The following is a 56,995-nucleotide window of genomic DNA, read 5'->3' as shown; positions in this document are numbered from 1 at the left end:
GGGGTGGGTCGGCGGCCTGTGCGGCGGCGGGCACCAGCGGGAGCAGGGCGATCGCCAGGAGGAGTGCCGCCAGTCTCCGTAAGCGCCGCGACGACCGGCGTCGTCGGTGAAGGAAGCTTGCCGGTCTCCTCGTCATCACGTGCACCTTCCGGTTGGTGGAGGCCCGGACCCGGCGGGGCCCTGCCGGAGACTTGGACATGCGGGCCGGTCTCAAGCCGACCGTGAACCCAGAGAACGAGGGAAACTTTCTCTCTGTGCGGCGGAGAAATTAACATGAAGATGTGTCCGGGGCCACAGGTTCGTCGGCAAGAGGTGCGAGAATGGCCGGGCACACCCACGACGCTGTTCAACCAGCTTTCGCCCCCGCTGCCGGCGGGCGGGCGGTTCGATGATCGGGAAGACGACCTTGGCGGACTTGGCGGACCACGCAGCTGACGGACCGGTGGATCACGAAAGCGGGCAGGGTGATACGTCGTCCAGGCCGGTCACCATCGCGTACATCGCCGAGTCGGCGGGGGTGTCGGTCCCGACCGTCTCCAAGGTGATCAATGGCAAGTCGGGGGTTTCCGCGGACACGCGCGCCCGGGTCGAGGAGCTGGTCAACAGATACGGCTACCGCAAACCAGCCGGAGCCGGCCGGAGCAACGTCGTGGAGCTCGTGTTCCGTGAGCTCAAGGACATGTGGGCGGTGGAGATCATCCGGGGCGTGGAGCGGGTGGCCCGCGAGAACGGCGTCGGTCTCATGGTGTCCCGGTTCGGCCTGCATGACACCACGCCGACCTGGAACGACACCGTCTCGCGGCGTCCGAACTGTGTGCTGTCCGTGGCCCAGCTCTCCGAGGCCGAGCGGGAGCAGCTGAAGGCGAAGGGGATCCCGTTCGTCGTCTTCGACCCGACCGCGGAGCTGCCTGACGACGTCCCGTTCGTGGGTGCCACGAACTGGTCCGGCGGCCGGGCCGCGACCCGCCACCTCACCGAGCTCGGGCATCGCCGTATCGCCGTGATCGGCGGACCGCAGGACGTGCTGTGCTGCGTCGCCCGGCTGGACGGATACCGCTCCGCGATGCAGGCTGCCGGCCTGCCGGTCGATCCGGAACTCGTGGTGCATGCGGAACTCACCCGTGAGGACGGCTGCGAGGCGGCGAGTTCCCTGCTGGCCCTGTCCGAACGTCCGACCGCTATCTTCACTGCCAACGACCTGCAGGCACTCGGTGTCTACCAGGCCGCGCGTGAGGCCGGCCTGCGCATCCCCGACGACCTCAGCGTCGTCGGTTTCGACGACCTGCCGGTCGTGGCCTGGGTGGACCCGCCCCTCACCACCGTTCACCAGCCCCTGACCGAGATGGCTGTAGCGGCGACGGAGCTGGCGCTCACTCTCGGTCGGGGCGAGGAGGCGCCCCAGGCCGGGTTGGAGATCGCGACCACTCTTACGGTCCGGGGCAGTACAGCCCCGTTGAAGGACTGACATCGCGGGGCGTATCGGCCTCTCGCCAGGTGCGCGTGACCATTGACCACAAGGATGGCCGTCGCCAGCCTCCAGACCTGGAAACTCTCTAGAGATTTGCTGCGAAACTTTCGTACTCAGCAGGTGCTTGCCAACTTGAACCAGTGAAAGGACCCGATCAGGGTGTCGAGCATGTCCGAGACGGGCACCACCATCAACAACCCGGTGATCCCCGGTTTTTACCCCGACCCGAGCATCTGCCGGGTGGGCGAGGATTACTACGTCGCGTGTTCCAGCTTCGAGTACTTCCCCGGCGTGCCCATCTTCCACAGCCGGGACCTGGTGCACTGGACCCAGATCGGCAACGCGCTGGACCGGCCGAGCCAACTGCGCCTGCCGCTGGACTCGCCTTCCTCGGGAGGGATTTACGCGCCCACCCTGCGCCACCATGACGGCCGGTTCTGGCTGATCGTCACGAATGTCAGCAGTGACGGCAACCTGCTGTTCACGGCCTCCGACCCGGCCGGCCCCTGGTCCGAACCGGTCCGGCTGCCCGGGGTCCCCGGCATCGACCCCGATCTCGCCTGGGACGACGAGGGCAACTGCTGGTGCACCGTCGCCGGAGTGGGACAGGTCCGCCTCGATCCCCACACCGGGGAGACCTTCGGTCCCGATCGCAGGATCTGGTCCGGGACGCCCGGAGCCAAGGCCCCGGAAGCACCGCACCTGTACCGGATCGGCGACTACTGGTACCTGCTCATCGCCGAGGGCGGCACCGAGCGCTGCCACGGCGTCTCCATCGCCCGCGGCCGTACGCCCGACGGCCCGTTCGAGCCATGCCCGGCCAACCCGATCCTGACCCACCGCGGCACCGAGCACCCCATCCAGAACACCGGCCACGCGGACCTGGTCCAGGCACCCGACGGATCATGGTGGATGGTGCTGCTCGGGGTGCGGCCGGGCGGCGGCACCCCCGGCTGGCACGTCCTCGGCCGGGAAACGTACCTGGTGCCGGTCGAATGGGTGGACGGCTGGCCGGTCGTCGGCGAACTGTCCCTCGAGGCGCCCGCGCCCCCGTGGCCGCTCCAGCCGGGCGCCGTCACACCGGTCCGGGACGACTTCGACCTGAGCGAGTTGGCCCCGTACTGGGTCTCACTGCGTCATCGTCCCGCGGAGGACTGCACCACGAAGGATCGGCCCGGCTGGCTCACCCTGCGCGCCCGCGGCGCATCGCTCGACGACACCGACGTGACGTTCGTCGGCCGGCGGCAGCAGCATCTGTCCTGCCGCGTGCGAGCCCTGGTCGATGTGGGGGAGGGGCGCGGTGGCGTGGCCGTCCGCCTCGACGAGCAGCACCACTACGACATCGATGCCGCATCCGGCGTAGTGCAAGTGCGCGCCCGTATCGGCCCGTTGAGCACAGTCGTGGCGTCCCGGCCGGTACCGACCGGACCTGTGGTTCTCCGTATCGAGGTGGCCGCCATTGAGGCCGTGAACGACGCACGCACCGGCCCCGACACCGTCTCGATCGGCATCGAGGAACCGGACGGCACATTCGCCGAGCTCACCTCGCTCGACGGCCGGTACCTCTCCACGGAGGTCGCCGGCGGTTTCACCGGCCGGGTCCTCGGAATGTTCGCCTCAGCCGGCTCGGTTCACTTCGACTGGTTCGACTACGAGCCGCTCGATCACTGAACTTGCTGATGCGGCGCCGGCTCCGAGCCGGCGCCGCATCGTCCTGTTGAAGGCGATCTGCGGGTCCGATGGGGGGAGAAAACCCTCCCTGTTACGGACGTGACGGTGGTGGCAGGCTCTCGTGTGACCGGACGCGGCCGTCAGGACGCGCGGTTGCCAAGGTCCTGCGGCGATGACGATCTCGCCTCTCGCCGTACCGCTGTGTGCGGCTGATTCCGACCGTGAAGCGAAGGCGTAAGCATGCCCACTGAAATCCCCGAGTCCGCTGTCCCACCCCCCACCGGAGCCGACGAGTCCCCCCCGGCGCCCACGCGGCGCACCTTCATCGCCACCAGCACCGCGGTCGGTGGTGTCGTCGTCGCGGGCGGTGTGATCACAGGGACCTACCTCGGCGGCCAGGAGGAGGCGGAAGGCGCCGAGGCGGCGCCTTCCAGCCGTGTTTCCCTGTCGGTCAACGGCCGTCGGCGGACGGTGACGGTCGACAACCGGACGTCGCTCCTCGACCTGCTCCGTGAGCACTTCGGACTGACCGGTTCCAAGAAGGGGTGCAACGCGGGTGCCTGCGGGGCGTGCACGGTTCTGGTCGACGGGCGTCGCGTCAACTCCTGCCTGACGCTGGCCGTCCGTGTGGAGGGGGCTGAGGTCACCACGATCGAGGGCCTGGCCGAAGGCGACGAACTGCACCCGCTCCAGCAGGCGTTCATCGACGAGGACGCGTTCCAGTGCGGCTACTGCACACCAGGGCAGATCGTGTCCGGCGTCGGCTGCATCAAGGAAGGTCACACCGGTTCTCCGGAGGAGATCCGGGAGTGGATGAGCGGCAACATCTGCCGCTGCGGCTGTTACGTGAAGATCGTGCGCGCGGTCGAGCAGACCGCGGGCCGGAAGTGAGGTTCGGCCGACATGCATCCCTTCTCCTTCACCAAGGCCGCCAACACCCGTGAGGCCCTCGACGCGGGCCGCCGAGGCGGTCGTTACATAGCAGGCGGCACCACCCTCGTCGACCTGATGCGGGAGACCGTCGAGCGCCCCGAAACCCTGGTCGACATCAGCGACCTGCCCCTGCATGAAGTCACCGTCACCGAGCGCGGCGGGCTGCGCATCGGCGCCCTGGTGAGCATGGCCGAAACCGCCGCCCACCCCAAGGTCCGCGCCCTGTTCCCCGTCATCTCCGAGGCGCTGGAGCTGAGCGCTTCGGCTCAGCTGCGGAACATGGCGACCATCGGCGGCAACATCATGCAGCGCACCCGGTGCACGTACTTCCGTGATGTCACCGCCGACTGCAACAAGCGCGACCCCGGCTCCGGTTGTGCCGCGCTGCACGGCTTCAACCGCTCCCACGCCATCCTGGGCACCTCCGACGACTGCGTGGCCACGCACCCGTCCGATGTCGCGGTGGCGTTCGCGGCGCTGGAGGCGACCGTGCACCTGCTGGGCCCGGACGGGGAGCGCAGGGCGCCTTTCGCCGACTTCCTGCTGCGGCCCGGCAACACCCCCGATCGTGAACAGGCCCTGCGGCGGGGCGAGTTGATCACGGCGGTGGAGATCCCCGCCCTGCCGCGTCCGCTGAAGTCGGGCTATCTGAAGGTGCGCGACCGACAGTCGTACGAGTTCGCGCTGACCTCGGCGGCCGTCGCGCTGCACGTGCGCGGCGGGGTGATCCGCGAGGCCAGGGTCGCCGCCGGGGGAGTGGGCACGGTGCCGTGGAAGCTGCCCGCGGTCGAGCGACATCTCATCGGTGAACGCCCCTCGGAGGACCTGTGGGCAGCCGCCGCGGAGAAGGCGGCGGAGGGGGCCCGCCCGCTGGAGAACAACCGCTTCAAGGTCGAGCTGCTCAAGCGGACCGTCGAGCGTCAGCTGCGCATCGTAGGAGGTACGAAGTGAGTCCCCAGCCGCAGGCAGCCGTGGGTGCGCCGCTGTCCCGGGTGGACGGGCGGCTGAAGGTCACGGGCGAGGCACAGTACGCCGCCGAGTTCGACGTCGAGGGGATGGTGCACGCCGTCATCGTCGACGCGAGCGTCGGCCGCGGCCGTATCACGTCCGTCGACACCGGCGACGCCGAAGCCGTCCCGGGCGTACTGCGGGTGATCCACCATGGCAACGCGCCGACGCTGCCGTACCGCGACAACCCTATGTCGCCCACGTCGAACAATCCCCCCGGCCGCAGGTTGCGGGTCTTCCAGGACGACCGGGTGCTCTTCCACGGTCAGCCGGTCGCCGTCGTGGTGGCCACCACCCTGGAGTCCGCGCAGCACGGCGCGAGCCTGGTGAAGGTCGAATACGACGCCGAGCGGCCCACCACGGACCTCGCCGAGGGCGAGCCGGGTGTGCCGGACACCTACACACGCGGTGACGCGGCAGCCGGGCTGCGCGACGCTGACGTACGGCTGGACGCGACGTATCGCCTGGCGCGCGAGCACCACAATCCGATGGAGCCGCACGCCACGATCGCCCGCTGGGACGGCAACCGGCTCACCCTGTGGGACAAGACGCAGTGGGTACTGGGCACGCAGACCGAGCTCTCCACGGTGTTCGGTGTGCCGCTGGACTCCGTGCGGATCATCAATCCCTTCGTCGGGGGCGGCTTCGGCAGCGGGCTGCGCGGCTGGCCGCACACCGTGGTCGCCGCGCTGGCCGCCCGCGAGACCGGCCGTCCGGTCAAGCTCGTCCTGACCCGCAAGCAGATGTACTTCGGCACCGGTTTCCGGCCCGCCTACGAGTACCGGATGCGTGTCGGCAGCGACCGGCGCGGCCGCCTGGTCGCCACGGACCAAGTGATCGACTCGGAGACCTCGTCGTACGAGACGTTCACCGAGGCCGTCATGACGCCGGGGCAGATGCTCTACAGCACGCCCAATGTCCGCCAGGCCTATCGGACGGTGCCTCTGGACGTGAACAGCCCGATCTGGATGCGCGGACCCGGCGCCGCCACGGGGGTCTTCGCCGTCGAGTCGGCCATGGACGAACTCGCCCACGAGCTCGGCATCGACCCGGTCGAGCTGCGCCGGCGCAACGAGCCCGCCGAGGACCCGTCGAACAACCTGCCGTTCTCCACGCGCCGGCTGCGCGAGTGCTATACGGTCGGCGCCCGCGAGTTCGGCTGGGACCGGCGCAACCCGAAGCCGCGCTCGACGCGTGACGGCGACTGGCTGATCGGCCTGGGCATGGCCTCGGGCGTGTACCACACGGCGGTCGCCGCGGCCGACTCCCGGGGCCGCCTGAACGCCGACGGCACGGCGGTGATCGAGTCCGCCACCAGCGACATGGGCCCGGGCACGTACACCTCCCAGACCCAGGTGGCCGCTGACGCGCTGGGGCTGGCCATGCGCGCGGTCGACTACCGGCTCGGCGACTCCCGCTACCCGCGGACCCCGCCGCACGGTGGTTCCCAGACGATGGCGAGCGTCGGCTCCGCCACCCTCGACGTCTGCAACAAGCTCCGGCGGCAGGCGATCCGACTGGCCGTCGAGGACGAGAAATCGCCGCTGCACGGGGTGTCGGCCGACGACGTCGTGGTCCAGGGCGGCCGGCTGCACGTGCGGGGGAATCCGGCGCGCGGCGAGTCGTACCAGCGGCTGCTGACCCGCAACGACCGCACCCGTCTCGAAGCGGAGGCCTCCTTTTCCCCGCCGGGGGGCGAGCGGTTCTCCATCAGCGGCTACAGCGCGACCTTCACCGAGGTGGCGGTGGACGCGACGCTGGGTCTGGTGCGGGTGCGGCGGATGCTCTCCGTGTACGACGCGGGCCGCATCATCAGCCCCAAGCTGGCCGACAGCCAGGCGATCGGCGGCATGGTGGGCGGCATCGGGGCGGCTCTGCTCGAGCACACGGTGACCGATCACCGCGACGGCCGGATCGTCAACGCCAACCTCGCCGACTACCTGATCCCGGTCAACGCCGACATCCCCGACCTCAGGGCGATCTACCTCGACGGGGAGGACTACGACGCCGACCCGCTCGGCGTGAAGGGCCTTGCCGAGCTCGTGATCTGCGGTGTGGCACCCGCCATCGCCAACGCGGTCTTCAACGCCACCGGCCGCCGGGTCCGCGAACTGCCCATCACGGCCGAGGCGTTGCTCTGACGCCCGCTTCCAGGGCCGCCGCCGCGTAGAGCGATCTCCGGCGGCGTGGCGGCGGCCCGCCCCACCCCTTTGCACGAAGGACCTGTTCATGCTGAACATCGCGGACACATTGAACCGCTGGTGCCGCGAAGCACGTCCCTTCGCCCTGGCCACCGTCGTCGACGTGCACGGCAGCGCACCCCTGCCGACCGGGACCTCGGTCGCGGTGGACGCGGTCGGCAACGCGGTCGGCAGCATCTCCGGCGGCTGCGTGGAGGGCGCGGTGTACGAGCTGTGCCAACAGGTGCTTCACGATCGGGGCGCTCCGCAGCGCGCCTGGTTCGGCTACTCCGACGACGACGCCTTCGCTGCCGGGCTGACCTGCGGCGGCGAACTCGACGTCCTCGTCCGGCGTGTCGATCCCGTGGCCGAGCCGCACCTCGCGGCAGCCCTCGCCGACGTCGCGGAGGGCCGGCCCGCTGCCGTGGCCCAGATCGTGGACGGTCCGCGCGACCTCCTCGGTTCGACCCTGAGCGTCCTCGGCGACGGCAGCATGACCTACGGCACCCTGGACGGCGGGCCGGCGGGCCAGCTGGTGGCGGACGAAGCCCGGGCCCTGCTGCGGGCGGGCCGCACCGCCCGCGTCACGGTCGGCGGTGAGGCGGACACCTGCCTCGAACCGCTGACCGCCCTCGTCCACGTCCACGCGTCCCGCCCCCGCATGCTGGTCTTCGGCGCCGTCGACTTCGCCGCCGCCCTCAGCCGGGCCGGGGCCTTCCTCGGCTACCGGGTCACCGTGTGCGACGCCCGCCCCGTCTTCGCCACCGCGGCCCGCTTTCCGTACGCGGACGAGGTCGTGGTCGACTGGCCCCACCGCTACCTGGAGCGCACGGCGGTGGACGCCCGTACCGCCGTCTGTGTCCTCACCCACGACGCCAAGTTCGACATCCCCCTGCTGCGCCTGGCCCTCGACCTGCCCGTCGGCTACATCGGCGCGATGGGCTCCCGGCGCACCCACGACGAACGCCTGCGCCTCCTGCACGAGGCGGGCGTCACCAAGGAACAACTCGCCCGGCTGCACTCCCCGATCGGCCTCGACCTCGGCGCCCGTACGCCCGAGGAGACGGCTGTCTCCATCACCGCGGAGATCATCGCCGCCGACCACCAGGGAACCGGCCTGCCCTTGTCCGGCCTTTCCGGCCCGATCCACATCGACGAGCGGGTGCCCGCCCCGGGCGGTGAGTGAGGCAGGCCGGTCTGCGAAAGCGGACCTGCCGTCCGCCGGACGGTCTACGCGGTGGAGATCACCGCGGCGGCCGCGGCCGGGGCGCGGGCGGGTACGGGGGCGGTCAGTACCGCGCCCGCGGACGCCGTCGGGTTCGTCATCCCGTAGCGGGCGGTGGTGATCAGGATGCGTGAGTCCGAGGGATGCAGACACACCGAGGTGGGTTGCGTGGCCGGCAGGGCCAGCGCCATGAGCAGGCGGCCGTCCGGGTGGTACCGGCGGACCGAACTGCCGCCCCAAACCGCCACCCACAGGCAGCCCTCGTCGTCGACGGTCATGCCGTCGGGGCTTCCTTCGCCACCGTGGAAGCGGACAAAGGTCTCGGGGCCGGTGAGGTCGCCCGTGGCCGGATCGACATGGCAGCGCAGGACGGTGCCGGCAGCGCTGTCCGCCAGGTACATGGTCGTGCCGTCGGCGGTGAACGCCGGCCCGTTGACGACGGTCAGGCCGTCGAGCACGCGGACCACCGTGCCGTCGGTGTCCGTGCGGTACAGCGATCCCGCGCCCGGTGTGCCGTCGTAGGGCATGCTGCCGGCCCAGAAGCGGCCGGCCCGGTCTGCGACACCGTCGTTCATGCGGGTGGGGACAGGGGTGCGGTCCTCCGGACGGTCCAGCCACTCCAGGTCGCCGTCGGGTCCGAGCAGGGCGATTCCGGTGCCTGCCGCGGCGATCCAGGTGCCTGGACGTCCGTGGACCGGCGCGACGGCGCCGAGCGGCACGTCGAGCCGGGCCAGTTGCCGCGGGGCGTGCCCGGTTGTGCCGTCCCGCAGTTCGAAGAGCCGGCCGCTGAGGATGTCCACGTATACGTACCGGTCACCGACCCAGCGGCCTCCTTCGGCGAGTTCGTAGTCGCCGTGGACCGCGATGGCCGTCTCCTGATGCGCGGCGGATGCCATGTCGTTCTCCCAGGTCAGCGGATGGTGGTGCCGTCGGCCTCGTCCAGCAGGCCGAGTTCGTCCTGACTCGGCAGGCCCTCCCAGTCGCCCCGGGTGGCGACGGCGAAGGCCGCGGTGGTGACGGCTCGGTCCAGTCGGGCCGGGACGTCGGCGCCCTGGAGGAAGCCGGACAGGTATCCGGCCACGAAGGCGTCGCCCGCGCCGACCAGATCGACCGCTTCGACTCGCCGTGCCGCGCGGTCCACCGTTTCCCGGGAGGTGAAGCAGGTCGCTCCGCGAGCGCCGCGCTTGACGACCACCTCGCTGACACCTTCGGTCAGGAGACTGTCCACGCTCTCGCGTTCGTCCGCGCCCGGTCGCTTCAGCACCATCGGCAGTTCGTCCTCGGAGGCGATGAGGAGGTCGGTGCAGGCCAGCAGGGGCCGCAGAGTCGCACGGGCAAGGTCCGAACTCCACAGCCGCGACCGGTAGTTGACGTCGAGGCATACGGTGATGCCGGCCTCGCGGGCTGCCATGACGGCGGCCCGTACGGCCTCGGCCGCCGAGGGGCCGAGCGCGGGTGTGATACCGGTCAGATGCAGGACGCGCGTTCCGGTACTCAGAGCGGGCAGCACGTCAGCCGGGGCAAGGGCCGAACCCGCCGAACCGGTGCGGTAGTAGCTGACGCGGGTCAGCGTGCCCATGCGGGGCTCCGTCAGCAGCAGTCCCGTGGGACGGCCGGCGTCGTCGGTGACGGCGTGGCCGATGTCGACGCTCTCGGCGCGGAGTGTGCGCAGCACCAGTGCGCCGAGCTCGTCCGCGCCGACCCGGCCGACCCAGCGCACCCGGTGCCCGAGCCGGGCGAGGCCGATCGCGACATTGGATTCGGCTCCCGCGACGGAGAGCCCGAGACTCCCGCCGAGCCGCAGCGCGCCTCCGGCTCGGAGCGCCGCCATCGTCTCGCCGAAGGTGACGACTTCGGGCAGGGAATCGGGCAGGGATCCGGGCAGGGAGGGGTCGGTTGGAGGCGCCATCATCGCGTACCGCGGGGGACTGCTTCGCGGAACGCTGCCGCGCGGCTGCGGAGTTGGGCCAGATCGCCGCCATGTGCCGCGTCACCGATGAGGGGTGAGCCCACGCCGACGGCGATCGCGCCCTGGTCGAGGTAGGCGCGGGCGGCCGCCGCGTCCACTCCGCCGACGGGCACGAAGGGCACGTCGGGGAACGGGTCGCGCAATGCCCGCAGATAGCCGGGGCCGCCGAGGGAGGCCGGGAACAGCTTGACCGCGCCGGCGCCCCGGGCAAGGGCGAGTTCGGTCTCGCTGGGTGTCAGTGCGCCCATCAGCACCGGTACGGCGACGGACTGCAGGCCGTCGACGAGCGCGGGGGTCACGAGAAACGACGCTCCGGCGTCCACGGCGCGGCTGGCGTCGGCGGTCGTACGCACGGTTCCGGCGCCCAACAGCGCTTCGGGGCCGAGTTCGGCACGTGCCTGTGCGATCACCTTCGTCGCGTTGTCGGTGGTCAGCGAGACCTCGATGAGGTCGATGCCCTCTTCGGCGAGGGTGAGTACGGTGCGCAGAGCTGCGTCGGGGTCGGTGCCGCGCACGACCGCCAGCAGGCGATGGGCGCGCAGCGATGCCACGAGATCCATGAGGTGGGTACTCCTGGGTGCGGGGTTACGGGGTGCGGAAGGGCTTGGCCGGCGGGCAGGTCACCACTCGGTGAACGAGCCGTCGGAGCGCCGCCATACGGGGTTGCGCCAGCGGTGTCCGGTCTCGGCGGCGCGGCGTACCGCCTTCTCGTCGATCTCCACGCCAAGACCCGGCCGGGGGCTCGCGACGGCGTGGCCGTCGTCGAAGCGGAAGGGCTCCGGGTCCATCACGTAGTCCAGCAGGTCGCTCTGCTGGTTGTAGTGGATGCCCAGACTCTGTTCCTGGATGAGGAAGTTCGGCACCGCGAAGGCGATCTGCAGGCTTGCGGCCAGGGCGATCGGGCCGAGGGGGCAGTGCGGGGCCAGGGCGACGTCGTACGTCTCGGCCATGGCCGCGATTCGGCGGACCTCGGAGATACCGCCCGCGTGCGACAGGTCGGGCTGTGCGACGGCGATCCCGCTGGTCAGTACGTCACGGAAGTCCCAGCGGGAGTAGAGGCGTTCACCGACGGCCAGCGGCACACTGGTGGATTCCACCAGGCTGCGCAGGTGACTCGAGTGCTCCGGCAGAACGGGCTCCTCGACGAACAGCGGATGGAGTGGTTCGAGCAGGGGGAGCAGGCGGCGGGACATGGCGGTCGAGACCCGGCCGTGGAAGTCGACGACCACATCCCGCTCGTCGCCGAGGACTTCTCGGACGGCCGCGACCCGGTCGACGACCTCATTGGTGCGTGCGGGGGTGTCGATCGGGGCGAGCTCGGCCGAGCCGTTCATCTTCACGGCGGTGAAGCCGGCCTCTGTCTGCTGCCTGGCCAGCTGGGCCACGTCGGACGGGCGGTCTCCGCCGATCCAGGCGTACATCCGCACCTTGTCACGCACCGGCCCGCCGAGGAGCCGGTGCACCGGTACGCCGTAGGTCTTGCCGGCGATGTCCCAGAGTGCCTGGTCGATGCCGGCGACGGCGCTGGAGAGGATCGGACCGCCGCGGTAGAAGCCGCCCTTGGTGAGCACCTGCCAGTGGTCCTCGATGCGCAGGGGGTCCTGGCCGAGGAGGTAGTCCTCCAGTTCGTGGACCGCGGCGCGGACGGTCTCGGCGCGGCCCTCGATCACCGGCTCTCCCCAGCCGGTGATGCCCTCGTCGGTGTCGATGCGCAGGAAGAGCCAGCGCGGTGCCACGAGGAAGGTCTCAAGTCCGGTTATTTTCAAGGGGTTTCCTCCGGTGCGGCGTCGGTGGTGGGGGCGCCGCCCAGGTCTTGCGACTTCACGGCCACCAGGTCCTCGGACGCCTGCGCGAGCAGGGACTCGACGGCAGCGGCGGCGGCGTCGGGGGCGCCCGCCTCGATCGCCTGCAGCAGTTCCCGGTGCACCGGTACGGAATCCGAGAAATGCTGGGCGCCGTGGACGATCCGGTCCCGAATGCCGAGACCGGCCTCGATGACGACCTCCATCCGGCTGAGCAGTTCGTTGTGTGCCGCGTCCAGCAGGGCGCGGTGGAAGGCGAGGTCCGCCTCGACCATCGCGTCCGCGTCCGTCCCGGCCGCTGCCATCGCGTCGAGAGCCTTCTGCATCGCGGCCAGGTCCGACTCGGTGCGGCGGACCGCGGCCAGGCGCGCACCGGCGGGCTCCACGATGGAGCGAACCTCGGCGAGATCCTCCAGGAAGCTGTCCGTCGGGGAGCTGCTGCCCTGCCAGCGCAGCAGGTCGCTGTCGAGCAGGTTCCAGTGCGCACGGGGCCGGATCATGGTGCCGCGCTTCTGCCGTGACTCGATCAGGCCCTTGGAGGCCAGCACCCGAAGCGCCTCGCGCACCACGGTCTTGCTCACGCCCAGGTCGGTTTCGAGCTGGTCCGGGTAGAGCACGGAGCCCGGCGGGTAGTCACCGCGGACGATGCGCCGGCCTATCTCCTCCAGGGCCTGGCCGTGCAGTCCTCTGCCGGGTTGGATCACCATGTACTCCGTTTCCCCTCACGTCCTGTGCGCGCACCTCGGACACCGCACGCGGTGTCGGGTGTGCCCGTCACGAGGACTCCTTCATGACGCTCCATCCTCCGTCAACCACGAGGCTCGCGCCGGTCACGTAGGAGGCGTCGTCGGACGCCAGGAAGGCGACCGCGGCGGCCACTTCCTCCGGCTGCCCGAACCGCTTGGCCGCCGTGGCCGCCACACTGCGGCCCCGGTCGCTCTCCGGGATGCCGTCCCATGCCGCGGTCAGGATGGGGCCGGGCAGCACGGTGTTGACCCTGATGTGCGGCCCGTACTCGACCGCCAGCTGCCGTCCCAGTGAGCACAGCGCGCCCTTCGCCGCGGCGTACGCGGCATGGCCGGGCAGGCCGATGACCGCGTGCACCGAGGAGGTGAGGACGACGGACCCCGACGCCTCGCGCAGGAGGGCCCCGAAGGTCTTCATCGCGCGCCAGGCGGGTTTCAGCAGCACGGCCATCTGTCCGTCCCACTCGGCCTCGGTCAGTTCGTGGGCGGGTTTGTTCAGCTGGGCGAAGGCGTTGCTGTGCAGCACATCCAGCCGCCCGTAGCGCTCGCGGACGTGGCGGCCGAGGTCCTCCCAGTCGGCGGCGGAGGTGACGTCGCAGCGCAGGTACTCCGCGTGCCCTCCGCTCGCCATGATGTCCGCCGCGACCGTCTTCCCCGCGGCGTCGTCCACGTCCGTCAGCACGACCAGGCCGCCCTCGTCCGCGAGTCTGCGGGCCGTCGCGGCGCCGATGCCGTGGGCGGCGCCGGTGATCACCGCCACCCGTCCGGCCAACCTGCGGCAGTCCGTCATCACACGCTCTTCCCTTCCGGCTTCCCTTCCGATGCTGAGACCACCATAGCTGTTTCAATTAATTATGAATATATCTTGACGGGGTCGAGGTGCCGCTTCAAGACTGACCGCCATGCAAGAGGCAGACCCCACAGCAATCGACGCGCGGCGCCGCCTGCGCCCCGCCGGTATCGCCTTCGGCGGCGACTACAACCCCGAGCAGTGGCCCGAGGAGGTGTGGGCCGAGGACGTCTCCTTGATGAAGGAGGCGGGCGTCTCCATGGTGACGGCCGGCATCTTCTCCTGGGCCAAGGTGGAGCCGAGGCCGGGGGAGTACGACTTCACCTGGTTCGACCGGGTCATGGACAACCTGGCCGGGGCGGGCGTGGCCGTGTGCCTGGCCACCATGACGGCGTCCCCGCCGCCGTGGCTGTCCCGGTTGCACCCCGAGATCCTTCCCGAGACCGCCGACGGCCGCCGTATGTGGCCGGGCGGGCGCCAGCACTACTGCCCCTCCAGCGCTGTCTATCGCCGTTACGCGACGCGCCTGGTCGAGCAGCTGGCCGGCCGGTACGCCGACCACCCGGCGCTGGAGACGTGGCACATCGGCAACGAGTACGGCTGCCACACCGCGATGTGCTGGTGCGACGAGTCGGCGGCCGATTTCCGCCGCTGGCTGTCCGACCGGTACGGCACCGTCGAGGCCCTCAACGACGCCTGGTCGACGGCGTTCTGGTCGCAGCGGTACGACACCTTCGACGAGGTGCTGCCGCCACGGCTGGCGCCGACCTTCCCCAACCCCGCACAGCAGCTGGACTTCGCCCGGTTCTCCGACGACGCACTGCTGCGGTGCTACCTGGCGGAGAAGGAAGTACTGCGGCGGATCACCCCGGACGTCCCCGTGACGACGAACTTCATCGGGGTGAACAAGCCGGTCGACGCCTTCCGGTGGGCGGCCGAGGAGGACGTCGTCTCGGTCGACGTCTACCAGGACCCGCACGAGGAGGACACCCACATCGCGGCCGGCTTCATCTTCGACGTGACCCGGTCCGCCCGCGGCGGTCAGCCGTGGATGCTGATGGAACAGGCGCCCAGCGCGGTGAACTGGCGCGACCGCAACGGGCCCAAGCCGCCGGGGCGGATGCGCCTGTGGAGCTGGCAGGCGGTCGCCCAGGGCGCCGACGCGGTGCTGTACTTCCAGTGGCGTCAGTCCCGGGGCGGCGCCGAGAAGTACCACTCGGCGATGCTCCCGCACGGCGGCACCGGCACCCGCACCTTCCACGAGGTGCGTGAACTGGGCCGCGAACTCGCCTCGGTGCCGCAGATCGCCGGCACCCGGTGCACCTCCGACGTCGCCCTGGTCATGGACTGGAACAGCTGGCGGGCACTGGAACTCGACTCGCACCCGTCCACCGCACTGGACCAGACGGACATCGCCCTGGCGCACTACCGCCCGCTGTTCGAGGCGGGCGTCGCCTGCGACGTCGTACCGCCCGACCGCGATCTGTCGGGCTACCGCCTCGTCGTCGTACCCAACCTCTACCTGCTGCGGGAGCGGGACGCCGAACGTCTCACCGACTTCGTGCGCGGCGGCGGCCATCTGCTGGTGTCCTTCTTCTCCGGCATCGTCGACGACTGCGACCGGGTGCACCTGGGCGGATACCCCGCACCGCTGCGCGAGGTACTGGGCCTGCGCGTCGAGGAGTTCTGGCCGCTGCGGGAGCAGGATTCGGTGAAGGTACGGCACCACGACGGCACGGTCGGACAGGCCGACCTGTGGTCGGAAGTCGTCGTACCCGAGGACGCACAGCCGGTGGCCGTTTTCGACTCAGGCCCACTGACCGGACAGCCGGCGGTCACACGTAACTCCTTCGGGCAGGGCAGCGCGTGGTACGTCGCGACGCGCCTCGCACCACAGGCCATGCGGGCCCTGACGGACGAGGTGTGCCGCACGGCGGGTGTCGGCCCCGTCCTGGCCGGGCTTCCCGAACAGGTGCAGGCGACCGTCCGCGAAGGCGACGGCGGACGCTTCCTCTTCCTGCTCAACCACGGGTCGGAGCAGGTCTCGGTCCGACTGCCAGAGCCGATGACAGACGCCCTCACTCCCGGGACAGGCCCCTCGGACCGGATCACGCTGCCGGGGGCCGGAGCCGCCGTACTGAACAAGCCTTAGGCACAAGCAAGGGACACACATTGGACACATCAAGGCCCGCGCGACGGTCCTTCTTGCGGTGGGCTGCCGCGGCGGGGACGGCGATCGCCGCCCCCGCCCTCACCGCCTGCGGACAGACCGTCGGAGCCGCACGTACGACCACGCAGGCACGCACACGCCCCGGTCAGAAGGTCAGACTCGTCTTCTGGACGTGGGTACCGATGCAGAAGACCGTCGACCTGTGGAACCGGACGCACCCCGACATCCAGGTCGAGATGCAGACCATCCCCCAGAACGTGACCGGCGGCTACCAGAAGATGCACGCCTCGCTGACGGCCGGGAACCCTCCGGACCTGGCGCAGGTCGAGTATCACGAGCTGCCCAGCTTCATGCTGGTCAACGGCCTGACCGACCTGAGCGAGTACGGAGCCGACGACCTGCGCGACAGCTATGTGCCGTGGCAGTGGCAGCAGGGCGTCTTCGACGGCAAGGTCTACACCGTCCCGCAGGCATCCGGCCCGATGGGGCTCTTCTACCGCCGGGACCTCTTCGCGAAGTGGGGCATCGAAACCCCCGCCACCTGGGCCGAGTTCGAGGACGCCGCCCGCGTGGTCAAGGCCCGCGGCGACGGTGCCAGGCTGTGCGCCTTCGCCCCCAACCAGCCCAGCTGGTTCGCCGCGATGTGCTGGCAGCGCGGCGCACGATGGGTGCGTACCGAGGGCGACACCTGGGTCGTCGACATGGACGACGATCTCTCCCGCGAGGTCGCGGACTACTGGGAGAGGATGGTCCGCGACGACCTCGTCTTCGTCGAACCCGACATGTCCAACGCCTGGTACAGGCATGTCCAGACCGGACAGATCGCCGCCTGGGTCGGGCCTCAGTGGGGCGACGCCCTGCTGCGCGGCAACGCGCCGGACACCGCGGGAAAGTGGCGGGTCGCCCTGCTGCCCCAGTGGAAGGCCGGGCAGAAGGCCTCCGCCAACTGGGGCGGATCGTCCACCGCGATCCTCCAGGGCTCCCGTCACCCGCGTGAGGCGCTGCAGTTCGCGCACTGGATCAACACCGACCGCCGGGCCGTCGACCTGAACGTCTCCGTCGGCTACGGCTGGCCCGCTGCCACCGGCATCTTCAGCGGATCGGCCCTCGACAAGCCCGACCCGTTCTTCGGCGGACAGCGGTACAACGACGTGTTCACCGTCTCCGACCGGGCCATCGACACCTCCTGGAAGTGGTCGCCCACCACGGACGCCGACTTCTCCCAGCTCCAGGACTCCTTCGGCGCCGCCATCGCCGGAGACGGCTCTCTCACCGGGGCGCTGGCCGACGCCCAGAAGAGCACCGTGGACAACCTGCGGGCCAAGGGCCTGACGGCGAGGAGCGCGCGATGAGCACCACGACCGACCGGACGACGACGTCCGCACCGGGCAGCCGGCGCTCCGCCCGCCCCGACCGGGCGGCATGGGGGTTCCTGCTCCCCTTCGTCGCCCTCTTCCTGTTCACCTTCGTGCTTCCGCTCGGCTACGCCGTCTACCAGAGCCTCCTCACACCGGCCCGTTCCGGCCCGCTGGGCCTGGGCCCGGCCACCCTCGGTTTCGCCGGTCTCGACAACTACACCCTCGCCCTTCAGCAGTCGGCCTTCCTGGAGAGCTTCGCGCGGGTCCTGCTCTTCGGCATCGTTCAGATCCCGGTGATGCTGCTGCTGTCCACCGCGCTGGCACTGGCACTGGACACGCTCTCCCACCGCTGGGCCGGCATCCTGCGCGCCGCCTACTTCCTGCCGTACGGCGTTCCGGGCGTCATCGCCTCGATCCTGTGGGGCTTCCTGTACGTGCCGGGCGTGAGCCCGGTCGTCGACCTGCTCGACAGGGTCGGTCTCGCTCCGGACTTCCTCGGCTACGACAGCGTGCTGTGGTCCATCGCCAACATCGTGATCTGGGAGTTCGCCGGCTACAACATGCTGGTGATCGTCGCCCAGCTCAAGGCGATCCCGCAGGAGCTCTACGAAGCCGCGCGCATCGACGGGGCCGGCGCCTGGCAGACGGCGATCCGGATCAAGCTCCCCCTGGCCCGGCCCGCCCTCGTGCTCACCGGCGTCTTCTCCATCATCGGCACCCTGCAACTGTTCGCCGAACCACTGGTCATCAAGCCGCTGACCCCGGCGGTCAGCACGTCGTACACCCCGAACCTGAGCGCCTACAACGAGGCCTTCGCCAACAACAACATCTACCTCGCCGCGGCCGAGTCGGTGATCCTCGCCCTGGTGGCGAGCGTGCTGTCCTTCGGCTTCCTCAGCCTGGTGAACCGCAAGGGAAGAAGGGATGCACGGTGAGCGTGTCCACACCCCGCATCAAGAAGCCGGTGGCCACCTCCGCCCACCCGCCACGGGCCGCCGGCGAGCGCCGTGACGGCAGGCCGCGCCGTGGACCGAAGCCCTCGCGGATCCTGCTGGTCGCGCTGCTGACCGTCGCGGCCCTGTACTTCCTGCTGCCCGTCTACTGGCTGCTGGTGGCCTCCACCAAGAGCAGCGCCGACCTCTTCGGCACCTTCGGACTGTGGTTCTCCGACCCGCAGTGGCTGCACAACCTCTCGCAGGTCTTCTCCTACAGCGACGGCATCTTCTGGAGCTGGACGTGGAACAGCATCCTGTACGCGGGAGTGGGCGGCGCGCTGGCCACCCTGCTCGCGGGTGCCGCCGGCTACGCCCTCGCCGTCTACCGGTTCCGTGGGCGGGAGGCGGTTTTCAAGGTCGTACTGGCCGGCGTACTGCTGCCCAGCACCGCACTCGCCCTGCCGATGTACCTGCTGTTCAGTGAGGTCGGCCTGGCCAACACCCACTGGGCCGTGCTGATCCCCAGCATGGTCAGCCCGTTCGGCGTCTATCTGTGCCGGATCTACGCGGAGGCGGCGGTACCGGCCGAGATGCTGGAGGCGGCCCGCGTCGACGGCGCCGGCGAGTGGCGGATCTTCGGCACCCTCGTCCTGCGCACCATGACGCCCGCGCTGGTGACCGTCTTCCTCTTCCAGTTCGTCGGCATCTGGAACAACTACTTCCTGCCGCTGGTCATGCTCTCGGACGACCGCAAGTACCCGATCACCCTGGGCCTGACGACCTGGCAGGCAGCGGCCAACCGCATTCCCGAGCTCAACCAGCTCACGGTGGGCGGAGCGTTCCTCTCCATCCTCCCGCTGGCCGCCGCGATGCTCGTCCTGCAGCGCTACTGGCGCTCGGGCCTCACCCAGGGCAGCGTCAAGGGCTGACCCGCACCGGTGGCGCGGGTCCGGTGCAAACCGCCGGACCCTCGCCACCGGTCCGCTCACGTCCCTTGCCCTGCCCTCGGGTTGTCCGCCTTCCGGAACGTCTCATGGACGAGCTTGGGCCGCTCTTCGCCGAAGGTGAGCAGGCCCATGACGGAGATGCCGTTGTGGTCCTGGTTGTATCCGGCCCGCTGCTTGTAGTCCTTGAGAACCCAGTACGTGAAGCCCGCGACGAACTCGCTGCGCGCGGCCACCTGGGTCCAGTGGGCGGTGAAGGAGGCGGCCTGCCACTCCTCGGTGCCCTCCGTGGCGCTCGGGCCGTGGTGGCCGGCCTCCGACCAGGTGCCGTTCTCCGTGATCAGGATCGGCTTGTCGGGGTACTTCGCGTGCACCGCGTCCAGAGCAGGGCCGAGGTCGGCGTCCTCGCCGTAGAAGTATCCGAAGTACTCGTTGAACCCGATCACGTCGGCAAGGTCGAAGGCGGGGTCGTTGCTGGTGTTGGAAGCCCACGTCACAGGGCGGGCGGTGAGGTCGACCGCCTTCACGGCCGCCTTCATATCGGCGAGCCAGGCGCGGTAGACCGGGGCACCGTCGGCATCGATCTCCGACTCGTTCTGCAGGCACCAGAGGATCACCGAGGGGTGGTTGTGCTGGTTCCACGCCATCGTCAGGGCCAGGGCACGGGCGAGGCCGTAGCGGTCGGTCTGCAGCTTCTCCTGGGCGGTGTTGAGCCACATGGTGTCGATGTCGTCCATGACCATCACGCCGTGCTCGTCCGCCCAGTCGTAGACGTACGGATGGCGGTTGTAGACGCAGTTGCGGATGAAGTTGGCGCCCACTGCCCGGACGTGGCCCAGTTCCCTGTCGTACTCGGCCGGCGTCATGGCCCTGCCGTGTGCGGCGGTCTCCTCGTGCCAGTTCAGACCCTTGAGGAACAACGGCCTGTCGTTCAACCGCAGTTCGGGTCCCACGACCGACAACTCACGCACTCCGTAGCGCGTGGACAGCGTGTCCACCTGTCCACCCCCCGGCCTGCCTGCGGTGAGCGTGGCGCGTGCGGTGAGCAGGTGCGGCGAACCCGGGCTCCATGCGGGTGCGCCGGGTATGGGCACCGAGACGGTCACGACGCCGACGGATCGTGCCGGAATCCGCGCCGCGACGACGGTGGGCAGGCCGCCGCTCCCGCGACCTGGATCCAGTGCGAGGCGGCCGTCGAAGTCGGAAGCGCCGTGGTTCTCGACGACGGCTCGTGCCTCCAGCCTCCCGCTCGCGCCGACGGCGAGCAGCTTGGCGATGGTGACCTGCGGGACGGCCTCGATCCAGGCGGACCGGGTCAGGCCCGCGTAAGGCCAGTAGTCGACCGGCTTGTACGGGATCTCGTGGTCGTCGGTGACGGCCTGCGGGGGTGTGGCGGTGTAGTCGGCGTAGTTCGCCCGGCGGAAGACCCGTACCGCGATCGTCTGCCGCGTCCCCAGCCGCAGCGCCTCCGAAACCGGAAGCGCGAAGGGGGAGTTGGCCCCCTCGTGCTTGCCGAGGTACCGGCCGTCGAGCCACACCTCGGCGCTGTACCCGGCGGCCAGGAAGGCGATGCGCACATGGCGGGCGCGCCAGGACGGGGGAACGTCCACCTCGGTGCGGTACCAGGCGTAGCCGTCGGCGAACGCCGTGCCCTTGCCGAAGGGGGCGTCCTGCGAGCCGAATCCGGGCGTGTCCAGCAGGTCCCAGGCCGACGGGACGTCGATGAGTGTCCATGCCCTGTCGTCGAGGCGCGCGGACTGCCACCCCTCGTCGAGTCCACGGTTGCGGGGGTCGAAGCGGAACCGCCAGCGCCGGTCCAGGGACAGGTACTCGCGGGTGGGTTCACGGGTGCGCCAGCCGTCGAAGCCCGGAAGCACCGCGCCGTACTGGAAGACGACGTTGGTGCCGCCGACGTCGCGCACATGCGTGCCGGACGGCTCGGTGGCGGGGTGGGTGTCGAGCACGGGGCCGTCCGGTGGGGCCGTGGCTTCACGGGTGGCCGCCGAGGCCTGGTCCGGCCAGGCCGGCAGGGCTACGCAGCCGGCGGCGCCGAGCGCGGCGACGACGGTGCGCCGGGACAGGTGGCGATCTGTCATGACGTGAACTCCTCGATGCGGCGGGTCCGTTCGCCCCAAGAGCCTGGGCACCCAGCGGATCACTGTCAAGAAGTATTCATAATTAATGAATTGATGTAGCGTCGTCGGCATGACCGCACTGGAACACTCGTCCCCTGGCGAGGTCACCGACCGACTCGCCATCACCCTCTGGGACTTCAGCTGGTACACGCAGGCAGGTCCCGGCGAGCCGTTCGCCGACCTCGACGAGGCCTTCGCACAGGCCGTGGACCGCGGCTTCAACACCGTGCGGATCTGCGCGATGCCCTTCCTGCTGTTCTCCGGCCGCGTCCCCGCCGCGGAATCCCTCCGGGTCCGCGGCCTCGGCGAGCGGTTCGGGCAACGCACCCGCTGGTACAACGTGCGCGGCGGTTATGAACTGGACGGCCGCCGACGCCTGGTCGAGCTGTTCGAGGCGGCCGCCCGGCACGACTGCCGGGTGATCGTGTCCTCCTGGGAGTACCAGCAGTCCCCGTGCTTCGCCGACAGCGACGACTGGCACCGGGCACTGGCCGCGATTCCCGCACCGGAGCGCGCCGGGGTGATGGCCGAAGCACTCGCCGGGCTGCTGGACTTCCTCGTCGACCGCGGGCTCGACGACCGCGTCGCCTACGTCGAGGTGCACAACGAGGTCGACAACTGCTCCCTCGTACCGAACGACGGCACCACCCACTACGCCCGGCTGCGCGACCCCGTGGGCCGCGCCGTGAAACTGCTGAGGGAACGCCACCCGGGCATCCCCGTCACCTACTCGCTGGGAGAGCCCTGGCCACTGGAACTCGACGACCTGCCGGAGCAGGCGCAGGTCGCTCACTTCCACTTCTACGTCTACGGCGTGCTCGGAGCGCTGTACCAAGCCGTGGGGCTCGGTCACGGCACCGAGGAGGCCCCGAAGGCGGCCACCTGGCCAACACCCGAACTGCTCGGCATGCTGCGCCAGGACGCCCCGCCCTTCGACGACTACCACCCCGACGAGCCGTGGCGGCTGGCGGCCACCGGAATCCCGCGTGAACTGTTCTACGTCCACGACTGGGTGGACCCCGACCGCTGGGACCTGTGGCTCTACGAGAACTATCTGCCGCACCGGGAGGCCATGCGGCAGACCCTGACCCTGTGGGTCGACGCGGTCGCCGGCTTCGCCCGCCGCCGTGGCATGCCCGCGGTCCTCGGCGAAGGCGTGGTGGGGTACACCCCGCTCCTGGCACGCTTCGAGGAGGACGCAGTCGGCAAGGACCTCACCGAGTTCCTCGTCGACCGATGCCTCGAGGCGGGCTTCTGGGGCGTCGTACCGACCTCCAACGCGGCACCCCACCACCCCATGTGGCACACCGACCGGGACTGGATGCGCAGGCTCAACGCACGCATCACCGCCGGCTGAGATAGGTAACTGCGCGCTCCCGGACGGGAAGCCGGCGACGGCGGCTCTTCCCGCGACCGGCTGGCCGGCGTCCGCGCTCGGCGTCTGCTCAGAGTGCGGTGCCCGTCTCCTCGGCCAACGTCTGCAGGAGGCGGTCCTGGAACGCCTCGTCGTGGACCGCGCGGTGAGGCTGCCGCCGCTCGCGGTGGTACCAGTACCCGCCGGTGGTCAGGGCCTGGGGATCGTCGCTCGACGCGAGCCACTCCTGCGTCCGATGGCCGAGTTCCAGATCGTCCGGTGCGCCAGGACCGCCCATCTTCGTCGGCACCCAGCCCGGATCCACGGCGTTGCTCAGCACCCCGGGGCGCAGGCGGGCCACCGCGGCCGCGAGCGCCGTGACGAACAGCTTGCTGTCGGAGTACGAGCCCGCGCTCTCTCCCCGCCAGTCGACCCCGGTGAGCGAGGGGCGCCCACCGAAATGCGAGCCGCTGCTCAGGTACACCAGACGGCGCGGCCCGCGCAGCAGGGCCGTGAGCAGGTACGGCGCGATGATGTTGACCGGCATGACCGCCGGTCCGCTCCACACGCCGGCGTTGTGAATGACCGCGTCGAACGGCTTCGCGTCGTTCAGCTCGGCGGCGATGCGCCGTACGGCGTCACGCTCCGTGAAATCGCCCACCACGATGTGCGCCCCACGGTCGGCCAGCGCATCGAGGCGCGCCGCGCGCTCCCGGTTCCGGGCGTGCACCACCACGTCGTGTCCCGCGGCCAACAGCGAATCCGCCGCGGCATGGCCAAGGCCGTCCGCGGAACCGGTCACCAGGATCCGGCTCACGAGTGTCTCCTTCCGTTCATGGTCGCCCGCCCGGGTTCGGTGACGCGAGGTCACCGTAGTGCCACTCAGACTGACAAGACCTGCTTCGCGGTCATGATCGCCGTCATGGCCTTGGGCCAGCCGGTGTAGAAGGCGAGATGGGTGATCGCCTCGATGAGCTCGGTCTCGGTGACGCCGTTCTCCTTCGCCTGTCCGAGGTGGAAGCGGAGCTGATCGGCGTCTCCGCCGGCGACGAGGGCGGCGACGGTGATCAGGCTGCGGTCGCGGGCTGCCAGCTCGGTGCGATTCCAGACGTCCTCGAACAAGACGTCGTCGGTGAGCTCGGCGAGCTTCGGAGCGAGATCGCCGATCATGCGGCGTCCGCCGCCGATCTGCCTGGGTTGGTCGGTCACTGAAGATCCTTTCGCTGGTCGGGAGCGAGCTGCCGGGTCAGTGGCTGCGAGTGCGGGTGCGGTGGTACTGCTCGTCGGTGACCGGCTCGTTCCAGATGACCTCCTCGCCGCCGTCGCGCTTGGCCTCCCACATGGCGATGTGCTCCATGAAGCGTTCGGGGGTGGCGCCGTGCCAGTGCTCCTCGTTCGGGGGGCAGGTGACGGTCTGGCCGGGGTGGGCCTCGAAGACGGTGCCGTCGCGGGTTCCGATCAGGGCGATGCCGGAGACGACGTGCAGGGTCTGGCCCAGTGCGTGGACGTGCCAGTGGGTACGGGCGCCGGGCGAGAAGCGGACCATGTTGGCGTACATCCGGGACGGCTCCTGGCCCGCGTAGATCTGGTCGAACCAGACGTCACCGGTGAACCAGTCCACGGGTGCCTTGCTGGTGGCCTGCTGCTTCACGAATTCCATGGTGTCTCTCTCAGATTGTGCGGGGTTGTACGACAAGGCCCTCCGGCAGCCGCGGCGAACCCGGCATTCCCGTAGGCATCCGGCATCCTCAACAGCCGCCACAATCGAGGAAACCGCAGCGCAATGAGCTGAAGAAGGGGCTGTCATTACAGGTACTGACAGGACCCCCCACGCGTGCGCCGTCCGATCTAGCCTGGAATGCGTGAGTACCGAGAGCGACATCCGCGAGTTCCTGGCCTCCCGCCGCGCCAAGATCACCCCGCAGCAGGCGGGCCTGCCCGCCTACGGCGGCAACCGGCGCGTGCCGGGCCTGCGCCGCGAAGAAGTCGCCCTCCTCGCCGGCGTCAGCATCGACTACTACGTCCGCTTGGAGCGCGGGCACCTCGCCGGGGCCTCGGAAGAAGTCCTCGACTCCGTGGCGAACGCCCTCCAGCTCGATGACGCCGAACGCGCCCATCTCTATGACCTGGCCCGCACCGCGGCCAAGCGCCCCACCCGCCGCAAGCGCGCAAGCGGGCCACTACCCGACAGCGTCCTGCGCGTCCTGTACTCCATGACCGACTCCCCGGCCTTCATCCGCAACGGCCGTCTGGACATCCTCGCCACCAACCACCTCGGCCGCGCCCTCTACTCCCCGCTTTTCCCCGACCCCACCACCGCGACGGCCAACATCGCCCGCTTCCAGTTCCTCACCCCGCACGGCCGCGACTTCTTCCCCGACTGGGAGGAGTCCCGGAACACCACCGTCTCCCTGCTGCGCACCGAGGCCGGACGCGCCCCGCACGACAGCGAGCTGACCGGACTCATCGGCGAACTCGTCACCCGCAGCGAGGAGTTCCGCACCGCCTGGGCCAAACACAACGTACGTCTGCACCACACCGGCCGTAAGTCCTTCCGGCACCCGGCCGTCGGCGTCCTCACCCTCGACTTCGACGCCATGGAACTGCCCGCACAGCCCGGCTTGACCCTGACCGCGTACAGCGCCGCACCGCACACTCCCGACCACGACGCCCTACAACTCCTCGCGGCCTGGGCCGCCACCGAGAATGCCGAGCCCACCGGTCACCCCTCCGGCCAACAGGATCGGTGAGCACTAGGTGCGGGTCGTGCTGTCGGCGGCGATGAACGGATCGTGCAGTCAATGCTTCGCGGGTGTCAGTTCGGCGAGGAGCAGTGTCCGGTCGTCCGCGCCGCCCTCCGTGGCGGACGTGGTGTGAAGGAGCCGTCGGCACAGGGATCGCAGTGTGTCCGGGCCGGTGGGGTCGGTGGGCCCGGTCGTGTCGGTGGGGTCGGCGGCGGCCGCGTCGAGGAGGCCGGCGAGGCGGGCGATGCCCTGGTCGATGTCGGTGTCGCGGGACTCGACCAGGCCGTCGCTGTAGAGCAGGAGCAGTACCGGTTCGGGCACGTCCAGGACGGTCGGTTCATAGGCGCCCTTGCCGAGTCCAAGGGGCAGGCCCGCGCTGGTGAGTGTGATCGGCGCGGCCCGTCCGTCCGGGCCGCGGATCAGCGGGGGCGGGTGGCCGGCTCCGACGAGCGTGCAGGTGTGGCGCTCAGCGTCCCACTCGACGTATATGCAGGTGGCGAAGGAGGCGCCCGGGGTGTCACAGGCGAGCGCGTCGAGTCGGCGCATCAGCTCGGCCGGGGTGATGTCGAGCCCTGCCAGGGTGCGGGCGGCCGTACGCAGCTGGATCATGGCGACGGCCGACTCGGGGCCATGCCCCATGGCGTCCCCGACGACCAGGCCGACCCGGTCTCCCGGCCGCTTCAGCACATCGAACCAGTCGCCGCCGATGATGTTGTCCTGTCCGGCGGGCAGGTAGCCATGGGCGATGCGGCAGCCCTCGAACGCATGGGTGGTGGCGGGCAGCAGACTCCGACGGATGGCGAGTGCGGTGCGGCGCTCACGTTCGTACCGGCGCGCGTTGTCCAGTGCCACGCAGGCCCGCGCGGCCAGGGACTCCACGGCCACGGCGTCGACGGCCGAGAAGGGCACTCCGTCCGGGCCGCGGGTGCAGGCGATGAAGCCGACGGCGGTGCCTCGTAGATGCAGCGGGACGACGAGGAAGGAAGTCGCCTGCAGGAGGTTGTTGATGCGGGCGTTGATGCGGGTGTTCTGGCCCGCGGACGCGCTGAGCCGCTCGGAGGTGTGGGCGTCGACCCCGTCGAGGAGTTGCGTCTGCCTCGTGGCGAGGGCGCGTGCGTACGGAGTCCCGCGGGGAAAGACGATCACCTTGCCGACCGGCAGCGCCCCTTCCCAGTCCTCGGGCGCGTCCGATCCCACGCGCAGTGCCAGTCGGCGGGCCTCGATCTGGGGCGGGTCGGCGGCCAGATACGCGTTCTCCTCCAGGAGCCAGCGCTCCAGCAGGTACACCGACGCGGCGTCGCAGAACCCGGGCGTCAGCGCGTGCACGATGTGGTTGCCGGTCACGTGCAGGTCGAGGTCCGAGCCGATGACATCGGCCGCGGGGGAGAAGGCCGACCGCCGGCGCGGGTACGCGGTGGCGGGTGCCTCGTCAGGGTTTCTGCGTGCTTCGTTGCGCAGGGGTCGTGCCTTTCCGGGTGGGGCCGGCTCCGGCCGCGTGGCATGGACATCACCTCGCCGCGCGTCGTGGGCAACTATATGATGGTGCGTCAAGATCTCTGAGCAGGTGGGGAGTTACGGTGCCGGGTAGCGAGGATCTCCCGCAGGGAGCCGATCCCAACAAGGCGAGCGTGGCCCGGATGTACGACGCGATGCTGGGCGGGCAGCACAACTTCGCCATAGACCGGGAGGCACTGGCGGCCTTCACCGCCATCGACCCCCAGGTGCGTACGCTGGCGCGGGCCAACCGCGCTTTCCTCGGACGGGCCGTGCGCTTTCTGGTCGAGGCCGGGGTGCGGCAGTTCATCGACCTCGGGTCGGGCATCCCCACCCAGGGCAACGTCCACGAGGTGGCGCAGGCGGCAGGCCCGGGGTCCCGGGTGGTCTACGTGGACAACGACCCCGTGGCCGTGGCCCACAGCGCTTCCCTGCTCGCCGACAATCCGGACGCCGACATCGTCGACGCCGATATCCGCCGGCCGGCCGACATCCTGTCGTCCGAGCCGGTGCGGAAGCTGATCGACTTCGAGCAGCCCGTCGCCGTACTGATGATCACGATTCTGCACTTCGTCTCGCCCGAGGAGAACCCCGCCGGCATCGTGGCCGCCTTCCGGGACGCCCTGCCCGAAGAGAGCTGGCTGGCACTGACGCATGCCACGAACCAGGACCGCCCGGATACGGCCGCCGCCGTGGGACAGCTGTACCGGTCAAGGGCCTCGTCGCCGGTCACCGCTCGTTCCCACGGCGAGATCCTCGGACTCTTCGACGGCTTCGACCTCGTGGAGCCCGGCCTCGTCCACGTACCCCTGTGGCGACCGGACCCGGAGGACCGGATCCCGGACAATCCGTCGGAGTACTGGGTGTACGCGGGCGTAGGCCGCAAGCGTTCGTGAATTCGTGAAGGGGATGTGCCGCACACCGCGGTGATCCCGACAACCCTCAGGACAAAGGCTGTTCGGCCCAGATGATCTTGCCTGTGGGGGTGTAGCGGGTGCCCCAGCGTTCGGCGAGCTGTGCGACGAGGAACAGGCCGCGTCCGCCCTCGTCGGTGGTGGCCGCATAGCGCAGGTGGGGTGAGGTGCTGCTGCTGTCGAAGACCTCGCAGATCAGGCTTCGGTCGCGCAGCATGCGGACCCGGACGGGGCCGCTGCTGTAACGGATCGCGTTGGTGACCAGTTCGCTGAGGATCAGCTCCGTCGTGAACGCCATGTCGTCCAGTCCCCACTCGGCGAGCTGCCGGGTGACCGAGGCACGTACGTCGGCGACGGCCGCCGGGTCCGACGGCACCTGCCAGTCGGCGATCCGGTCCGCGCCCAGCGCACGGGTGCGGGCGACGATCAAGGCGATGTCGTCGCTCTGCCGCGCGGGAAGCATGGCGTCGAGAACGGCCCGGCAGGTGTCCTCCGGCGATCTGTCGGCTCCGGCCAGGGTGGTGCGCAGGAGTTCGAGCCCGACGTCGATGTCCCGTTCCCGCTCCTCGACGAGCCCGTCCGTATACAGAACGAGGCGGCTGCCCTCGGCCAGCTCGAGGTCGGCCGTCTCGAACGGCAGGCCGCCGAGACCGAGCGGGAGACCGGCCGGTACCTCGGGGAACTCGACGCTGCCGTCGGGCCGGACCAGCGCCGGCTGCGGGTGGCCTGCGCGGGCCACGCTGCAACGCTGGGAGACCGGGTCGTAGATCGCGTACAGGCAGGTGGCACCGGTGATCGCGGCACCGCTGTCCTCCGCCTCGTCCTGATCGATGCGGCCCACCAACTCGTCGAGGAGCCCGAGGAGTTCGTGGGGCGGCAGATCCAGGGCGGAGAAGTTGTGGACCGCGGTACGCAGCCGCCCCATCGTGGCCGCGGCGTGCAGTCCATGGCCGACGACATCGCCCACGACGAGCGCGACCCGGGCGCCGGGCAGCGGCAGTACGTCGAACCAGTCACCGCCCACCCCTGACTGTGCGGGCAGATAGCGGTAGGCGACGTCCAGGGCGTTCTGCTCGGGCAGGTTGCGCGGAAGCAGGCTGCGCTGCAGCGTCACCGCCATCGTGTGCTCACGGGTGTAGCGGCGCGCGTTGTCGATGGAGATCGCGGCCCTGGCGACCAGTTCCTCGGCCAGGGCCAGCTCCTCCGCGTCGAAGGGCTCCGGCTTCTGGGAGCGCCAGAAGTTGGCCACGCCCAGCACCAGTCCGCCGGCGCGCAGGGGGACGGTGATCAGTGAGTGGATTCCGTACGCGACGACCTGCTCGGCACGTCCGAGGTCCTGGGCCAGCCACCCGGGGGCGTTCTTGAGGTTCGGCTCGACGACCGCCTGGCCGGTACTGAGGCTGCGGGCCTGGGGCGAGGAGGGGACGAATCTGATGCGCTCACCCACCGGATAGAGGGGAGCGTCCTTACGGATTCCGCTGAACGCCGTGCGGCGCAGATCGGTGACCGTGTTCACCGTGGTCGGCTCCTCCCCGTTCAGAACGGCGTCGGCCAGATCCACGGTGGCGAAGTCCGCGAACCGTGGGACGGCCACCTCCGCCAGTTCTCCGGCGGTGCGGGTGACGTCCAGGCCCGTGCCGATGCCCACCCCGGCGTCGTACAGCAGCTTGAGGCGTTCACGGGCTGTCTCGGCCCTTCCGGACAACGCGCGCAGCTCGGTCGAGTCGCGGAGCGTCGCGACGCTGCCGGGCGGGCCGCCCTGGCGGTCCGTGGGCCGCTGGTTGATCGCCAGCAGCCGGTCTCCGACCAGGTGCACCTCGTCCGTGGCGACCCGTCCCGAGGCCAGCAGGCCTGCGGTGTCCGCGTCGAGGCCCAGCTCGAGGACGTGCCGCCCCTCGGCGTCGGCGGGCAGGCCGAGCAGTTGTTGCGCCTCGTCGTTGGCGAGCAGCAGCCGTCCCGAGCCGCTGAGTATGATCACTCCCTCCCGGACGGCGTGCAGCACGGCGTCATGGTGCTCGTACATCCGCGTCATCTCGTACGGGCCCAGGCCACGGGTCTGGCGCAGCAGTCGCCTGCTCACCAGTGCCGTCCCCGCCGTGGCCAGGGCAAGTCCCGCGGCCGCGGCCGAGAGGAGGATCGGCAGCTGCCGATCCGCGACGCCGCCCACATTGGCGGTCGTGATGCCGGCCGACACCAGGCCCACGACCGATCCGTCGGGCGCCTTGACCGGAACCACGGCCTGTACCAGCGGCCCGATGGTTCCCTCGATCTCCTCGGTGATGGAGCGGCCGGCCAGCGCGGGTTCGGTGTTCCCGACGAACTTCTTTCCGATCCTGTCCGGTTTGGGGTGCGTGTAGCGGGTCCCGTCGGTGTTCATCACGACGATGAAGTCCACCTTCGACTGCTCGCGTGCGGCTTCGGCACGCGGCTGAAGCACAGCCGAGGGGTCGGAACCGCGCAATGCCTCGCGGGTGCCCGGCGCGTTGGCGAACGTTTCGGCGACGGCCAGCGAACGGTTGCGGGCCTCCTGCGTGCTGTCGTGTCGCACTTGCAGCACCAGCGCCGCCACCGCGGCCACCACCAGCATCAGCACGACCACCACTTGCAGAAGGAACACCTGGGCGGCGACGCTGCGCCCGCTCAGCGTCGACCGGAACCCCGCGGCAGGCCTCCGCCGGGATCCGTCTGCGTGTGCCACTTGTCCTCCGACAGGTCCGTGCGGTGCCTGCCGTGCTCTCCGCCTGTGCGATCGGCGAGCACCGGCACGCCTGCGCCGTGCGCGCAGACCGTTGGCAAAGGAGGTCGATTGAGCCCAGGATCGACCCAAGAAGCGGACCATGTGCTCATGTCTACACTCCCCGATGCCAGGAGGCGAGGGTGTCACGCGCTGCGGCAGCCCTCTCGCCCGGGTCCGGTTTCACCGCGAAGGGCCGGTGGACCAGGGCCGACGACTCTACGGTGTAGGCCCGCATCGTCTGCGTGGACAACGACCCGCTCGTACTGGCCCATGCCCAGGCGCTGCTGACCAGCACCCTTGAGGGAGTGACCGACTACATCGACGCGGATCTGCACGATCCCGACACCGTGCTGCGGGAGGCGGCCAGGACGCTGGACTTCACCCAGCCGGTCGCGCTCACACTGATGCAGGTCAGCGGGCACATCGCCGACTACGACGAGGCACGGGCCATCGTCCGCACGCTGATGGGGCACTGCCGTCCGGCAGCTACTTCGCGTTCAACGACAGCGTGGACACCAACCAGGCCAACGCCGAGGCCACCCGCCTCTACAACGAGAGCGGCGCGGCCCCGTACCACCTGCGCAGCCCGCAGCAACTCGCCGGCTTCTTCGACGGCCTGGAGCTGCTGGAGCCCGGCGTCGTACCGATCACCGACTGGCGCCCCGATCCCGCGACGGCCGGCACCTCAGGCGAGGTGATCGCTCTGGGGGGCGTGGCACGCAAGCCGTAACGCTCCGCTGGAGGGCCGGTTCGAAGCCGCGGGTTCGTCGTGGCTGGTCGCGCAGTTCCCCGCGCCCCTAAAGGGGCGCGGGGAACTGCATATCGACACAGTCCTGCACCCCTTACGGGGCGCGGTACCGCACCGGACTCGACCAAGGCCGCTTGGCCGGGCGGGCGCATGGGCGGGGCGGATTCCGGCAATCAGGGAGATAACTGGAGATACTTCGTATGGCGTCGTCGGAGTGTCCGGGGCGCGTCGCGCGATGGAGGCCACGTACGGGCCGGGCGGGAGCGATGTTGATCCGTGTTCTTCTCGTCGAGGAAACAGACCTGGTGCGCGGGGCACTCGCCGCCCTGCTGACACGTGAGGAGGACATCGAGGTGGTCGCGGCGTCACCGGGGTACAGCCAGACCGTCACGCGGGCACTGTCGTACCGGCCCGATGTGGTCGTCATCGACATCGACGGCGGTGTCGACGGGGCGCTCGGCACCTCGCGGGAGCTGGCCGCACGGCTGCCGGAGTGCCGGACCCTGCTGGTGGTCGACTCGGCGACCCCCGACCTTCTGCGAAAGGCGCTGGCGCTGCGCGTCGCAGGGCTCATCGACAAGAACGGCCCCTGCGACATCCTGGCCCAGGGAGTCCGCAAGCTGGCGGCGGGCCAGCGGTTCATCGACCCGGAACTGGCGCTGCTGGCGCTTTCCCCGGCGGAGAGCCCGCTGACTCCGAGGGAACTCGAGGTCCTGCGGCTGGCGGCGGACGGCACACCCACGCGGGAGATCGCCGAACGGCTGTCACTGTCGGTGGGCACGGTCCGCAATCACCTGAACGCGGTCTCCAGGAAGACCGGGGCGCGCAACCGCATCGACGCGATCCGGATCGCCCGGGAGTCGGGCTGGTTGTAGCCGGTGTGTTGTAGCCAGTAGGGAGCGCCGACTCGGCACCGCGGTCACTGCCGTACGTCGGCCGCCACGTGATCCCAGTGGCCGAACAGATCGCGGTAGAGGGCGCAGTCGGCCATCAACTGGTCGTGCGTGCCGAGGCGGCAGCGGGGGCCGTCCATGACGAGGACGAGGTCGGCGCGCAGGGCGGAGCTGATCCGGTGGGCGCAGACGACCAGGGTGGCCGGGCGGCAGGCGAAGGCCCGTTCGGCGACCGCCTCGGCGGCCGGGTCGAGGTGGCAGGTGGCCTCGTCCAGCAGGAGCAGCCGCGCAGGCGGCAACAAGGCCCGGACGAGGGCGATCAACTGGCGCTCACCGGCGGAGAGCAGGGCCGGGTTCACGGGCGCGTCGTAGCCGCCGAGGCGTTCGGCGAGCGGATCCGCGCCGATGGCGTGGACCGCCGCGTCGAGGTCGGACGGGGTGGCCGTCGGGTGGAGGTAGGCGAGGTTCTCGCGCAGGGTGCCGGCGAAGACGTACGCCTCCTGCGGGATCAGCACGCGGGACCGGGACAGCCGGCCGGTGTCCAGGGACCGGACCGGGACACCGCCCAGGCGGATCTGGCCGGCCTGCGGTTGGAGCACCCCGGCGATGAGCGCGGCGAGGGTGGACTTGCCCGCGCCGCTGGGGCCGACGACCGCCAGGTGGGTGCCCGTCGCGAGGGCGAGGTCGAGTTCCCGGACGACCGGCTCGGCGGAACGGGCGTACCCGAAGGTGACACCACACAACTGGACACCGCCGTCTCTGGGCTGCGCTCCCTCCGGCGTACCCGCTGCTGCTGCGGGAGACAGGGCCGTACTGGCGGCGGCGAAGGGGGTATTGCCCGGTTCGGCGCCGGTACCGGCAGCCCGGGACGGGGCCGTCGCTGGTGTCGCTGTCACCGTAGGGGGAGCCGGGGTCGCTGCCTCCAGGATCCGAGTGAGGGTGACCAGCAGCCACAGGCCGCTGCCGCCGAGGCCCTGGACGAATCCTCGTAGGGCGGGTTGCAGGCCCTGGGAGATGTAGGTCAGGGCGCCCAGGATGCCGCCGGCCGTCACCCCGCTCCGGATCAGCCAGGGGGCCGCAGCCAGAATCAGCACGATCGGCAGCCAGCCGCCGACGCCCAGCGCGGCGGTTCGCAAGGCGGTGAGCCGGGCCAGGGCGCGGGCCGCGCTCGCCGCCTCGTCGATACGGGCGCCGGCCCGACCGCGTACGTGTTCCTCGGCGCCGCACGCCGTCAAGTCCCGCAGCCCGTCGGCCACCGCGCTCACCTGCTGGGCGATGGCCTCGTCGGCGAGGACGACCGCTCGCTGCCGAGCCGCCATCGCCCGCAGGGCCAGCAGGAAGAGGCCGAGGCCGGCCATGAGGGGCGGCAGAACAAGCAGGAGGAGGACAGGGTTGAGCGCGGCAAGACCGAGCAGCACGCTCACCGCCGTGACAGCGAAGGTTTGCACCCACATCACGACCGCCCCGTACGACTCGCGGGCGATCTCCACCTGCTCGGTCAGCCGTGCCACGCCGGCCGTGTCGGCGGGCTGCCCGAGGCGGGCGGAGCGGCGCAGCGTGCCGGTGGTGACGAGGCCGACCAGGTCGTCGCGGAACGGCTCGACGATCTCGGCCAGTTGGAGCGTGGCGTGCCGGGTGCCCCAGGCGCCGACCAGCACGGCGCAGGCCAGCAGCCCGAGCCAGCCGAAGCCCTCGGTGCCGCGGTCGGCGAGGAAGCCGTCATCGACGGCCCGGGCGACCAGCAAGCCGGACAGCAGCGCGGGCACGGCCTGGACCAGCGACCAGCCGGTGAGCCGTACGAACTCCCGGCGCCGCGTGCGCAGAGTGGAACGCAGCAGACCACGCGGGCCCGGGTTCACCGGACGCTCCCGTGGAGTGCCGGTCGCGGACGGAAGACGGCCCGGTACTCCGGCTCCGCCCACAGTTCGCGGTGAGTGCCCTGCCCCCGGACGCGCCCCGCGTCGAGCCAGACGACGAGGTCCGCGCGGGCGGCGGTGGAGGCCCGGTGGGTCACGACGAGTCGCGTACGGCGGGCGAGCGCCCCGGATCCGGTGAGTACCTGAGTGATGTGGTGCTCGGTGACGGTGTCGAGGCTGGCCGTCACGTCATCGAGCACCACGAGACGGCCGTACTGGCCGGCCTGGACGAACGCCCGTGCCAGGCCGACCCGCTGGGTCTCTCCGCCGGACAGCGGGGCCGCGGTGAGCCGGGTGCCGTACCCCTCGGGCATGGTCCGGATGAAGGCGTCGGCGCGTGCGGCGGCGGCCCCTGCCGACACCTCCGCGGCCGAGGGCGTCCGCGGCCCGAAGGCGATCGCGTCGGCGAAGGTCTCGCCCAGCAGCGCCGGGCGTTCGAAGCCGTACGCGACGGCCCGCCGCAGCTCTGTACGGTCCACATCGCGCAGCGGCACTCCGTCGAGCCGCACCTCGCCCGCGTCCGGGTCGGTCAGCCGCCCGGCCAGAGCGGCCAGTACGGACTTGCCGGATCCGGAGCTCCCCACAACGGCGGTCAGCGCGCCCGCCGGCAGATCCAGGTCGACGCCGTCCAGTACGGTGCCGCCCTCAGCGGTGCGTACGGTCACCCGGCGGAACTCCAGCCGCCCGCCGCCCCCGGCGGGCAGTCGCGCGCCGCCGTACGTCACCGTGGGCTCGCCCAGCACCTCGGCGACCCGCCCCGCGGTGGCACGCGCGAAGGCGAGCTGGTTCACCGACGCCACCAGCGAACTCACGCCGGTGGCCAGCAGTACGTACTCGCTCGCGGCAAGCATCTGACCCGGTGTGATGCGGCCCTGGGCGAGGCCCAGTCCGGCCACGGCCAGCACGGCGACCTCCAGCAGGGGGACGATCGCCGCGTCCCGTGCGGAGGCCCTGGCGAGCGCGCGCCACATGCCCACGCCGTGGCGGTGCAGTGCGGGCAGCGGCTCCAGCACCCGGCCGGCTTCGCGTGCCGTGGTCCCGGCGGCGGTGATGGTGCGGATGCCGGTGAGGGCGTCACCGAGCCGGGCGGCGATCCGGCCCTGCGTGGCGAAGTAGCGGTCGTTGAGGTCGGAGACGTCGTGCACGAAGGCGGCGACCACCACGACGATCAGCGGCAGTCCGGCGAGGAACGTGAGGCACAGCCAGGGATCGATGAGGGCCAGGGCCACCACGGCCCCGACGGGAGGGATCAGTTCGGTCACCGCCCACACCAGGCCCGACGGTGCACTGCCGGCCCGCGCGGTGTTGCCGACCATTCGGGCCACCAGGTCGCCGGGGGTGTAGCGGCGGGTGGCACGGGTGCCCATGTCGAGGACGTGCCCGAGCAAGGTGTGCCGGAGCCAGGCCGTGGAGTGGGCATTGGCTACGGCGGCCGCGTAGTCGTCTGCGGCGTCGCACACCACCAGCAGCGTGACGGCGACGGCGGACAGAGTCAGCCACAGTGCCGTGTCGCCGTTCCCCAGCACGGCGTCGACGGAGCGGCCCATGAGGGCGGGCAGAGCGACGTAGACCCCGGCGAGCAGGACCGATGCGGCGGCCAGGACACCGCCCCAGACACCACCTCGACGGACCGCCGCCAGCAGCAGACGGTCCGCCGCACGTCGGTCCACCGGCGGCTCCCGTCGACGTACGGTTCGTAGGGTTCGTAGGGTTCGTGCGGTTCGTACGGAGGGGGCGGGGGCGCCTGAAGTGCCCCCGCGTAGCGGTCAGAAGCACAGGAGCCGGCTGAGGAAGCTCGGGTTGTTGAAGCAGTTCTTGCTTGCCCGGCTACCTGGCGGCGGTGCCTGGCCGGTCTCCGACTCGATGGTCAGGCCCTGCAGTTCGAGCAGCGACATGTGTTCTCACCTCCTCTCGCGTACTCGGTGGGGACGAGAGAGGTTCATGTGCGGCCGCGTCCCGTATCAGGAACGGCAGTCCGGTCGGCCGGGAGTGGAAGGCGGCGCCCAGGGCGAGCAGGACGCCCGCGCCCCCGGTGGCGAGGTCCATCGACAGCCGCATCAACTGCTCGCCGGGGAAGGCCAGTCGGCCGTCGAGTACGCAGGCGTGGCGGGCCAGACGGCGCACGTGGTCCGCGATCACGGGGTCACGTGCGGCGGCTGTGCCGGGCGGGTGCGGTCGGCTGAGGTGGAGGATCATCCCGGCGAGGCCGTCGAAGAGGCCGGGTTCGATGTAGAAGGACGCCCTGGCCGCCTTGCGGATCGCGTCTGCGGCGGACGAGAACTCCTCATCCGCGCGGTGGGTCAGGTAGTCGTCGAGGACCATGCCGATGCCCACGCTGCCGTCGGCGAGATACGGCATGGTGCGCCAGCCCTCGTTCACCTCCATCGACCCGTCCTCGCGCACGAGGCAGCGGCGCAGTTCCTGCCGCAGCGCGGTGGCGGCCAGGTCGAGCAGGGCCGGGTCGCCGCCGTGCTCGTACAGACGCAGGAACAGCAGCGCGGGCCCGGACGCCCCGTACATCAGCCCCGCTCTCGGGTGGGTGCCGCCGCTGGTCTCCGGTACGCCGTCGGCGGGGCCCAGCCGGCCAGCGACGATGTCCGCCGCGCGGTGGGCGGCGTCCCGGCAGGCGGCGTCGCCGGTGGTGGTCGCGAAATGCAGCAGGTTGAGCCCTATGCCGGACAGGCCGCCCTTGAGATCGAGGGGCAGGATCTCCCAGCGTTCGCCCAGGCACATGTCGAGGACCTTGACGGCCTCCTCGTGGTGCCCGAGGCGTTCGAGGACGTACGCGATGCCGTGCAGGCCGTCGTAGAAGCCGAGACGGCTGCCGGATTCCGGCTGGAGCGCGCGCCGGATCAGCCAGTCCTCGTGGTCCGGGTGGCGCCCGGCGCCCGTCACGTCCAGTGCGTACAGCACGCCCGCGGCCCCGTGGGCCAGATCGAGACCGCCGCCCGGGATGGTGAACTGCTCGATGTCGCCCGGGAAAAGCCGGTCGTGGCGCTCGGGTGTGGCGGCGGCCAGGATGGCGCCGGTGATCGACTCCCGGGTGCGCAGCCAGCCGGAGTGGTCGGGGTCGAGGCGGGGCTCGTCGTCCGCCCCGGTGGCCATCCCGCCGTCGCCGGTGATGGTGCGTACGGCCTCGTCGAGGAAATCGCGGGGGACCGGGAAAAGTCGCGCGGCCTCCCTGGCGAACTGTCCCGCCTTGCCGCGGTCCAGTTCGATCAGGCCCGTCAGCGGCATGAACAGGGAGAGCCTCAGGCAGGCCAGCGCGTGCCGGTCGATGTCGAAGCCGGTGGCAGCGCGCGGGGCGACGAAGCCGGGGGCGGCGAGGACCTGGTGCCGCGCGTGCGTGACGTCCGACGCGCCCTCGAAGTCGATCAGCACCACCTTGCCGTCGGGACGGACCAGGACGTTGTCCGTGTGCACGTCACCGATCACGATGCCCCGCTCGTGGACCGCCGCTACCGCGTTCTCCACCTGCCGCTGTATGTCGAGGGCCCAAGAGGCGTAGTCGGCGAAGGCCGCCGGGCCCGGGTCCGACGCGACGAGCGGATAGCGCTTGACGAACTGGTTGTGCAGGGCCGTGCCCTCGATGAACTCCTCGACGAGAAACTGGTGACCGCCCAGTTCGAAATGATCGCGGAGTTGGGGGACGCAGGGCAGGCCGCGCAGCCGTTCCAGGGCTTCCCGCTCGCGCTCCAGGCGGGTCACGGCGTCCGCGCCGTCCGGGGTGAGCCCGGCGTGCGGCCGGGCCTCCTTGAGGACGACGCGTTCCTGCGTGCGGATGTCCACCCCGGCGTACAGCCCGCCGCCGTTGGAGAAGTGCAGCGCCTTCTCGATCCGGTAGGGCAGGTCGGTGACGGTGGTCCGTCGGCTCTCGGCGAGGTGGGGTTCGAGGAATCCGGGCAGCCGCACCCACTCCGGCACCTGGAAGGTGGGGCCGCGCACATCGGGGACCAGACGACCGGAGGGATCCTCCACCGCCTGCTCCACCGCACCGTCGGCCGACACGCAGTAGCGGTCGGCGTAGGCCCCGTACCTGACGTAGAGCGGGCCGGCCCTCCAGCGCAGGTCGCTGAGGATGTACGGTCCCGGCCGGCCGTCGAGGACGGCGCCCAGTTCGGTGAGCACACGCTCGCACTGGGCCTCGTCGACGGGGTAAACGGTCACGAACTTCCCGCTCGACCCGCGATGCGCGTACTTGGCGTTGGCGAGGAACAGGGTTTCCTTGTCCGGGAGGAACTTGAACGCGATGCCGCGCGGGACGCAGTAGTCCCACACCGCGTTCAGGACCGTCTGCGCGTTGTCCAGGCACGCCGACACGTGGATCTTCCAGCCTTGCGAGGGAAGCACCGTGCCGGTGGGACGGCACACCACCCACTCGCCGAGTTCCTCACGCGCCCACGAGGCGGGCAGCCGACGCCGGGCCTGCCGGAAGCAGCCACGCGTCCTGCCGTGGTGCGGCGCGTCGTAGAAACGCGGGTGCGTGAGGCAGTACACCTCGTACCGCTTGTCCACGGAAGCCTCCAGCCGGACGGGCTCCCCTCTCCGAGCGGGTGCCCTCGCAGTGACGGGGCGATGGGCGGGAACGGGCACCGGGGAACGGGCGACCGGGGTACTCAGGCCGTCTTCCTGTCTCCCTGACCGTCTTCCTCGTCTTCCCGGTGCTTCTCACCTCCCACGATGGCAGAGCGCGGGGGCAGGGACATCACTCGTCTGTCACCGGAAGGGTGTGAGATCCGCACAGTCGCTTGTGCGGATCTCACACCCGCACAAGAGAGTGATAGAAGCAACCATGACCAACTCGCAGACCAACTCGTATGTGCTTCCCCGCCGGTGTGGTGTCCGATGACCGCCGGTATCGACACCCCGGACCGCCGCGGCCGCACCGGACTCGACCGGACCGGCCGCGACCTCACCGGCAATCCCCGGATCAAGGTCCGGGACGTGAAACTGCTGTCCAGCCACTGGTACGTGGAACGCACCACCACCTTCGACTTCCAGCACGCCGACGGAACCTGGAGCACCCAGGAGCGCGAGACACACGACCGCGGCAACGGCGCCACGATGCTGCTGTACGACACCGAGCGCGAAACCGTGCTGCTCACCCGCCAGTTCCGCTTCCCCGTGTACGTCAACGGGCACCCCGACGGCATGCTGATCGAAACCCCTGGCGGACTGCTCGACGACGATGACGAGCACCCGGAACTCGCCGTACGCCGCGAGGTGGTGGAGGAGACCGGCCACACCATCGGCGACGTCCAGCACGTCTTCGACGTCTACATGAGCCCCGGCTCGGTCACCGAACGCGTCAGCTTCTACGCCGCCGCCTACGGCCCGACGACCCGCACCCACGAAGGCGGGGGCCTGGACGAGGAGGGCGAGGACATCGAGATCCTCGAACTCCCCTTCCGCCGGGCTCTGGAGATGATCCGCACGGGGGAGATCGCCGACGCGAAGACCATCATGCTGCTGCAGTGGGCGGCGTTGGAGGGGCCGTTCGCGAAGTGAACACGCGGGCACTCGACCCGGAGTGCGCCCCAAGCTGAAGACTCCCGTCCGTGCCCCGACGACCGGGGGCGAGTGGGAGGGAGCGTCATGAAGTACCGCACGACCGGCACGGGCCCGAAGACCCGCCGCGAGGCGGCAAGGCGGCGAAGGTACGGTCGGCCTGCTCGGCGTGAGCAACCACGCCGTCCGGCGGGTGGAGCGGGCGCGAGCCCTCCTGGAGAGTGCGCCCGGGCCGGGCGCTTCCCCGTTTGTCGACCGCCTACTTCCGTGCGAACCGGTCGAGCAGCGCGTCAAGACCGGCCGCCAGGCCTTCCGGCCCGCCCCGCTCGGCGAGCGTGGTGGCGGTTTCCCGGAGCGTGGGCAGTTCCTGGGGTGACAGGCGGTGCAGGCCGAGGCGAAAGGCGGGGTCCGACTCGTCGGGGTTGTCCACCATGGGCCGCAGTTCCACGGACGCGTAGCCCAGCAGCCAGGCGGTGAAGGCGCGGAAGACGGCGGATGCGGTGGCCTCGTCGAGCCCGGCTGCCCTCAGCAGGGCGAGCACACGCTCGTGGTCCCTGAGGACGGCGGCGGGCCGCCGCGCCAACGGCACCGCCAGCATGCGCGTGGCGAGAAGCGGGACCGCCTGGGGGTGAGCGAGGCAGACGTCGTACGTCGCCCGAGCGATGCGGTGGAGTCCGGTGCGCCACGCAGGCGCCTCGGCAGTGACGGGGGCTTCGGGCTCCGCGGCAAGCCGTTCCTCGAGTTCGAGGTACAGAGCCTCGACCAGGCCGTCCAGCAGGGCGTCCTTGCTCGCCGCGTACCGGTAGAGCGCCATTGCCTCGACGCCGAGCTCGGCGCCCAGCCGGCGCATGCTCAGCGCTCCCAGGCCTTCCCGGTCCACCAGTTCCAGAGCACTGGCCAACACGCGTTCCCGGCTCAGCCGGCCGTAGCGGCCGCGGTCACTGGCGCGTCTGGCCGGAACGTGCTCCGGGTTTTTCGCCATGGCCTTGACTCCTCACCCCGCGGCGCATGCGTAATCGCTCTTTTACAATGTAAACGTATGCCCCGGCGCTCGCTGAGCGTCCTCGACCAGCGGGGGGTTGCGATGGCCGAGTCAGGTACCAGCCGCTGACAGGTGCCTCACCAGCCGCGGTGAAGCGAACTCCGTCCCGCATACGAACCGCATGACAGGGCCGTACGAAGCCGCAGCGGGCAGCCCGGTGAAGTACAGGCCCGGTACCGACGAGCAGTATCCTGCGCCCAGTTTCGGCGTGCCCCTGCTCACCGTCAGCTCCGTACGCAGCTCAGGGCCGAGGAAATCCATCGCCGCGATGTCGACGCGGTATCCGGTCCCCGCGATGACGTGGTCGGCGGACAGCTCGTGCGTACGGCCGTCGTGGGTCTGGACGGTCAGCACCGGACGTCCGTCGGGCGCGTCCGCACGGACGATTCGGGCGACCTCCGTGATCTGGACCTTGCCCTCGAAGCGGTCGCGCAGCCACCACGCGCCGAGGGGGCCGAGTACATGACGGACGAGGTAGTGGCGGAGGCCGGCGGGAAGGTAGCGGTAGGGGGTCGCGTGATAGTTGAGCGCCCACAGGGACCACGCCCGGCCGAATGGCGAGTGGGGCCGGAACCTCGGCTGGTCCCATGGGGGCGAACCGAAGCCGATACTGCCGCGCCCGCGCGCCACCACGCGCACCTGCGCGCCCGTCTCCGCCGCCAGCGCCGCCGTCTCCAGGGCGGACTGGCCGGCACCCAGGACCATCAGGTCCTTGCCGGAGAACCGGCTGAGGTCATGGTGCTGGGAGGCGTGCGAGACGGGGCCGGTCCGCGACGGGCCGTCCGGTGCGGCGCCCGCGAGCTCCGGCGGGAGGTGGGCAAGGCCCGAAAGGCCGGTGGCCACGACGACCGCCCGCGCGGTGAACAACTCCCCGGAAGAGAGCTTCAGTTCGAAGCCCGTGGAGCCGGAGGCCGAGCCGTTTCCGGAACCGGCACTGCCGCGCCGGTCGACGGACACCACTTGCACCTGCTCCAGTTCCGGCACCAGTTTCTGCTGGAACCACTCCCCGTACGCGATGAACGTCTCGACCGGGATGATGTCCTCGTCCGCCACCAGCCGGCGTATCCCGGCGGCGTCGCAGTAGTCGAGAAGCGTGTGGCCGCGCTGTGGCGCGTCGATAGTGGAGGCGGCGGGGGTCGACTTCAGGAGCATGCCGGCGGGCATGTGGTCGCGCCAGCTCACCATGGGTTCACCGAACACCCGTACCGGGATGCCGAGCGCCCGCAGATGGGCGGCGGTGGACAGGCCGAACGGCCCCGCACCGATGACTGCTACCGGAGAATTCACGGAGTCCCTCCCAGGACCGTGGACGTTCTTTCGTCACTTGGCGGGCCGGCTCGGGTGGCGGGACTCGCTGCCCGAACTGGTCGTGCTGCCACGGCGGTTGGTCCGCCAGAGCTGGTACAGGTGCTTCGCACCCGGCCGCACGAAGCGCGCGAGCATGGTGAAGAACGGCCGCAGGTCGTCACCCGCGAGCCAGGCCAGCTCCGTCCCGCTCGCCCGGGCCGGCGCGTGCGGCGTGGTGTAGCCGCTGCGGCGGTAGGCGAGCAGGGCCGGCGGGTCGATGTTCTCCACGATGTAGCGGCGGCCGGTGCGCTGTTCGCCCTCCGGAACGGCGCGGCCGGTCAGGTCCAGGTGCATGGCGCGTACGACGTCCACTCCGGACTCGTTCTCGAACAGCCGGAACTGGGCGCCCGTGCGGGGGTTGAAGTCGAGCAGTTTGTACAGTCCGTCGCGCCGGTCGAAGCGCAGATCGAGGTCGATGATGCCGCTGAAGCCGATCTGTTTGATGAAGCGTGCGGCGAGATCGGCGAGTTCCGGGTTGTCGACGACGTACGCGTTGGCCGTCATGCCCGCGTGCGGCGGCCAGGAGCGGACCTTCACGCCGGTGAACATCGCGAGCGGAGTGGAGTACGCGTTGAAGTAGGCGTGCACGATCCAGTCCTCGGCATCCTCCCTCGGCAGGTACTCCTGAAGGATCACCCCGGGCCGCTCGCCCCAGTCACGGGCGAGGCTGAGCAGCCCCTCCCGGGTGGCGATCCTTGTCGTACCGTTCACGGCCGGCTGTCTGCGGCGGAGGAAGGCCTCGCGGTTCTTGGCCACGACCGGGAAGGCTGCCTTCGCAGCGAACTCTTCTATCTCCTCGTACGAGTGCGGGAAGGCGGCCGCCGGGCTGGGGATGCCGTGTTCGACGCACAGTTCGTGCAGCCCCTGCTTGCTGGCGAGGCGGCGTGGGAGCGGCGGGTCGACGCGCGGAAAGAGGAAGTGGTCCTCCAGTACGTCCTGGTGCTCGGCGATCAGCACCGCGGCCTCTTCGTCGGTGGGGACGAGGACGGCAGGACCGTCGATGCGCTGCCCGATCCGCAGCAGTCCCTCGACGAGCCACGCGGGGTCCTCCGTGCCGGTGGTCGGCCAGACGATGGCGCCGCGCAGATAGCGGGAGGCGGCCGCGGGTGTGTAACGGTCCTCGGTGATCGCATACATCGCGACACCCAGACGGCCCAGGCTGCGGATCGCGCCCACGCCGCCGTGGTGGAGCGGATAGTCGCCGAACTTCACGATCAGGCCCGGCACCTCACGGTCGGCTTCGAAAGGTGTACCGGCAGATTCTCTGGACATGGGTCTCCCCGCGTGTCCCCACCCACGGACCGAACCCACCCCGTCCGCACCTGTAAGAGGGAAATGGGTAAATTCTAACTAAAGCCACAAAAGGGACAATTAGAGTATTTCCTATTCTATAGGTGCTGTCCAAGACGGGCAACTGCCCTGAACCAGCGCACCTGATAGCCGTCCAGGTTGACGGTTCGCCCGTCGATCTTCGCCTTGAGGGGCCGGTCCAGAGTGTTGACGACAAGCATCACCTTGTCGTTGGCGAGGACCCGTACCTTCGGTGCGTCGTCGGGTGCCACGTCGACCGATCGGTACGTGGTACCGGGTGGGAACTCCTTGTCGAACCGGCGTATCAGGTCCAGCACGGGCAGTGCGTGACCGCCGGTGCCATCGGTGAGTTCGGTGCTGCGCCACAGGCAGCGGGCGCACGGCTCACCACGGTTCTGCGGGTTCCAGTAGAAGCCCGTGGTGGCGCCGCCCTTGACCATGGCGATCAACCCGGCGGCCTGCAAGGCCCGGTGGAGTGACTCGCTCCCATGGTCGCGGTCGCCGTTGTCTCCCCGTTCGATGTGGTACTCGGCCCACCACAGCGGTGCGGAAGTCCGTTGCCGCACCCACCGGCCGACGGCGGTGAACTTGTCGGTGGCTCGGAACTCGTCGGGCGGCGCTGTGCCGTTGCGTGTGTAGCTGGTGCCGTCGACGACGACGAAGTCGGCTCCGGCCTTGTGCCGGTTCCAGTAGTCGAAGGCATTGAGGACGCGCTGGTCGATGCTGCCCCATGGGCCCCTCAGGTCAGAGGCGTTCATCGTGTGGCGGGGCGGATAGCTGTCCATGGTCAAGTACGGCCCGCCCACCAGGTTCTCCTCGTTCACCTTCTTCAGGGCCCGGTGGACCCGGTTGTAGAGCGCGGTGTATCCCTCGTGGTTCCAGCGGTTCTTCGACTCGTCGAAGAAACCCTTGAACTCGTTCCAGACGATGAAGTGCCGTACATCCGGGTAGCGTTCGGCGACGGTCGCGGCGAGAGCGGCGAAGTCGTCGTAGTGATCGGGGCTCGGGGCTGTTTCCAGGCGCGACCAGGCCGTGCGGCCCGGCGTGCCGCCCTTCATCCAGTCCGGGGCGCAGCACAGGGTGATGACGGGTGTGCCGCCGGTCTGTCTGATGAGGTCCATACGACGGTCCAAGGCCGAGAAATCGTAGCGGCCGGGCGAGGGCTCGGGGTTGCCCGCGCCCCAGCCCATGACGTGCTGGTTCTGCGGGAGCGACTGGGCGGAGAGGGCCTTCCGTGCAGTTTTGACGGCGGCGGAGTCGCCCACGTCGGCGCTGTACTGGGTGTGAGTGAGCCCCCAGCCGAGCGAAGAGTCGGACGGTCCGGCGACGGGGGCGGGCGTGCAGGCGAGGACGAGTGCGAGCACTGTGGCGACGATCCCCAGGTGTGCCACGGCACCGCGCGTGCTGATCGCCGACCGCCCCTCCCGGTCGGTCGACTCCGCCCCGTCGATGTCAGACATGTGCCCGGGATGCCTTCCGTATCAGTCGGCGGGACCCGCGGACCAGGGCGTAGCTCTTCGTCAGTGCGCGGTCCCCGGCGAAGGTGCGGGCCATGGCCCTTCCTTCCACCAGTCGTGCGAACTCCTCGCATCCGGTGCTGCGCCGCATCGTCACCCGCCGCAGCGAAAAGGGGCCTTGGCGTGGGCTGGCCAGAGCGTTGCCCACCGCCACAGCCTGGGCGAAGCCGGCCGCGCGTACCGCCTGCCGCACCCGGCGGTCGGAGTAGCCGTACGGGTAGGCGAAGGAGGCGGGTGGGGAGCCGAGCTGCTCGGTGATGATCTCTTTACAGCGCCCCACCTCCCACCGCAGCGCACCGGCGGGAATCTGGTCCAGTTGTGGGTGGCTGTGGCTGTGCCCGCCGATCTCGGCACCCTCCGCGGCGAGTTCGCGCACCTCGTCCCAGCCGAGCATGGTGTCAAGGGCGGCGCCGTCGATCTCGTACGGGCCGCGAAGCCAGCCCGTGGTGACGAACACGGTTGCAGCGAATCCGAATTCGCGGAGAACGCGCAGAGCGTACCGATGGACCCCCCGGTACCCGTCGTCGAAAGTGATCAGCACCGGTCGGCGCGGCAGCGGCAGTTCACCGCGCCAGGTGGCCGCGAGCCGGGCTGTCGTCAGCGCGGTGTATCCGCGCGCGGCGAGCAGCCGCATCTGGTCGGCGAACGCGTCCGGAGAGACGGACAGTGCTCGAATCGATGACGCCGGCGCGTGCGCGACCGAGTGGTACATCAGGATGGGCACGGGGCGAGTCACCGGAATCACCGGAAGCTCCCTTGTGACAGGGGATCGTTCTGAGCCGTGCCGGTCGTGGACGGCACGTCCGCGACGCGGAAGGAGGAGCCGTTGCTGCGGGCTCGGAAGGTACCGACCGCGTATCCCGTTGCCGCGGCCACCACCCCGGTCACGATGGCTCCCGCGCGGCCGGCGCCTCCCCGGCGCCCCAGTAGTGCGTCACGCAGCCCGCCCGCCACCCCGGCCGGCAGCACTCGTGCGGTGTAGTGGCGTTCGGACTTCAGGCCCCTGCCCACGCCCACGCATCGAGTGACCTGAGCCTTCGACAATCCCTCGGCGTAGGCACGGTCACGAAAGTAACTGAAGCGCTCCCTGGCGGCGGGGACCTTGTGGTGGATGACCGCACGATCGTCGAAGAGCAGTACCGCCTCCGGCCTGGCCCGTGTCAGCCGGATGCAGAACTCGGTCTCCTCGCAACCCAACGGACGTTTGTCGCCGTCGCGTCCGATGCCGGTGGCGAAGCCGCCCACCGCGTCGAAGGCCGTCCGACGGTAGGAGGCGTTTCCGCCCAGCACATTGCGGACCGGTGCCCGTCCCTGAGGCAGCCCCTTGTACGCGCAGCCGACAACCCAGTCGAACTCCGCGGGGAACCAGGCGGGACGATGCCCGGAGGCCCATGACGGCACAGTGCGGCCGCCCACAGCCATCACCAGCGGATCGGTGTAGGCCGACGCCATGTGCCGCAGCCAGTCCCGTTCCGCCACCGCGTCATCGTCGAGGAAGGCGACGATGGTGCCCCGCGACGCGGCGATCCCGGTGTTCCGGCCCGCGGACAGGCCCCGAGGGCCCGTGTTGGCAAGCACCCGGACCAGCGGACCGGGAGGCCCGACGGCCTCGTACTCCTCGTACTCCTCGTACTCCTCGTACTCCTCGTATTTCTCGTGTTTCTTGTATTCCTTGTACTCATGGTCGAGCCGGTCGAGCAGTTCCAGGTTGTGGTCGACGACGAGCAGTATTTCCAGGGCGGGCCGGGACTGTTCACGTACCGAGTGCACCGCGGCGAGGATGTCCTCCCAGCGGTCCTCCGTGTACACGCAGATCACTACGGAGATGTGGGTTCGCGGCACGACCTTCTCCTTGTCCGGCTGAGGAACGGGGCGTGGACGTTTATGAAGGTTCTCCAGACCTCTGAGCAGCCAATGCGACCGCCGGATCAGGAGGTAGCAGGCCAGCAGGCACTCGGCCACAAGCCAGGCAACGCCTGCTCCGGCGAGACCGAGTACCGGCAGCAAAGCACTCGTCAGGCCGAGCACCAGTACGCAGAGCGTCAACTGCACCCCGACGACCAAGCGCAGTCGGCGACGCACGCGTGCCACATCGACGGCCAGGCTCACCAGGGTGTTCGGTAGCGCCGACAGGGCCAGCAACCGCAGCAGCGTGGTGCTCTGTTCTGCGTACTCCGCCCCGAAGAGGGAGAGCAGTGTGGGCGCGACGATGATGACCGTTGCGGCGCCGAAAGCCATCGCCAGTGCCGAGTGGCGCAGAACCCGAAACGCGTGTTCCGTCAGCTGCCGGGGGTTGCGCGCCGATTCCACGATCAGGGAGCTCCCCATGTTGGTCACCAGCATGTAGGGGATGACGCCTACGGACCAGGCGATCAAGAAATAGGCGCTGTATGCCGCACCCAGACTGTTGAGTACAAGAAGGGGCACCAAGCTGTACGCGGCCACACGGAACAGCGAGCCGACGTAGTCCGCGGCCGCGTATCCGACCAGGCGGGGCGGGCGTCCTGCATCCGGGGCCTCCTTCTCATGGCGAGGCACCGCCCGCTTCAACAGGAAGAAGTTGGCCACCAGGAGAGCCACCACGAGGGCGCCCGCCCAGGAGATCAAGATGCCTGCGAAGAGTGTCAGGGCGGCACCCACTGCAAGAAGAACGATCTTCACAATGGCGAATATCAAGTTCTCCGCCACGACCCAGCCAGGGTTTCGCACCCCGGTCAGGGCGCCGTCCTGCAGGACGAAGATGGCGTAACCGGCGGTGTACGTCACGAAGAAGACGGCGGTCACCGGGGTGAGGAGGAAGTCCAGGCCAGGGGCGATGACGGGTACCAGCAAGAGGAATGCGGCGGCGGCCAGCACGCTGCACACAATGCTGGCGGCATAGCAGGTGAGCACCAGTTTGCGGGTGTGACGCCCGGTGGACGGTATGAAGCGCACTAGGAAGTCGGAAAGGTTGAGCTGGCCGATAGTCGCCAGGAGTGTGGCTGCGGATACGGTGGCGAAGTTGAGGCCCACAGTCCTTGCGCCGTACCAGTGCGTGGCGAACACCCAGAAAAAGGCTCCCAGGGCGGTGTTCACGAGGGAGCTGACGGCGAGGAGGTGTCCGTTGCGCAGCAATGGCTCACGGGGCAGTGCTGCGGCCACCCTCGCCCGTACCGCTGCGGTGAGGGGGTGTCCGGCGGCATGGAGCGAGGGTCCGGCCGCGGTTCCCGCCGTATCGTCGGGCGGAGGAGCTCGGCGTGTTTGCACGGCTTTCCCTCAATCCATGCATGTTTACGACGTATAGATACATCTTAGGTCGGGTGTCCGATTAGTCAAGAAATGGCCGCAAAGTATGGGGTGTGGCTGCCGGGGCATGCGTTGACCAGGTTGACGTGTCAGTCGTCGCTTGCCGCCGGGCGGACGGCGTTCTTCGCTCGGGGCAGGGCAGGTGCCAGTGCCGCGACCGAGCTGAGAACCGCGAGGACGAGCAGAGCCCGGGTGGGGGCGAATGCGTGGCTCAGGAAGAGTGCCTCCGCGACCAGAGCCGAGAGCGAAAGGCTGATGGCCCCGGTGAGAACGGCGGCTTCCAGGACGGCCGCCCGACCGGCCCCGGAGGTGAACGCTCCTCCGGTGAACCACAGGGTGACGGCCAGCCCCGGACAGGTGAGGAGGAACGCGACGGTCACGAACACCCGAAGCGGGAACGACGCCGGAAGAGCGCTCGTGGCAAGGGCAACCCACCCGGATGCGGCGATGGTCCATCGCAGCCGAGTCATCCTGGCTTTCCTCCCGTCCTACGGTCGAACCGGTAGACCACCGCGTCCTGGTTGCGGTAAACCTCTGTGAAATTCGGTGCCTTGGACAGCGCCGAATTGAGTCGCCTGATGAAGTCGGCAGGCATATCACCGTTCAGGTACACCGCCGCCCGCTGCGCACGGTTGAGAAGCACGTACGCAGGTCTGCCCTGTGCTTTCGCCACCAGCGGTTCCATGCCCCTCAGCGGGTCCTTCACCAGAAGTCGCCTGGTCGCCAAGTCCTGATCGACGATCTGCAGGTTCTCGTGCCGGTCGTAGTACATCTCAAGGCCGGGAGCTGCGAAGGTGACTGAAATGATCAGCGATCCGCGTGGGGTCTTTGTCGTCGCGAATCGGGTTGCGGCGGCCTCCTGGGTGGTGAAGTGGTTTTCCTCCTCCTTGCTGTAGTAGCCGAACACCAGGCTGCCGAGCATGGCCAGCAGCAGGAGGTAGACAGCGGGCATCCATGCCGGCAGGCCTCCGCCGGGCGGCAACAGCAGGGCGGCGGCCAGAAAGGCGGCGGCAGGCAGTGCGAACAAGTAGGCCCGGAAGACCATCTCCCCTCCGTAGGCGTTGACAAGCACCGGCACAAGGGGAGCGAGCACGAGCAGGGGCAGCGGAGTGCGACGGGTCCAGGAACGCAGCGCAAAGGCCATTGCGGCCAGCAGGAGTACGCCCCCTGTCAGGCCGCGCTCGATCCAGGCCACCATGACCTGGCTCGGGGCGGCGTTGGCCAGCCTGCTCACACCGGACCAGATGTTGGCCTCGGGCCGCGTGAGTTCGCTGATGAGGTTGTTCAGGTTCTCGGACACATACGGTCTTGCCACGCTCGCGTTCCAGGCGAGAGTGAGCACGAGCGCCCCAGTCAGTGCCGGCAGCGCCACACGTCGGTTGCGCCGTGGCAGTGAGAGCAGCAGCAGGGCACTGATCAGCATGACCGGCGTGAGCTGGTGGGAGGAGGCGATCGCGGCTTCGATCACCAGCAGAAGGGCCAGCCGGGCCGGCGGCCAGCCGCGACGCGCCACGTCCGGGCTCTGAGGGCTGGATGACGGCAGTTGCCTCAGGACGAGGGCAATCACACTCGCGAAGAGAAGGAAGGCGAAGGCCTGCGGTGCGAAGTAGTCCTGCGCCACCCATGAACAGGAGTAGTAGATCCAGACGGCTCCCCAGACCAGTCTCCGGTCGTTCGTGACCGACCGGTAGATCAGCAGGAGCGGACCGAGCAGCAGTACGTTCGCGAGCGGCTGGGCCCACATCGCATAACCCAAGGGCGACTCCAGTCCGGTGGCCCTCAGGAGCAGCGCGTTGAGTTGGAAGAAGCCCGGCCACTGGTTGTAGATGTCGAAGCCTCCCGCAATCGGCACTCGGCCGTCGTGCCGGACCATCGCGTCGATGACGGCCACGTGCTTCCACGCCCACGCGTAACGGAGCTCCGGGTAGAGCAGCGAAGGTGTGGCATGGATGATCGCGATCAGCACCATCACGTATGCCGCGAAGAAGCCGTGAGTGGTCCGCCGGTCGCCGGCGGCGATGCAGAAACCAAGCGTGAGGAGGGCGAGCGCGACCCAGAAGAATGCCGGCAGCACCTGCAGCAGCCCGAGATCCGCCATTTGATCGAGGCGCACATCTCGGAGTGAGAGCAGCCACAGCGTGACCGTGGCAGGCAGTACGCCGATTGCCGTCCAGGTGCCGGAGCCCGCCCGCCGTAGCCGGGACCAGCCGGGCAGGAGGGACTGGGAAAGTGGACCGGGCGCGGTGTCTTGCCGGGTCCCGCTCCCGGTACGTGGTGACGTGGCGTGAACCTCCGCTTCGACCTTTCCGGGACCTGCGGGATCGCGCCGCCTGTTCACTGATGACTCCGGCCGAATTTCCTCGCTGGGTACAGCGCTTTCTCGTAGGGGGTGGTCAAGGTTCGCGCATGATTCATGGCCAGGCTTCCGGGTGACGGAACGGCAGATTTGGCCGGATGACGACAGCGTGTGCTGTCCGCAGAGGAAATGCCCAAGACGCGTTGGGGGTTCAGCGGTCAACCGGCGGCGGGGTCAGCTCATAGTCCATCACAGGCCGTGTGCCGCAGCCACTCGACGTGTAACCGTTCTCTGTGTCCCGCAGCAGGGGGCGACCACCTCGACCGGAGCATCGTTCGGGGCGAGCAGGCATTGGCCGGTGGAATTCATTGGCTGCTCCGTCCGGCCTGCGCTGACCGTGCTCCCGGTCGCTCGGCAAGGAGCGTGCGCAGTACCCGACGGCCGTCGGAAATGGCATGCAGGTTGGAGCGTCCGCTGCGGCGGGGAAGCTCGAGGCTGGGAACCTCGGCGATCCGCAGTCCGGAGCACAATGCGTGCGCGACCATCTCGGTCTCAATCTCGAAACCGGAGGAATGCAGGTCGAGGTCGTCCAGGAAATTGCGGCGGAACGCGCAGAACCCGTAGCACAGGTCCGTCATTGATGTCTGGTACAGGCGGTTCACGGCAGTCAGCAGGACATGGTTGCCCAGCCGCCTGAAACGTGTGATGTCGAGCGAGCCGCCCCCGGCGATGAACCGCGATCCCTTCACGAAGTCGTACCCGTTTTCCAGGAAGTGCAGGAAGTGCGGGATCTCCGTGGGTGCCATGCTGCCGTCCGCGTCCATCATCACGATGTAGTCGCCGGTGGCGGACATGAAGCCGGTGCGCAGTGCGTTTCCCTTACCCGGGCCGCTCTGCGGGACGCTGCGGACGGTGGGCAGACAGTGCCTGGCCATGTGCACCGTGGCATCGCTGGAGTCGCCGTCGACCAGGATGACCTCGTCGACGCAGTCAGGAATCTGCTCGAAGACCCACGGGATGTTGCGTGCCTCGTTCCGGGCGGGCACGACCAGGCTGACGGTGGCCCGGTGCGGAGGGCGGTCCTCGGCCCGCCGCATGGGGCGGGCGGGCGGATCGGTGGCCCGACGGCCTTGGTGCACGGCGGAGCCACGGCCTTGGTGCACGGCGGACCCGTTGAGCTCCGGCCGGGGGGTGGAGGTGGGAAGTTCCGGGGTTCGGAAAGCATCGTTCATGGGGCTGTTGTCTTCCGGAAATCGATGCGGTGTGTCCAGGGCTGCCGTGTGCGGCCGGCTCCGTGCCGTGTGAGCCAAGCCTCAGTTGTCGCAGTGACGGCGCCCGCCGACTGCGCGTACATCTGCCGGGACTCGGCCGAGGGCCTGCAAGCGCCTGTTACAGACGCCCTATGCATACGATGTATACGTACATATTCGCCCCATATGTCCGCAGCAGTCAAGGGCCCGTGAAGTGGTGAGCCGTGGGGATGCCGGGCTTCTCGAGGCGGCTTACGCCCCGCAGGGCACTCGTTTGACCCCGTCGCACCCCAGGGACAAAGTGGGATATACCGTGCAGAAGTCCAAAGGTCGTGAAGGCCCGTTCCAGCGCATCGTTCAGCGCGTCCCGCGGAGGCGCCCGCCGCCCTCCGGCGGAGGGAGCGTCACGGCCACAGCCCGCGCGCCGGGGCCGACGACGGGCGGTCGGTCCCGCCTCAGCCGATCCCGACCCGGTCTGCCTCATCTCCGTCTGATGGCGGTCTATGTCCTGTGCGTCATACCGCCCACCGTCGTCTACCTCACCGTGCCGTCCTGGCACATCACGACGTGGGCCCTGATCGGTCTCTTCTCGGTCGCCGCCATTCTCGTGGGCGTCCACCGAAACCGACCCACCCACCGCTGGCCCTGGCTCCTCCTGGCCGCCGCCAACCTCACCTTCACCGCCGGGGACACCGCCTACAACATTCTGGAATCCGCCTTCGACGAGCCGAACCCGTTCCCCTCGCTGGCGGACGTCTTCTATCTGTCCACGTATCCATTGTTCGCCGCCGGGATCTTCGGCATCATTCACTTCCGCTGCCCGGCCCGCGACCGCGCCGGGCTGCTGGACGCGCTGATCCTCACCTCGGGCCTCGCGCTGCTCTCCTGGGTGCATCTGATCAACCCGGTGGCACAGGCCGAGGGGCTCACCTGGCTGGAACGGGCGATCTCGGTGGCCTATCCGCTGGGCGATGTGCTGATCCTGGCCATGCTCGTACGCCTGCTCACCCTCGGCGGCATCCGCGAACGCTCGGTGCAGCTGATGACGGTCGGGACGATCGGCATCCTCGTGTCCGACGTGCTGTACGGAGTACTCCAGTTGCAGGGCACCTGGCAGGTCGGCACACCCATGGACCTGGGCTGGGTGGTCTTCTTCACCGCCTGGGGTCTGGCGGCCCTGCACCCGTCCATGGTGCGGCTGACCGAGCCGTTGCCCGAGCCCCGACCCGGCATCGCCATGTGGCGGCTCGTCGCCCTCGCCGGCGCCTCACTGGTCGCGCCCGCCATGCTGCTGGCCCAGTCCCTGCGCGGACATGCCCATGACGTCGCGGTCACCGCGGTCTTCGCCGGAGCGATGTTCCTGCTCGTGCTGGCCCGGCTGTGGGGTCTGGTCGACGAACACCGCAAGGCCGTCGCACGGGAACGAAGCCTGCGCTTGGCCGCGGTGTCGCTGGTCGCGGCCGTCAGCCCCGAGGAAGTGGCCCACGCCGTAAGGACGGCGGCAGCCACCCTGTTCCGACCGGAGACCGCCCACGAAGCGGTACTGCTGGTATTCGACACGAGCCGGTCCTCCCTGCAGCCCATTGCCGCTCCGGGGTGTCCCGGCGAGTGGCGCCTCGACGGCGGCCCGCACGGCGAGAGCCCGTACGAGTTGCTGTCGCGAGGCACCCACCTGACCGATGCCGGCGATCTCGGCCCAGACGCCGCCGCCGCTCTCCCGCCGTCCTCCGCCGCGCTGCTGTGCCCACTGGGACTCGAGGCGTCAAGCGCGCCGGAGCCGCTGATCGGCGCGCTGCTCCTGGCAGGTCCCGTGAAGAGACTCCAGGAGATGTCGGGACCGGCCGAGTCGCTGGCCGCCCAGGCCGCGCTGGCGCTGGCCCGCGTCGGACTCAACGAGGAGATCAACCGCCGCAAGAGCGAGGAGTACTTCCGCACCCTCGTCCACAACACCTCCGACGTCATCCTGATCGTCGACGACGACAACACCGTCCGTTACGCCAGCCCGTCGGCGTACGACATGTTCGGGTGTGACCTGCGCGGGGGTATTCCGCTTGCCCGGCTGGTGGCCGAGGGGGACCACGAGCGCGCCCTGCGCACGCTGGGCCGCGCCCGGGGCGGGGACGGTCTGGACCTCCGCGACGACTGGCAGGTCGTGCGGGGTGAGGACGGATGCCTCGACGTCGAGGTCCGGTGCAGGAACCTGCGCCATGAGCAGACCGTGCACGGCGTCGTCCTCACCCTGCGGGACGTGACCGAGCAACGCCAGCTCGAACGCGAACTCGTCCACCGGGCCTTCCACGACTCGCTGACCGGACTGCCCAACCGGGTACTGCTGCTGGAGCGCCTGGAGCGCGCCCTGCTGCGCGGCCGCCGGGACGCCGCCCTCACCTGCGTGCTCTTCGTCGACCTCGACGACTTCAAGGTCGTCAACGACATGATGGGCCACTCGGTCGGCGACGAACTTCTGGTCGCCGTCGCGCGACGGCTGACGGCGGCGCTGCGGCTCAGCGACACCGCGGCCCGCCTGGGCGGCGACGAGTTCGCCATCCTCATGGAGGGCGCCAGGGAACCGGCCGACGCCGAGGCGCTCGCCGCGGAGATCGTAAGGGCCCTGGCCCGCCCCTTCGGCCTCGTCACCGGATCCACCAGCGTCTCCGCCTGCGTCGGTGTGGCGACCGCGCGGCCGGGCGACGAGGCCGAGGACCTCCTCGGCCATGCCGACCTCGCCCTCTACGCGGCCAAGACCGCGGGCAAGCGGCAATGGCAGCGCTACCGTCCCGACCTGCACTCCGGCATGGCCGAACGCCACGAACTGCGGGCCGGTCTGGACAACGCGATCACCCAAGAGGCCTTCGCACTGCGTTACCAGCCGATCGTGGAGATCGTCACCGGCGCCGTCGTCGGATTCGAGGCGCTGATCCGCTGGCCGCACAGCAGACGCGGACTGGTGCCGCCGGACCAGTTCATCAACCTGGCCGAGGAGACCGGGCACATCATGCCGCTCGGAGCCTGGGTGCTGGAGCGCGCCGCCTCCGACGTCGCCCGCTGGCAGCGCCTGCGGCCGAGGCCGGAACCCCTCCACCTCAACGTCAACGTGTCCGCCCGTCAGTTCCGGGACACCGGATTCGTTGACCAGGTGCGCCAGGTCCTCGCCCGCTCCGGTCTGGCCCCGGGATCGCTGGTCCTGGAGCTCACCGAATCGGTACTGGTGCGGCGCGACGAACAGATCCGGACCGCCATGCGCACGCTGAAGGATCTCGGAGTCTCCCTCGCCATCGACGACTTCGGCACCGGATTCTCCTCGCTCAGCTATATGCGCGAGTTCCCCATCGACGTACTCAAGGTGGACAAGTCCTTCATCGACGACATCATCACCGACGGCCAGCAGGTCGCCTTGGTCGAGGGCATCGTGCGCATCGCCGATGTGCTCGGACTCCAGGTGACCGCCGAAGGCATCGAGAACGACGGGCAGCGCGATCTGCTCGGTGCCATGGGCTGCCGCTACGGCCAGGGCTACCTGTTCGCCCGGCCGATGACCGCGGCCGAGGCACAGCGCTTCCTGCTGGTGAGCCAGGAACGACAGCTCTCCGTAGGGCGCTCCGGTCATTCCCCGGACACGCCGCGCGAGAGCCGCCGCCGCTCCCAGCCCGAGACCGTGGCCCGTCGGACACAGCACTGGGACGAACTCGCGCGGCTGCGCAGAAGCAGCCGGATGTGCGACGCCGTGATCGACGAGGTACGCGGCCGGCGCGTCCGCAGCGGTGACCACTGGCTCGCCGACTTCGCCTCCTGCAACTACCTGGGCTTCGACCTCGAGCCCGAGATCATGGACGCCATCGCGCCCCATGTCCGCCGCTGGGGCACCCATCCCAGCTGGTCCCGGATGATCGGCAACCCCCGCCTGTATCCACAGATCGAGGCACGGCTGGCCGAGCTGCTGGGCGCCCCCGACGTGCTCCTCCTCCCGACGATCACATTGATCCACGCATCGGTGATCCCCGTGCTCGCGGCCGGGCGAAGCGGCGGTGGCCATGTCTTCGTCGAGGCGCGGGCCCACCGCACCATGTACGACGGCTGCATGGTGGCCCACGAACAGGGAGCGACGGTGCGTCGCTTCCACGCGAAGCATCCCGACGAGCTGACGCGGCTGCTGCGCGCGGCGCCCCTCAGTGCCCCCAGGCTGGTCTGCCTCGACGGCGTCAACAGCATGACCGGCAACCTCCCCGATCTGCCGGATCTGCTCCGCGTCTGCCGTGCCGAGGGTGCCCTGCTCTACGTCGACGACGCTCACGGATTCGGAGTGATCGGGGAACGCGGCGCCACCGAGACCTCCCCGTACGGTATGCGCGGCAACTGCGTAGTCCGGCACTTCGGTGAGTCGTACGACGATGTCGTGCTGGTCGGTGGCTTCTCCAAGGCGTACTCGTCCCTGCTGGCGTTCGTCACTGCGCCACCCGCCCTCAAGGCGCATCTGAAGGTCGCCGCCGGCCCCTACCTGTACTCCGGGCCCTCCCCGACAGCCTCGCTCGCCACCGCGCTCGCGGGGCTCGACGTCAACGAGCGCCGGGGCGACGCCATCCGGGCCGACCTGCACCGCAAGACGTCACGGGTCCTGGACCATGTGCGCGGCCTGGGCCTCGCCACCCCGAACACCGACGGGCTGCCCATCATCGAGATCCCGATTGCCGACAGCGCCGACCTCACGGCTGTCGGCGAGTATCTGTGGGACCACGGCATCTACGTCACGCTCGCCGCCTATCCGCTGGTGCCGCGTGAGGAGGTCGGTTTCCGGATCCAGGTCACCGCGCGGAACACCGATGACGAGATCGACCGTCTCAACGCCGTACTGACCGGAGTGGCCGAACAGTTCCCCGTCAGACGGACCGCCACGGCCGAGGGGTCACCATGGCCGTGACGGCACACGGACGCGGGACACCCATGTCCTCCACGCACCGGCGCAACGCGGACGCCGACTGGGACCACTGGCCCGTGGACGCCTACCTCGAGGAGAACTACCGCAGGATCCACCCCTCGGACGCGGCCGTCATCCGGCACCACGCGGACCTGTACCGGAGGCTGGCGCCGGGAAGCATCGCACGCTCCCTGGAGTGCGGCGCCGGACCCAACCTGTACCCCCTCATGCAGGCCGCGGCGGCCAGCCGCAGCATCGACGCAGTCGAGCCCGCCGCGAGCAACATCACCTATCTCACCCGGCAGTTGCGCGACGGCCCGGACCCGCACTGGGCGGCCTTCTACGCCTTGTGCCGATACCTCGACCCCGCCCTGCCCGCCCGGCTCTCCGCCG

41 protein-coding genes and 2 pseudogenes are annotated in these 56,995 nt (G+C 69.9%); 18 read left to right on the top strand and 25 right to left on the bottom strand.

The annotated features are described in order from the left end of the window. Positions 1-388 precede the first annotated feature (388 nt). The 6 genes from G5C60_RS16150 (at position 389) to G5C60_RS16125 (ending at position 8,446) form a co-directional block, all read left to right on the top strand. Positions 389-1,465 carry a LacI family DNA-binding transcriptional regulator gene (locus G5C60_RS16150; RefSeq protein WP_165259698.1) on the top strand — a complete coding sequence of 359 codons (1,077 nt, stop codon included), beginning with the start codon at positions 389-391 and terminating at the stop codon, positions 1,463-1,465. A gap of 171 nt (positions 1,466-1,636) precedes the next feature. Continuing rightward, positions 1,637-3,139, top strand: a complete 1,503-nt coding sequence (locus G5C60_RS16145) for a glycoside hydrolase family 43 protein (RefSeq protein WP_206439585.1) — start codon at positions 1,637-1,639, stop codon at positions 3,137-3,139. A 240-nt stretch (positions 3,140-3,379) separates the two neighbouring features. Next, positions 3,380-4,030, top strand: coding sequence for a (2Fe-2S)-binding protein (locus G5C60_RS16140; RefSeq protein WP_165259696.1), 651 nt, complete (start codon positions 3,380-3,382; stop codon positions 4,028-4,030). 12 nt (positions 4,031-4,042) lie between these two features. Then, positions 4,043-5,023 carry an FAD binding domain-containing protein gene (locus G5C60_RS16135; protein ID WP_165259694.1) on the top strand — a complete coding sequence of 327 codons (981 nt, stop codon included), beginning with the start codon at positions 4,043-4,045 and terminating at the stop codon, positions 5,021-5,023. After that, positions 5,020-7,221, top strand: coding sequence for a molybdopterin cofactor-binding domain-containing protein (locus G5C60_RS16130; RefSeq protein ID WP_165259692.1), 2,202 nt, complete (start codon positions 5,020-5,022; stop codon positions 7,219-7,221). Before G5C60_RS16135 ends, G5C60_RS16130 begins: the two co-directional genes overlap by 4 nt. Before the next feature lie 88 nt (positions 7,222-7,309). Further along, the gene (locus G5C60_RS16125) at positions 7,310-8,446 is read left to right on the top strand and encodes an XdhC family protein (protein WP_165259690.1); all 1,137 of its coding nucleotides are present in this window, start codon (positions 7,310-7,312) and stop codon (positions 8,444-8,446) included. Between the two features lie 44 nt (positions 8,447-8,490). Here the strand turns inward: G5C60_RS16125 and G5C60_RS16120 are convergent, their stop codons facing one another. From G5C60_RS16120 to G5C60_RS16095, 6 genes are all read right to left on the bottom strand, one after another. Continuing rightward, entirely contained in the window at positions 8,491-9,381 is an 891-nt protein-coding gene (locus tag G5C60_RS16120; RefSeq protein WP_165259688.1) for an SMP-30/gluconolactonase/LRE family protein, read from the bottom strand. A 14-nt stretch (positions 9,382-9,395) separates the two neighbouring features. Continuing rightward, complete coding sequence (locus G5C60_RS16115; protein WP_165259710.1) at positions 9,396-10,394, bottom strand: sugar kinase; 999 nt, start codon at positions 10,392-10,394, stop codon at positions 9,396-9,398. Further along, positions 10,394-11,014, bottom strand: a complete 621-nt coding sequence (locus G5C60_RS16110; RefSeq protein ID WP_165259686.1) for a bifunctional 4-hydroxy-2-oxoglutarate aldolase/2-dehydro-3-deoxy-phosphogluconate aldolase — start codon at positions 11,012-11,014, stop codon at positions 10,394-10,396. Before G5C60_RS16110 ends, G5C60_RS16115 begins: the two co-directional genes overlap by 1 nt. Positions 11,015-11,074: 60 nt before the next feature. Continuing rightward, positions 11,075-12,220: a galactonate dehydratase gene (gene dgoD / locus G5C60_RS16105; protein ID WP_165259684.1), complete on the bottom strand. Its 1,146-nt coding sequence runs from the start codon at positions 12,218-12,220 to the stop codon at positions 11,075-11,077. Then, positions 12,217-12,963, bottom strand: a complete 747-nt coding sequence (locus G5C60_RS16100) for a FadR/GntR family transcriptional regulator (protein ID WP_165259682.1) — start codon at positions 12,961-12,963, stop codon at positions 12,217-12,219. The genes dgoD and G5C60_RS16100 overlap by 4 nt, the downstream gene beginning before the upstream one ends. A gap of 67 nt (positions 12,964-13,030) precedes the next feature. Next, on the bottom strand, positions 13,031-13,792 hold the full coding sequence (locus G5C60_RS16095; protein WP_165259680.1) for an SDR family NAD(P)-dependent oxidoreductase: 762 nt from the start codon (positions 13,790-13,792) through the stop codon (positions 13,031-13,033). A 112-nt stretch (positions 13,793-13,904) separates the two neighbouring features. Here G5C60_RS16095 and G5C60_RS16090 point away from each other — a divergent pair, with 112 nt between their 5' ends. From G5C60_RS16090 to G5C60_RS16075, 4 genes are read left to right on the top strand one after another with little or no spacing between them, the layout of a single operon-like run. Further along, complete coding sequence (locus tag G5C60_RS16090; protein ID WP_165259678.1) at positions 13,905-15,944, top strand: beta-galactosidase; 2,040 nt, start codon at positions 13,905-13,907, stop codon at positions 15,942-15,944. Positions 15,945-15,997: 53 nt separating this feature from the next. Next, positions 15,998-17,314, top strand: a complete 1,317-nt coding sequence (locus tag G5C60_RS16085; protein WP_241266836.1) for an ABC transporter substrate-binding protein — start codon at positions 15,998-16,000, stop codon at positions 17,312-17,314. Beyond that, positions 17,311-18,255, top strand: a complete 945-nt coding sequence (locus G5C60_RS16080; RefSeq protein WP_165259674.1) for a carbohydrate ABC transporter permease — start codon at positions 17,311-17,313, stop codon at positions 18,253-18,255. Before G5C60_RS16085 ends, G5C60_RS16080 begins: the two co-directional genes overlap by 4 nt. A gap of 29 nt (positions 18,256-18,284) precedes the next feature. After that, positions 18,285-19,184 (top strand): carbohydrate ABC transporter permease, encoded by a 900-nt coding sequence (locus tag G5C60_RS16075; protein ID WP_420907378.1) that lies wholly within the window; start codon positions 18,285-18,287, stop codon positions 19,182-19,184. Between the two features lie 56 nt (positions 19,185-19,240). Here G5C60_RS16075 and G5C60_RS16070 read toward each other — a convergent pair whose 3' ends face one another. Then, positions 19,241-21,295 carry a glycoside hydrolase family 2 protein gene (locus G5C60_RS16070; RefSeq protein ID WP_165259670.1) on the bottom strand — a complete coding sequence of 685 codons (2,055 nt, stop codon included), beginning with the start codon at positions 21,293-21,295 and terminating at the stop codon, positions 19,241-19,243. 109 nt (positions 21,296-21,404) lie between these two features. On the opposite strand from G5C60_RS16070, the gene G5C60_RS16065 reads away from it, so the two are divergent. Continuing rightward, complete coding sequence (locus G5C60_RS16065; RefSeq protein ID WP_165259668.1) at positions 21,405-22,691, top strand: cellulase-like family protein; 1,287 nt, start codon at positions 21,405-21,407, stop codon at positions 22,689-22,691. An 88-nt stretch (positions 22,692-22,779) separates the two neighbouring features. Here the strand turns inward: G5C60_RS16065 and G5C60_RS16060 are convergent, their stop codons facing one another. The 3 genes from G5C60_RS16060 to G5C60_RS16050 form a co-directional block, all read right to left on the bottom strand. Then, positions 22,780-23,505, bottom strand: coding sequence for an SDR family NAD(P)-dependent oxidoreductase (locus G5C60_RS16060; protein WP_165259666.1), 726 nt, complete (start codon positions 23,503-23,505; stop codon positions 22,780-22,782). A 65-nt stretch (positions 23,506-23,570) separates the two neighbouring features. Next, entirely contained in the window at positions 23,571-23,897 is a 327-nt protein-coding gene (locus G5C60_RS16055; RefSeq protein WP_165259664.1) for a carboxymuconolactone decarboxylase family protein, read from the bottom strand. A gap of 37 nt (positions 23,898-23,934) precedes the next feature. Beyond that, positions 23,935-24,348, bottom strand: a complete 414-nt coding sequence (locus G5C60_RS16050) for a (R)-mandelonitrile lyase (RefSeq protein WP_165259662.1) — start codon at positions 24,346-24,348, stop codon at positions 23,935-23,937. 202 nt (positions 24,349-24,550) lie between these two features. Here G5C60_RS16050 and G5C60_RS16045 point away from each other — a divergent pair, with 202 nt between their 5' ends. Then, complete coding sequence (locus G5C60_RS16045; protein ID WP_165259660.1) at positions 24,551-25,438, top strand: MmyB family transcriptional regulator; 888 nt, start codon at positions 24,551-24,553, stop codon at positions 25,436-25,438. Positions 25,439-25,486: 48 nt separating this feature from the next. On the opposite strand, the gene G5C60_RS16040 is transcribed toward G5C60_RS16045, so the two are convergent. Then, positions 25,487-26,776, bottom strand: coding sequence for a PP2C family protein-serine/threonine phosphatase (locus tag G5C60_RS16040; protein ID WP_338145832.1), 1,290 nt, complete (start codon positions 26,774-26,776; stop codon positions 25,487-25,489). A 233-nt stretch (positions 26,777-27,009) separates the two neighbouring features. On the opposite strand from G5C60_RS16040, the gene G5C60_RS16035 reads away from it, so the two are divergent. Continuing rightward, complete coding sequence (locus G5C60_RS16035) at positions 27,010-27,822, top strand: SAM-dependent methyltransferase (protein ID WP_165259658.1); 813 nt, start codon at positions 27,010-27,012, stop codon at positions 27,820-27,822. A 46-nt stretch (positions 27,823-27,868) separates the two neighbouring features. Here the strand turns inward: G5C60_RS16035 and G5C60_RS16030 are convergent, their stop codons facing one another. Beyond that, on the bottom strand, positions 27,869-30,679 hold the full coding sequence (locus G5C60_RS16030; protein ID WP_165259656.1) for a SpoIIE family protein phosphatase: 2,811 nt from the start codon (positions 30,677-30,679) through the stop codon (positions 27,869-27,871). 125 nt (positions 30,680-30,804) lie between these two features. Between G5C60_RS16030 and G5C60_RS16025 the strand changes: the two are divergent. Continuing rightward, positions 30,805-31,307 (top strand): annotated as a pseudogene (locus G5C60_RS16025) (SAM-dependent methyltransferase); the annotation flags it as partial. 287 nt (positions 31,308-31,594) lie between these two features. Beyond that, positions 31,595-32,200 carry a response regulator transcription factor gene (locus G5C60_RS16020; protein ID WP_165259706.1) on the top strand — a complete coding sequence of 202 codons (606 nt, stop codon included), beginning with the start codon at positions 31,595-31,597 and terminating at the stop codon, positions 32,198-32,200. A gap of 44 nt (positions 32,201-32,244) precedes the next feature. Here the strand turns inward: G5C60_RS16020 and G5C60_RS16015 are convergent, their stop codons facing one another. From G5C60_RS16015 to lanKC, 4 genes are all read right to left on the bottom strand, one after another. Beyond that, positions 32,245-34,077 (bottom strand): ATP-binding cassette domain-containing protein, encoded by a 1,833-nt coding sequence (locus tag G5C60_RS16015; RefSeq protein ID WP_165259654.1) that lies wholly within the window; start codon positions 34,075-34,077, stop codon positions 32,245-32,247. Further along, complete coding sequence (locus G5C60_RS16010) at positions 34,074-35,804, bottom strand: ABC transporter transmembrane domain-containing protein (RefSeq protein WP_165259652.1); 1,731 nt, start codon at positions 35,802-35,804, stop codon at positions 34,074-34,076. The genes G5C60_RS16015 and G5C60_RS16010 overlap by 4 nt, the downstream gene beginning before the upstream one ends. Before the next feature lie 96 nt (positions 35,805-35,900). After that, entirely contained in the window at positions 35,901-35,999 is a 99-nt protein-coding gene (locus G5C60_RS16005) for a SapB/AmfS family lantipeptide (protein ID WP_338145834.1), read from the bottom strand. Beyond that, positions 35,962-38,649, bottom strand: a complete 2,688-nt coding sequence (gene lanKC, locus G5C60_RS16000; RefSeq protein ID WP_338145831.1) for a class III lanthionine synthetase LanKC — start codon at positions 38,647-38,649, stop codon at positions 35,962-35,964. The genes G5C60_RS16005 and lanKC overlap by 38 nt, the downstream gene beginning before the upstream one ends. A 330-nt stretch (positions 38,650-38,979) precedes the next feature. On the opposite strand from lanKC, the gene G5C60_RS15995 reads away from it, so the two are divergent. Next, positions 38,980-39,642, top strand: coding sequence for an NUDIX domain-containing protein (locus G5C60_RS15995; RefSeq protein ID WP_165259648.1), 663 nt, complete (start codon positions 38,980-38,982; stop codon positions 39,640-39,642). A 259-nt stretch (positions 39,643-39,901) separates the two neighbouring features. Here the strand turns inward: G5C60_RS15995 and G5C60_RS15990 are convergent, their stop codons facing one another. From G5C60_RS15990 to G5C60_RS15950, 9 genes are all read right to left on the bottom strand, one after another. Continuing rightward, on the bottom strand, positions 39,902-40,624 hold the full coding sequence (locus tag G5C60_RS15990) for a TetR/AcrR family transcriptional regulator (protein ID WP_165259646.1): 723 nt from the start codon (positions 40,622-40,624) through the stop codon (positions 39,902-39,904). Positions 40,625-40,735: 111 nt separating this feature from the next. Next, on the bottom strand, positions 40,736-41,971 hold the full coding sequence (locus G5C60_RS15985; protein WP_165259644.1) for an FAD-dependent oxidoreductase: 1,236 nt from the start codon (positions 41,969-41,971) through the stop codon (positions 40,736-40,738). 33 nt (positions 41,972-42,004) lie between these two features. Next, the gene (locus G5C60_RS15980) at positions 42,005-43,303 is read right to left on the bottom strand and encodes a carboxylate--amine ligase (RefSeq protein WP_165259642.1); all 1,299 of its coding nucleotides are present in this window, start codon (positions 43,301-43,303) and stop codon (positions 42,005-42,007) included. A gap of 116 nt (positions 43,304-43,419) precedes the next feature. After that, positions 43,420-44,802 carry a GH39 family glycosyl hydrolase gene (locus tag G5C60_RS15975; protein WP_165259640.1) on the bottom strand — a complete coding sequence of 461 codons (1,383 nt, stop codon included), beginning with the start codon at positions 44,800-44,802 and terminating at the stop codon, positions 43,420-43,422. Then, a complete protein-coding gene (locus G5C60_RS15970) occupies positions 44,795-45,571 on the bottom strand; it encodes a polysaccharide deacetylase family protein (RefSeq protein WP_165259704.1) in 777 nt (258 codons plus the stop codon). The genes G5C60_RS15975 and G5C60_RS15970 overlap by 8 nt, the downstream gene beginning before the upstream one ends. Positions 45,572-45,600: 29 nt before the next feature. Continuing rightward, the gene (locus tag G5C60_RS15965) at positions 45,601-46,701 is read right to left on the bottom strand and encodes a glycosyltransferase family 2 protein (protein ID WP_338145833.1); all 1,101 of its coding nucleotides are present in this window, start codon (positions 46,699-46,701) and stop codon (positions 45,601-45,603) included. Between the two features lie 1,532 nt (positions 46,702-48,233). Further along, on the bottom strand, positions 48,234-48,614 hold the full coding sequence (locus G5C60_RS15960; protein ID WP_165259638.1) for a hypothetical protein: 381 nt from the start codon (positions 48,612-48,614) through the stop codon (positions 48,234-48,236). After that, on the bottom strand, positions 48,611-50,662 hold the full coding sequence (locus G5C60_RS15955; RefSeq protein WP_206439584.1) for a glycosyltransferase: 2,052 nt from the start codon (positions 50,660-50,662) through the stop codon (positions 48,611-48,613). The genes G5C60_RS15960 and G5C60_RS15955 overlap by 4 nt, the downstream gene beginning before the upstream one ends. A gap of 143 nt (positions 50,663-50,805) precedes the next feature. Continuing rightward, positions 50,806-51,537, bottom strand: a complete 732-nt coding sequence (locus G5C60_RS15950; protein WP_165259700.1) for a glycosyltransferase family 2 protein — start codon at positions 51,535-51,537, stop codon at positions 50,806-50,808. Positions 51,538-52,183: 646 nt separating this feature from the next. Between G5C60_RS15950 and G5C60_RS15945 the strand changes: the two genes are divergently transcribed. Further along, entirely contained in the window at positions 52,184-56,605 is a 4,422-nt protein-coding gene (locus tag G5C60_RS15945) for an aminotransferase class I/II-fold pyridoxal phosphate-dependent enzyme (protein ID WP_165259636.1), read from the top strand. 23 nt (positions 56,606-56,628) lie between these two features. Further along, a pseudogene (locus G5C60_RS15940) lies at positions 56,629-56,995 on the top strand (class I SAM-dependent methyltransferase); the annotation flags it as partial.

Source organism: Streptomyces scabichelini, from assembly GCF_011045015.1.
Classification (GTDB): Bacteria; Actinomycetota; Actinomycetes; order Streptomycetales; family Streptomycetaceae; genus Streptomyces; species Streptomyces scabichelini.
Note: the sequence above shows the minus strand (reverse complement) of the source record. Positions and strands in the feature narration are given on the sequence as shown.

Bases quoted from the DNA above. Each gene is read 5' to 3' on its own strand.
- G5C60_RS16150 (WP_165259698.1), top strand. From the start codon at position 389: ATGATCGGGAAGACGACCTTGGCGGACTTGGCGGACCACGCAGCTGAC.
- G5C60_RS16145 (WP_206439585.1), top strand. From the start codon at position 1,637: ATGTCCGAGACGGGCACCACCATCAACAACCCGGTGATCCCCGGTTTT.
- G5C60_RS16140 (WP_165259696.1), top strand. From the start codon at position 3,380: ATGCCCACTGAAATCCCCGAGTCCGCTGTCCCACCCCCCACCGGAGCC.
- G5C60_RS16135 (WP_165259694.1), top strand. From the start codon at position 4,043: ATGCATCCCTTCTCCTTCACCAAGGCCGCCAACACCCGTGAGGCCCTC.
- G5C60_RS16125 (WP_165259690.1), top strand. From the start codon at position 7,310: ATGCTGAACATCGCGGACACATTGAACCGCTGGTGCCGCGAAGCACGT.
- G5C60_RS16120 (WP_165259688.1), bottom strand. From the start codon at position 9,381: ATGGCATCCGCCGCGCATCAGGAGACGGCCATCGCGGTCCACGGCGAC.
- G5C60_RS16115 (WP_165259710.1), bottom strand. From the start codon at position 10,394: ATGGCGCCTCCAACCGACCCCTCCCTGCCCGGATCCCTGCCCGATTCC.
- G5C60_RS16110 (WP_165259686.1), bottom strand. From the start codon at position 11,014: ATGGATCTCGTGGCATCGCTGCGCGCCCATCGCCTGCTGGCGGTCGTG.
- G5C60_RS16100 (WP_165259682.1), bottom strand. From the start codon at position 12,963: ATGGTGATCCAACCCGGCAGAGGACTGCACGGCCAGGCCCTGGAGGAG.
- G5C60_RS16095 (WP_165259680.1), bottom strand. From the start codon at position 13,792: ATGACGGACTGCCGCAGGTTGGCCGGACGGGTGGCGGTGATCACCGGC.
- G5C60_RS16090 (WP_165259678.1), top strand. From the start codon at position 13,905: ATGCAAGAGGCAGACCCCACAGCAATCGACGCGCGGCGCCGCCTGCGC.
- G5C60_RS16080 (WP_165259674.1), top strand. From the start codon at position 17,311: ATGAGCACCACGACCGACCGGACGACGACGTCCGCACCGGGCAGCCGG.
- G5C60_RS16070 (WP_165259670.1), bottom strand. From the start codon at position 21,295: ATGACAGATCGCCACCTGTCCCGGCGCACCGTCGTCGCCGCGCTCGGC.
- G5C60_RS16065 (WP_165259668.1), top strand. From the start codon at position 21,405: ATGACCGCACTGGAACACTCGTCCCCTGGCGAGGTCACCGACCGACTC.
- G5C60_RS16050 (WP_165259662.1), bottom strand. From the start codon at position 24,348: ATGGAATTCGTGAAGCAGCAGGCCACCAGCAAGGCACCCGTGGACTGG.
- G5C60_RS16030 (WP_165259656.1), bottom strand. From the start codon at position 30,679: ATGGTCCGCTTCTTGGGTCGATCCTGGGCTCAATCGACCTCCTTTGCC.
- G5C60_RS15995 (WP_165259648.1), top strand. From the start codon at position 38,980: ATGACCGCCGGTATCGACACCCCGGACCGCCGCGGCCGCACCGGACTC.
- G5C60_RS15990 (WP_165259646.1), bottom strand. From the start codon at position 40,624: ATGGCGAAAAACCCGGAGCACGTTCCGGCCAGACGCGCCAGTGACCGC.
- G5C60_RS15980 (WP_165259642.1), bottom strand. From the start codon at position 43,303: ATGTCCAGAGAATCTGCCGGTACACCTTTCGAAGCCGACCGTGAGGTG.
- G5C60_RS15975 (WP_165259640.1), bottom strand. From the start codon at position 44,802: ATGTCTGACATCGACGGGGCGGAGTCGACCGACCGGGAGGGGCGGTCG.
- G5C60_RS15970 (WP_165259704.1), bottom strand. From the start codon at position 45,571: ATGTACCACTCGGTCGCGCACGCGCCGGCGTCATCGATTCGAGCACTG.
- G5C60_RS15960 (WP_165259638.1), bottom strand. From the start codon at position 48,614: ATGACTCGGCTGCGATGGACCATCGCCGCATCCGGGTGGGTTGCCCTT.
- G5C60_RS15950 (WP_165259700.1), bottom strand. From the start codon at position 51,537: ATGCGGCGGGCCGAGGACCGCCCTCCGCACCGGGCCACCGTCAGCCTG.
- G5C60_RS15945 (WP_165259636.1), top strand. From the start codon at position 52,184: ATGGCGGTCTATGTCCTGTGCGTCATACCGCCCACCGTCGTCTACCTC.